The sequence below is a fragment of the Pseudoalteromonas sp. SR45-4 genome (assembly GCF_014163535.1).
Classification (GTDB): Bacteria; Pseudomonadota; Gammaproteobacteria; order Enterobacterales; family Alteromonadaceae; genus Pseudoalteromonas; species Pseudoalteromonas nigrifaciens.
The window spans coordinates 1-46,932 of sequence record NZ_JACJDO010000034.1 but is presented as its reverse complement, the minus strand read 5'-3'; the positions used below and the strand labels follow the sequence as shown (position 1 = coordinate 46,932).

Annotated in this window: 46 protein-coding genes and 2 pseudogenes; 19 read left to right on the top strand and 29 right to left on the bottom strand. The window is 38.6% G+C overall.

Going from position 1 to position 46,932, the window contains the following annotated elements; translation table 11 throughout:
* The 17 genes from H5058_RS13865 to H5058_RS13785 form a co-directional block, all read right to left on the bottom strand.
* On the bottom strand, nt 1-269 hold a 269-nt coding region (locus tag H5058_RS13865), incomplete at its 3' end, for a transposase domain-containing protein (RefSeq protein ID WP_182678663.1).
* Between the two features lie 132 nt (nt 270-401).
* Nucleotides 402-677 (bottom strand): HU family DNA-binding protein, encoded by a 276-nt coding sequence (locus H5058_RS13860; protein WP_008166804.1) that lies wholly within the window; start codon nt 675-677, stop codon nt 402-404.
* A 209-nt stretch (nt 678-886) separates the two neighbouring features.
* Nucleotides 887-1,426, bottom strand: a complete 540-nt coding sequence (locus H5058_RS13855) for a DUF3833 domain-containing protein (protein ID WP_182678660.1) — start codon at nt 1,424-1,426, stop codon at nt 887-889.
* A gap of 1 nt (nt 1,427) precedes the next feature.
* The gene (locus H5058_RS13850) at nt 1,428-1,919 is read right to left on the bottom strand and encodes a chalcone isomerase family protein (protein ID WP_041454935.1); all 492 of its coding nucleotides are present in this window, start codon (nt 1,917-1,919) and stop codon (nt 1,428-1,430) included.
* Between the two features lie 53 nt (nt 1,920-1,972).
* A complete protein-coding gene (locus H5058_RS13845; protein ID WP_011330084.1) occupies nt 1,973-2,473 on the bottom strand; it encodes a DUF2878 domain-containing protein in 501 nt (166 codons plus the stop codon).
* On the bottom strand, nt 2,451-3,713 hold the full coding sequence (locus tag H5058_RS13840; protein ID WP_182678658.1) for a cyclopropane-fatty-acyl-phospholipid synthase family protein: 1,263 nt from the start codon (nt 3,711-3,713) through the stop codon (nt 2,451-2,453). The genes H5058_RS13845 and H5058_RS13840 overlap by 23 nt, the downstream gene beginning before the upstream one ends.
* A gap of 44 nt (nt 3,714-3,757) precedes the next feature.
* The gene (locus H5058_RS13835) at nt 3,758-4,495 is read right to left on the bottom strand and encodes a DUF1365 domain-containing protein (protein WP_182678656.1); all 738 of its coding nucleotides are present in this window, start codon (nt 4,493-4,495) and stop codon (nt 3,758-3,760) included.
* Entirely contained in the window at nt 4,488-5,744 is a 1,257-nt protein-coding gene (locus H5058_RS13830) for an NAD(P)/FAD-dependent oxidoreductase (RefSeq protein ID WP_011330081.1), read from the bottom strand. The genes H5058_RS13835 and H5058_RS13830 overlap by 8 nt, the downstream gene beginning before the upstream one ends.
* Nucleotides 5,741-6,451, bottom strand: coding sequence for an SDR family NAD(P)-dependent oxidoreductase (locus H5058_RS13825; protein ID WP_011330080.1), 711 nt, complete (start codon nt 6,449-6,451; stop codon nt 5,741-5,743). The genes H5058_RS13830 and H5058_RS13825 overlap by 4 nt, the downstream gene beginning before the upstream one ends.
* Before the next feature lie 2 nt (nt 6,452-6,453).
* Nucleotides 6,454-6,882, bottom strand: coding sequence for a nuclear transport factor 2 family protein (locus tag H5058_RS13820; protein WP_182678654.1), 429 nt, complete (start codon nt 6,880-6,882; stop codon nt 6,454-6,456).
* 1 nt (nt 6,883) lies between these two features.
* Entirely contained in the window at nt 6,884-8,290 is a 1,407-nt protein-coding gene (gene phrB, locus H5058_RS13815; RefSeq protein ID WP_182678652.1) for a deoxyribodipyrimidine photo-lyase, read from the bottom strand.
* On the bottom strand, nt 8,290-9,243 hold the full coding sequence (locus H5058_RS13810; protein ID WP_182678650.1) for a DUF523 and DUF1722 domain-containing protein: 954 nt from the start codon (nt 9,241-9,243) through the stop codon (nt 8,290-8,292). Before H5058_RS13810 ends, phrB begins: the two co-directional genes overlap by 1 nt.
* A gap of 24 nt (nt 9,244-9,267) precedes the next feature.
* A complete protein-coding gene (locus tag H5058_RS13805; protein WP_182678648.1) occupies nt 9,268-9,942 on the bottom strand; it encodes a ChrR family anti-sigma-E factor in 675 nt (224 codons plus the stop codon).
* On the bottom strand, nt 9,935-10,558 hold the full coding sequence (locus H5058_RS13800) for a sigma-70 family RNA polymerase sigma factor (protein WP_011330075.1): 624 nt from the start codon (nt 10,556-10,558) through the stop codon (nt 9,935-9,937). The genes H5058_RS13805 and H5058_RS13800 overlap by 8 nt, the downstream gene beginning before the upstream one ends.
* Before the next feature lie 69 nt (nt 10,559-10,627).
* Nucleotides 10,628-11,206, bottom strand: a complete 579-nt coding sequence (locus tag H5058_RS13795; RefSeq protein ID WP_011330074.1) for an LON peptidase substrate-binding domain-containing protein — start codon at nt 11,204-11,206, stop codon at nt 10,628-10,630.
* Nucleotides 11,207-11,425: 219 nt separating this feature from the next.
* Complete coding sequence (locus tag H5058_RS13790) at nt 11,426-11,698, bottom strand: hypothetical protein (protein WP_179806885.1); 273 nt, start codon at nt 11,696-11,698, stop codon at nt 11,426-11,428.
* 216 nt (nt 11,699-11,914) lie between these two features.
* On the bottom strand, nt 11,915-12,256 hold the full coding sequence (locus H5058_RS13785) for a hypothetical protein (protein WP_011330072.1): 342 nt from the start codon (nt 12,254-12,256) through the stop codon (nt 11,915-11,917).
* 169 nt (nt 12,257-12,425) lie between these two features.
* Here H5058_RS13785 and H5058_RS13780 point away from each other — a divergent pair, with 169 nt between their 5' ends.
* Both H5058_RS13780 and H5058_RS13775 read left to right on the top strand, forming a co-directional pair.
* Nucleotides 12,426-13,055 carry a hemolysin III family protein gene (locus H5058_RS13780; RefSeq protein ID WP_182678646.1) on the top strand — a complete coding sequence of 210 codons (630 nt, stop codon included), beginning with the start codon at nt 12,426-12,428 and terminating at the stop codon, nt 13,053-13,055.
* Between the two features lie 283 nt (nt 13,056-13,338).
* Nucleotides 13,339-13,968, top strand: a complete 630-nt coding sequence (locus H5058_RS13775; RefSeq protein ID WP_011330070.1) for a trimeric intracellular cation channel family protein — start codon at nt 13,339-13,341, stop codon at nt 13,966-13,968.
* Between the two features lie 287 nt (nt 13,969-14,255).
* Here the strand turns inward: H5058_RS13775 and H5058_RS13770 are convergent, their stop codons facing one another.
* Nucleotides 14,256-14,738: a thioesterase family protein gene (locus H5058_RS13770; protein WP_182678644.1), complete on the bottom strand. Its 483-nt coding sequence runs from the start codon at nt 14,736-14,738 to the stop codon at nt 14,256-14,258.
* A 425-nt stretch (nt 14,739-15,163) separates the two neighbouring features.
* Here H5058_RS13770 and H5058_RS13765 point away from each other — a divergent pair, with 425 nt between their 5' ends.
* Nucleotides 15,164-16,789 (top strand): sodium:solute symporter family transporter, encoded by a 1,626-nt coding sequence (locus H5058_RS13765; protein WP_182678642.1) that lies wholly within the window; start codon nt 15,164-15,166, stop codon nt 16,787-16,789.
* Between the two features lie 9 nt (nt 16,790-16,798).
* Nucleotides 16,799-16,930, top strand: coding sequence for a putative transporter small subunit (locus H5058_RS18380; protein ID WP_220485834.1), 132 nt, complete (start codon nt 16,799-16,801; stop codon nt 16,928-16,930).
* A gap of 157 nt (nt 16,931-17,087) precedes the next feature.
* Here H5058_RS18380 and H5058_RS13760 read toward each other — a convergent pair whose 3' ends face one another.
* Both H5058_RS13760 and H5058_RS13755 read right to left on the bottom strand, forming a co-directional pair.
* Complete coding sequence (locus H5058_RS13760; protein WP_086997486.1) at nt 17,088-17,393, bottom strand: MGMT family protein; 306 nt, start codon at nt 17,391-17,393, stop codon at nt 17,088-17,090.
* Entirely contained in the window at nt 17,383-18,285 is a 903-nt protein-coding gene (locus H5058_RS13755) for a LysR family transcriptional regulator (RefSeq protein WP_011330065.1), read from the bottom strand. The genes H5058_RS13760 and H5058_RS13755 overlap by 11 nt, the downstream gene beginning before the upstream one ends.
* Before the next feature lie 124 nt (nt 18,286-18,409).
* On the opposite strand from H5058_RS13755, the gene H5058_RS13750 reads away from it, so the two are divergent.
* The 3 genes from H5058_RS13750 (at nt 18,410) to H5058_RS13740 (ending at nt 25,353) form a co-directional block, all read left to right on the top strand.
* Nucleotides 18,410-19,492: an efflux RND transporter periplasmic adaptor subunit gene (locus H5058_RS13750; protein ID WP_182678640.1), complete on the top strand. Its 1,083-nt coding sequence runs from the start codon at nt 18,410-18,412 to the stop codon at nt 19,490-19,492.
* Between the two features lie 2 nt (nt 19,493-19,494).
* On the top strand, nt 19,495-22,584 hold the full coding sequence (locus H5058_RS13745; protein WP_182678638.1) for an efflux RND transporter permease subunit: 3,090 nt from the start codon (nt 19,495-19,497) through the stop codon (nt 22,582-22,584).
* A 234-nt stretch (nt 22,585-22,818) separates the two neighbouring features.
* Nucleotides 22,819-25,353 (top strand): bifunctional diguanylate cyclase/phosphodiesterase, encoded by a 2,535-nt coding sequence (locus H5058_RS13740; protein WP_182678636.1) that lies wholly within the window; start codon nt 22,819-22,821, stop codon nt 25,351-25,353.
* 71 nt (nt 25,354-25,424) lie between these two features.
* On the opposite strand, the gene rluF is transcribed toward H5058_RS13740, so the two are convergent.
* From rluF to H5058_RS13725, 3 genes are all read right to left on the bottom strand, one after another.
* Entirely contained in the window at nt 25,425-26,408 is a 984-nt protein-coding gene (gene rluF / locus H5058_RS13735) for a 23S rRNA pseudouridine(2604) synthase RluF (protein ID WP_086997498.1), read from the bottom strand.
* Between the two features lie 85 nt (nt 26,409-26,493).
* Nucleotides 26,494-27,588, bottom strand: coding sequence for a DUF418 domain-containing protein (locus tag H5058_RS13730; protein ID WP_182678634.1), 1,095 nt, complete (start codon nt 27,586-27,588; stop codon nt 26,494-26,496).
* An 11-nt stretch (nt 27,589-27,599) separates the two neighbouring features.
* Nucleotides 27,600-28,814, bottom strand: coding sequence for an EAL and HDOD domain-containing protein (locus H5058_RS13725; protein WP_182678632.1), 1,215 nt, complete (start codon nt 28,812-28,814; stop codon nt 27,600-27,602).
* A gap of 224 nt (nt 28,815-29,038) precedes the next feature.
* Between H5058_RS13725 and H5058_RS13720 the strand changes: the two genes are divergently transcribed.
* Nucleotides 29,039-29,959 carry a hypothetical protein gene (locus H5058_RS13720; protein ID WP_182678630.1) on the top strand — a complete coding sequence of 307 codons (921 nt, stop codon included), beginning with the start codon at nt 29,039-29,041 and terminating at the stop codon, nt 29,957-29,959.
* A gap of 83 nt (nt 29,960-30,042) precedes the next feature.
* On the opposite strand, the gene H5058_RS13715 is transcribed toward H5058_RS13720, so the two are convergent.
* The 3 genes from H5058_RS13715 to H5058_RS13705 form a co-directional block, all read right to left on the bottom strand.
* Nucleotides 30,043-30,471: a tetratricopeptide repeat protein gene (locus H5058_RS13715; RefSeq protein ID WP_182678627.1), complete on the bottom strand. Its 429-nt coding sequence runs from the start codon at nt 30,469-30,471 to the stop codon at nt 30,043-30,045.
* A gap of 220 nt (nt 30,472-30,691) precedes the next feature.
* On the bottom strand, nt 30,692-31,078 hold the full coding sequence (locus tag H5058_RS13710) for a hypothetical protein (protein WP_182678625.1): 387 nt from the start codon (nt 31,076-31,078) through the stop codon (nt 30,692-30,694).
* 283 nt (nt 31,079-31,361) lie between these two features.
* Nucleotides 31,362-31,790 (bottom strand): Lrp/AsnC family transcriptional regulator, encoded by a 429-nt coding sequence (locus H5058_RS13705; RefSeq protein ID WP_011330054.1) that lies wholly within the window; start codon nt 31,788-31,790, stop codon nt 31,362-31,364.
* A gap of 190 nt (nt 31,791-31,980) precedes the next feature.
* Between H5058_RS13705 and H5058_RS13700 the strand changes: the two genes are divergently transcribed.
* Genes H5058_RS13700 through H5058_RS13685 form a run of 4 tightly spaced genes read left to right on the top strand, consistent with a single transcriptional unit; the run spans nt 31,981 to nt 36,595 of the window.
* A complete protein-coding gene (locus H5058_RS13700; protein ID WP_182678624.1) occupies nt 31,981-33,186 on the top strand; it encodes an aspartate aminotransferase family protein in 1,206 nt (401 codons plus the stop codon).
* 49 nt (nt 33,187-33,235) lie between these two features.
* Nucleotides 33,236-34,270, top strand: a complete 1,035-nt coding sequence (gene astA, locus H5058_RS13695) for an arginine N-succinyltransferase (protein ID WP_011330052.1) — start codon at nt 33,236-33,238, stop codon at nt 34,268-34,270.
* A gap of 6 nt (nt 34,271-34,276) precedes the next feature.
* Nucleotides 34,277-35,743, top strand: a complete 1,467-nt coding sequence (gene astD / locus H5058_RS13690; RefSeq protein ID WP_182678622.1) for a succinylglutamate-semialdehyde dehydrogenase — start codon at nt 34,277-34,279, stop codon at nt 35,741-35,743.
* A gap of 48 nt (nt 35,744-35,791) precedes the next feature.
* Nucleotides 35,792-36,595: a DUF1338 domain-containing protein gene (locus H5058_RS13685; RefSeq protein WP_086995857.1), complete on the top strand. Its 804-nt coding sequence runs from the start codon at nt 35,792-35,794 to the stop codon at nt 36,593-36,595.
* A 442-nt stretch (nt 36,596-37,037) separates the two neighbouring features.
* Here H5058_RS13685 and H5058_RS13680 read toward each other — a convergent pair whose 3' ends face one another.
* Entirely contained in the window at nt 37,038-38,318 is a 1,281-nt protein-coding gene (locus tag H5058_RS13680; RefSeq protein ID WP_182678619.1) for a flavohemoglobin expression-modulating QEGLA motif protein, read from the bottom strand.
* 146 nt (nt 38,319-38,464) lie between these two features.
* Here H5058_RS13680 and H5058_RS13675 point away from each other — a divergent pair, with 146 nt between their 5' ends.
* The 7 genes from H5058_RS13675 to H5058_RS13645 all read left to right on the top strand — a co-directional run bounded on the left by H5058_RS13675 (nt 38,465) and on the right by H5058_RS13645 (nt 45,268).
* On the top strand, nt 38,465-38,740 hold the full coding sequence (locus tag H5058_RS13675) for a DUF3081 domain-containing protein (protein ID WP_182678617.1): 276 nt from the start codon (nt 38,465-38,467) through the stop codon (nt 38,738-38,740).
* Nucleotides 38,721-39,023 (top strand): hypothetical protein, encoded by a 303-nt coding sequence (locus H5058_RS13670; RefSeq protein ID WP_086995851.1) that lies wholly within the window; start codon nt 38,721-38,723, stop codon nt 39,021-39,023. Before H5058_RS13675 ends, H5058_RS13670 begins: the two co-directional genes overlap by 20 nt.
* Before the next feature lie 438 nt (nt 39,024-39,461).
* Entirely contained in the window at nt 39,462-40,037 is a 576-nt protein-coding gene (gene betI, locus H5058_RS13665; RefSeq protein WP_086995886.1) for a transcriptional regulator BetI, read from the top strand.
* 1 nt (nt 40,038) lies between these two features.
* On the top strand, nt 40,039-41,502 hold the full coding sequence (gene betB / locus H5058_RS13660) for a betaine-aldehyde dehydrogenase (RefSeq protein ID WP_182678615.1): 1,464 nt from the start codon (nt 40,039-40,041) through the stop codon (nt 41,500-41,502).
* Between the two features lie 12 nt (nt 41,503-41,514).
* Nucleotides 41,515-43,182 (top strand): choline dehydrogenase, encoded by a 1,668-nt coding sequence (betA, locus tag H5058_RS13655; RefSeq protein ID WP_182678613.1) that lies wholly within the window; start codon nt 41,515-41,517, stop codon nt 43,180-43,182.
* A gap of 156 nt (nt 43,183-43,338) precedes the next feature.
* Complete coding sequence (locus H5058_RS13650; RefSeq protein ID WP_058375019.1) at nt 43,339-44,556, top strand: BCCT family transporter; 1,218 nt, start codon at nt 43,339-43,341, stop codon at nt 44,554-44,556.
* A 10-nt stretch (nt 44,557-44,566) separates the two neighbouring features.
* Nucleotides 44,567-45,268, top strand: a complete 702-nt coding sequence (locus H5058_RS13645) for a TorF family putative porin (protein ID WP_182678611.1) — start codon at nt 44,567-44,569, stop codon at nt 45,266-45,268.
* A gap of 59 nt (nt 45,269-45,327) precedes the next feature.
* Here H5058_RS13645 and H5058_RS18515 read toward each other — a convergent pair.
* Together H5058_RS18515 and H5058_RS13640 are read right to left on the bottom strand one after the other, a co-directional pair.
* A pseudogene (locus tag H5058_RS18515) lies at nt 45,328-45,464 on the bottom strand (EAL domain-containing protein); the annotation flags it as partial.
* 101 nt (nt 45,465-45,565) lie between these two features.
* Nucleotides 45,566-46,810 (bottom strand): annotated as a pseudogene (locus tag H5058_RS13640) (hydrolase); the annotation flags it as partial.
* Nucleotides 46,811-46,932 lie beyond the last annotated feature (122 nt).

The following is a 46,932-nucleotide window of genomic DNA, read 5'->3' as shown; positions in this document are numbered from 1 at the left end:
CTAGGGGCAACTAGTTTCCCTTTACCTGGTAAGGCGATGTCCATTTTAGAGGCTATATCCCAAACAGATTCATGACGAAATAAACTCATACCAATCACAGACCAAACGACAGCATCGAGTGGTAAACGACGTTTACGAACGGTGGCGACACCCGATTTTTCAAAAGCTTGGTTAAGTAATTCGGGATCTAATATGCCAGATAAGTTATCAAGCGCTGTAAATTCCTCGGCAGATGAGAAAGTGGTCGAAAGAGCTGTTTGAATATCCATAAAAAATCCGTAATTAGCGAAACTAATTACGGATTATTCACGATCATTTAGATCGGTCAACAGATCAATTAACCTTAACTGATCGGCATTAGCTAAAAGGCCCTCTTTTCATTTAATTAGATAAACCTACAATTAAAGGTTTACTTGATCTTTAAGACCTTTACCTGCTTTAAAGCTTGGGATAGTTGCCGCTGCGATTTGGATCTCAGCACCCGTTTGTGGGTTACGGCCAGTACGTGCTGCACGTTCTTTAACTGAAAAAGTACCAAAACCAACTAACGCTACTGAATCACCTTCTTTTAAAGAAGAAGTTACAGCGCCAGTAAACGCGTCAAGAGCGCGTGTAGCAGCGGCTTTAGAGATTTCTGCATCAGTAGCAATTTTTTCAACTAATTGAGCTTTATTCATTATTTGATTCCTATTCGTTATTATTTTGCCTTCGCAAAACCTATCTTTATGCATTTTTGAAGAGTTAGCAACAGCAAATTGCATTTTTTGCTTAAAATCTTATAAAATGCGTAAAATTAAAATAATTATCGGTAAAATACAGCGTGTTGAGTTAACAAAGACTTAATTTAAGTGCAATTTTAACGCAAGTTAAACCACAAAGTCATAAGCTATATTTTTTCGATAACCAAGGTAACTTCCCCAACTTCGATACCAAATTTAACAATAGACGTACGGTTTATCAAGCGAGTTTGTGTTACCAAGTACATCCAATCATCAAAGTTTACCGTTAAAGTGCTGCCATCGTACGGCAGTTCAACAGCGTAATTCCAATGAAATACACTGCCATCACTTTTCCCTTTAGCTGTACCTAAAACATCATCTGCAGTGCCGGTTAAACTCTTGTCATCATTGAGTGTTACTTTCCAAATACGTTTTTGAGTTTCACCATCGTCATAAATAAAATCTTCTTCTATAACGCCTTGGTTGCCCTCCCAGCTTGCATGCATGTCAACCACGAGCTTGCGGGTTAATTCACCTTTATAGTCTTGTACAACGCCATAGGCTTTTAAATTTCCGCTAAAAAACGTTTTAAAGTCAAATTCTGGAGAGGTGTTATTGTAATGTTCGACATTGGGGGCAGAGCAACTTACCAATAACAGCGCACATATAGCGGCAAAGGTTACTTTTGCATAATTTAAAATCGTCATATTAATTTCCTAATAATTGCTTTCGAAGTGCGGGCTCAGAGGTATTTTCGCTCAGCCAAATCGCCAAAAAGTCAGCGGCAAAGCCAGGCTCATTAATTTCACCAATGTGTTTATCATTATGATAAAAAACACTAAGCCCTTGCTTGTCTGTTACGAGCGTTAACGACTCGCCTTTTTTTATATTTGGCCACATCGCTAATAATTTATCGCTATATTGCGTTGTTAGCTGTTTTTTACCTAAATGTTGCCACTGCTCGTTGGTCGCTTTTACTATGTCTTTAGCAGCAAAGTCACGCAAATAAGTCAGCTTAAATTTAATCGGATTATCGCCTAGCTTATACTCTCCTGTTGTAGTAAATAATGTAGCGTCGTATACATCCCAAAATAAATACTCCATCCGCGCATCCCCTACCTTCGTTAAGCTAATTTGTGCCACAGCAACACAACTCGTTGTGAGTAAACAAATACACAGTACTTTAAATATAGCGTTCATGGTAAATCCCTTCAGGTAAGTGAATAATCATACGGGAGCGGCAAGGGCGAGGATCAGCGAGTAATAAGTAATTTAAGTTTTAAATTTGCTAAAATAATTAAAGTAAATACAGCAGCCCAAAGAGCACCGTATACCAGCCAAAACTCCAATAGTGGCAGGCCTAAATTTAGCACTTCAAAGCGCGCGCCGGCCCAGTAACTTGCAGGGGAAAACACAAGGCAAATAATAAATACTTGCCAAAGTTTTAGTGAGATTAAAAAGCGCATTGAGGTGTTTATGCTAAGCAGTAATGCAAACCACAATAAGGCAAGCCAAACAGGAAATGGGGATACTTTAAACTCTAATAAGCCACTTTTAACGGCAATAAACTCGCTCAATAAAGCCAAGGGCAAAGCCACTAAAACCAGTAATGCGTCGTGCTTCTTTTGTTTTGATAAATAAAACATCAACGCAATAATAGCGCTACTAAACACAACAGAGCTTGATTCAAGCAGTAAGGATAAAAACCACACTGCTTGAAATAACACAAAATTAATAACCGAGTGCAATTTCATCATCAGTACTGATAAAACGTGGTTTACGCGCCATTAAATGCACGGTACTAGTTGCACGTGCTCTAAATGCACCTTCGCAGTAAGCAAAGTAAAATAACCACAAACGATAAAAGCGCTCATCAAATTTAGAGCTGTCTAAGTCTGGCCAGCTTTGTATAAAGCGCGTACGCCAATCGGCAAGTGTACGTGCATAATGGGCACCAATATCGTTTACGGTATGAATAACCATATCGGTATTATTTTTAATTTGTTCACTCATTTCATTTAACGATGGCAAACAACCACCAGGAAAAATATATTGCTGAATAAAATCTGAATTTTTTAAATAATGTTTATAACGCTGATCACCAATAGTAATCGCCTGAATAAGCATAGCGCCATCATCTTTTAATAACGCACTACATTGAGTAAAAAAACTTGGTAGGTAATCGTGCCCTACCGCTTCAATCATCTCAATTGAAACCAGTTTATCGTATTGCCCTTTAAGTGAACGGTAGTCTAATTTAAGCAAAGTTATTTTATGTTCAAGCCCAAGTTGCTTCACTTTTTGTTCAACATAGTCGTGCTGCTCATCAGATATAGTCGTGGTAGTAACATAGCAGTCGTAATGAGTAGCTGCATAAATTGCGAATGCCCCCCATCCGGTGCCTATCTCTATTACCGAGTCGCCTTTTTGTAGTTCAACTTGTTCACAAATTCGTTGTAACTTATATTGTTGAGCTTGCTCTAAGGATGCTTCTTTTTCGGGATAGACTGCACACGAATAGAGCATTTCTTTGCTTAAAAACGATTCGTATAAATCATTCCCTAAATCATAATGAGCAATAATATTTTTTTTCGAACCCGATTCTGAGTTTTTGTTTTTTAAGTGATTTAAGCGATTGACGATATTACTGAAAAAAGAAAATTTTTTTTCAAAAGCATCTAATTGATTTTGATTAATCGCAAATATTTCGATCAGCTGAGTTAAGTTATCGCAAGACCATTGTCCTAAAATATAAGACTCGCCTGCGCCCACACTACCCGACAAACAAAATGCTTTGTACATTGCTTTATTATTAACAGTAATCGTTACTTTTGCAGCTGACGATAAATCGCCAAAAGTACTGCGTTCGTTATTATCAACTAACGTTATGTGCCCTGTTTGAATCGATGAAAAGGCTTTAAATACTATTTTTTTATATAAATTAGTAAGCCAGCTTCGATTATTTTGACAACGTAAATGCGTCGCTTTTTCCATAAAATCACCTATATTATTACTCTTAAACAACATAACAACTTGCTTTATGGCTTACCTGAGTGGCCTAAAAAAGGCACTCTTTTAATAAACAACTTTAATGCTTGATAATAAATACCCTTAAAAATTGACCAAGTCATCGCCGGAAAACGTTTAAGCAACCTACTTACTTGTTGCTCAGTTAATTCGTGGCGTTTTAACCTTAGTGTAGCGTCGAATAATACCTGCTCGTCGCGTATATTTTTAATCTGTATTAATGCTTTATCCTGCGTTTGTCGAATATGCCAGTGGTAGTTCATGTCCAAGTCCATAAAAGGTGATACGGAAAAGGTTTTCTTAAAGTTCACTTTTTTTTCTAACGGAACTAAATAATAGTGGCGTTCATTCCAAGGTGTGTTGCTAACCTCTGCGATCATGTAACTAAATTTTGTATCGTTATCGCCAAAAAAATAAAAATTTACTGGGCTAAAGTAAATACCTAAACAGCGTAATTGCCCCAGCATATAAACATGGCTAAAGGTTTTTTTAACACCTAGCTTTGCAAGGTGTTTGCGCGCGCGCTCTACTAACGAAAAGGTATTTAATTGCGGGTCTTTATTTAGATAGTCTGCTTGGTTAAATTTAAGAGCTTTAAAACCTGAACTGCCCAATTGGCTATGCACACCGTTTAATTGCTGTGGGTTATTTAAATCAACCCACATCATGTACAAAGGGTAACTAAAGCTATGGCTTTTAACCGCAAAACGGCGATGTTTTACATCGCCTAAATATACAGCGCTAGTCAAATTCAACCCCAAGCTGTTTGGCAACGTCTACGCCACTATGCACCCCATCTTCGTGAAAACCGTTATACCAATACGCACCACAAAAATAGCTATTATTTTTCCCGTCAATGCTATGCTTTTGTTGCTGCGCAGCTATCGATTCTTGGTTAAATACTGGGTGATGGTAAGTAAATTCACGTAATATCTTACTCTTTTCTATTCCTTGTAGATGGTTCAATGTTACACAAAACTGCGTATCTGACTGTAACCCTTGAAGTATATTCATTTGATACGTAACAACAGCCGCTTTATCGGTATTATTATTGAGTAAATAATTCCAACTAGCCCAGGCTGCTTTTCTGTCGGGTAATAAATTAGTATCGGTATGAAGCACCACTGAATTTTCGGTATAAGGAATAGCGCCCAACACTGACTTTTCTTGCTCGCTGGCATCGCCCAATAACGCTAACGCCTGATTTGAATGACAAGCAAATATCACTTTATCAAACTCGCTTTGCTCACCATTAGCAAACACAATGGTTACTTTATCGGCAGCTCTAGTTACTGATTTAATATCTGTATTGAGTTTAATTTTGTCGGCAAAGCCTCTAATTAGCGGGTTAATATATTGACGAGAACCACCGGGTATTACATACCATTGCGGCCTGTTTACTACATCTAATAAGCCATGATTAAAAAAGAATTTAACAAAAAATTCAACGCCTACATTTTGCATTTCTTTAATGCTGGTAGACCAAATAGCAGCGCCCATAGGTAAAATATAATGATATTTAAAAAAGTCGTTAAAATTATGCTCACTTAGTAGCTCACCTAATGAGTGATCGGCTTTATAGCTGCCTTGCTCGTGTATTGTTTTACATAATTTATTAAACCTAACTATGTCGTACAGTAAACGCCAAAACTTTGGTCTAAAAATATTACGACGCTGTGCAAATAAACTCGTAAAGGTATGGCCGTTGTATTCAAAACCTGTTGCATCGTTATGCACACTAAAACTCATTTCTGTTTCTTGCTTATCAACGCCAATACGCGCTAATAACTTTTCAAAATAAGGGTAGGTTCTGTTATTAAATACAATAAAACCAGTATCAATAGCGTGTTCAATACCATCAACTTGCACATCAACCGTAGCCGTGTGGCCACCAATGTAATTGTTTTTTTCAAATAGCGTTACATCATAGTGCTTATGCAATAAATGCCCACAGGTTAAACCTGAAACGCCAGTGCCAATTATAGCTATTTTTTTCAACGCGCTAGTCCTTTTGCAATTTTGAGCCACAGCGGCAATGGTAATATGCGCAGTGCTTTTAATATTAGTGTAAAACGATACGGAAAATGCACTTCTTTACGACGCTTGTGTATGCCTTTTATCATGTAGTCTGCCGCTTTTTGCGCTGTAACGGCCATAGGCATAGGAAAGTCATTTTTATTAGTTAGAGGGGTTTTAACAAAACCAGGATGCACTAAGGTTACATCAACGTCATTTAAATCAATTGCTAAGCTTTTAGCCAAGTAGCTTACACCCGCTTTAGAAGCGCCATACGCCTCTGAGCGAGGTAGTGCTAAGTAGGTTACACTTGAGCTGACTAAGACCAGCTGGCCACCACTATTTATTTTAGGTAATAAAGCTTCTAAGCAATACCCCATAGCCAGTAAATTAACGCTAATGACCCGCTCAAATAAGGCGCTGTCAAAATTTCGTGCATCGTCAACGTATTCGCAGTTACCAGCATTGAGTATGACCCGATCAAAATGAGCAAAGCCAATGGTAGCCGACTTTATTTGTTGTAAATTTGTGGCATCAAATTGGCAGGTTTGAATGTTGTTATGCTTAGCAAGCTCAGCTAACTTTTCGCTGTTACGACCGCAAGCAATAACAGTATCGCCTTGCTCGGCATATTTTATTGCTAATTGTTCGCCAATACCTGAGGTAGCACCGGTAATAAGTGTGATCATAATTAGCCCGCCCTTTTATCTATTAGTTTAATAACACTGCCTAATAAAGGAATATGCTTATACAGTAGCTCGCCTACGTTAAAATAGTCGCGGTGCTCAATTATTTTGTCACCGTTAAATGTAAGCTTACTGTGCCCCTGCACAGTAATTGTGTTTCCTGAGGCTAATTTAGGATGCACATAATGCATACTCCAATACACAAAGGCGTTATTGGCAACACTAAATGAGTCGGTTATATCAAACTGGCAATGCGTAACATTGCTATACAAATTAGCAAAGTATTTGCGCAGCTCAACAATGCCATTAATGTTGTGCATTGGGTCGGTAAATTGTATATCGTCGCAGTAAATTTCACTTAATAAATCAAGGTTACTATTATTAAGTTTTTGATATATATCTACAAACTTATCTACTGGTAACTGGTTATCCATATCATACCTTAAATGCTGCTAGGGCACGCTCTCGCGCCGCTTTATGATCAACAATTGCTGGCCAATAACACGAATCACTTTGCCCCAATGAGGCTAAATAACTATGTGGAAAGTGAATGTGTTTATCTGGCACGTTTTCAAGCTCTGGTATGTATTTACGAATAAATTCGCCGTTTGGATCAAAGCGTTCACTTTGTCTTATAGGATTAAAAACTCTAAAGTAAGGCTGTGCATCACACCCGGTACTGGCCGCCCACTGCCAACCACCATTATTAGAGGCCAAATCGCCATCTATGAGGTGTTGCATAAAAAAACGCTCGCCTTTGCGCCAATCTATAAGTAGGTGTTTAGTTAAAAAGCTAGCAACCACCATGCGTAAACGGTTATGCATCCACCCGGTTTGCAAGAGTTGCCTCATCGCAGCGTCAACAAGCGGGTAACCTGTGCGGCCTTCGCACCATGCTTTAAATTCGTCATCGCTGCTACGCCAAACTACCGCGTTATACTTTTCGTTAAAATTATCGCCACGCGAAAGCTTTGGAAATTGCGCAATTAAATGTCGATAAAATTCACGCCAAATAAGCTCATTAACCCAAGTAAAGGTTTTGCTTTTTGAAGTGCTTAAAATATCCGGGTAGCGCTGCTGTATATTTATTAATAATTGCTTAGTACTAATAATACCTAGCGCTAAATAAGGGCTAAGGCCTGAGGTGCCTTTAATACTGGGAATATCACGGTGATCGTCGTAACTTGTTAGTTTATCGCAAATAAAGTTATCGACCACAGTGGCCAATGTTTTATCATCAACGGGCCATTTTTCAGAGCTGCTATCGCCTTTGAGTAAATTTGTTTCGTTTTTGCTTAACTGCGCACCGCCGCTAACGTGCTCTACAGGCCACTGCGGCAAAGAAAAATGCACCTCAATGTACTGTTTTAACCAAGCGCGCTTAAATGGCGTAAATACTTTGTACATTTCGTTGCTTTGGTTTTTAACGCTGCCTACCGGGGCAATTAAATCGCCTTCGTACAAGGTAAACGTAATAGAAAGCTCATCGCACTTTGCTAAAATGGCTTTATCGCGGTTTACTTCGTTTAGCTCATACTCGGTATTAGCAATTACATGCTGAACATTATTAGCCTTACAAAAATCAATGAGTTGAGTTTCGCAATCAGTAAAGTATGGTGCGTCAATAATGTGTAAGGTAATACCGTGATCAGCAAGTTGCTGGTGCAGATAAGTAATGCGACGTTTAAGTAAGTCAATTTGTATTGGCGCGGCTTGATGCAGCTGCCATTGTTTTTCGCAGATAAAAAAAACAGCGTGTTTAGCGCCATTATTAAGCGCTTGAATTAGCGCCTCATTAGAAAAAAGGCGCAAATCGCGCCTAAACCAAAATAGTGTGTTCATTAAATACCGTAGCGTAGTTTTAGCTCATGAGGATAAGGATTAAAAAACACTTGTTTTTCAAGATACTCGTTTGGGTGCACCTTTAAATGATGCTTTAGCAAAGTAAGTGGCACGTAAAGAGGCACTAAACCATCGCTGTATTCATCAATTGCTTCTCGCATTTCTTGTTTTTCGACTGACGATAAATCTTTTTTAAAGTAGCCCTGTAAATGCATTAAGGTATTACAATTATTTTTGCGTGAGGCTGGCTTTTTAAGTCCATTCATCAAACCTAAAATGTACTTATCAGCAAGCTCGGTTACGTCATCACCTAAAAACGTGCCTAACAAATGACCTAGATCGCGGTAAGCTTGGTAATTATGCGCCATTAACAAGTATTTGTATTGCGCATGAAACTGGGTTAAGCGATGAACGTTCAATGGCTGTTGTATTAATTTTTGCCAATTTTTAAACGTATACACTCGCATTACAAAGTTTTCACGCAAGTGCATGTCGTTTAAACGGCCATTTTCTTCGCACGGTAATAATGGATTGTGCTTCATTATTTGCTCTGCAAAAAAACCAACACCTTCTGATGTGTTACCAGTGCCCGCTTCGTTGTATATTTTAATGCGCTCCATGCCACAGCTTGGGCTTTTAGCACAAAACACAAAACCGCTTAGCTCTTTCGCTTGTTCGGTTGCTACTTTAATACCGTAAGCAGTAAGTTGTGGGCCAACGTCGCCAGAACCATCAGGGCGACACACTTTAATAGTATCGCCTACTCGTACTTGGCGAATAGTAGGCCTTGGAATAGGTAAACCTACCGCAACCTCTGGGCAAAAGCGCGTATATTCAACATGCTTTGCAAACTCATCCATACAAAAGTTTGAGCGTTTATGGCCTGTGTCAAAACGCACTTTTTCGCCTGCTAGGCATGCACTAATGCCTATTTTAATTGTATCAGCTTGCATAATATCCCTAATAAACTGTATATATTAGTAAATTAAATTACCAATTGGGTTAAGTAACTTACTCAGCCCTTTATTAAAATGTAGCGCACTACTGACTACTGTAAAGCATAAACAGCCTTCTTTTGTTACCGGTGTGTGCAGATGGCTGCCATCTTGCCAAATAAAATCACCCGGTACGTAGCTACCCTCTTCGTCGCTAAACTCGCCGTTTAGTAACAAAGTAATCTCAAATCCGGTATGAGTATGCTCTGGTATTTCTCCACCCGCAGCAATGTGCAATAAGCTGGTACGTAATGGGCCATCATCTAGGGCAACGCGCGAGCGGGCTAGTTTGCCAACTTGAGTAAATTTGCTGTGCGAAATACGTGTTAAAGCACGCGGCAGTTGATAATTTTGCTGGTTTATTTCAACAGCAATTGGTTCAACTTCGTATACTTCATCAATACTGGTATCGCTGGTTATTAAGTCAAATAAGCTTGAGCTTTCTTGCTCAAAATAACCACTAGTATCATCCTTAGCCTCTGAAAGTAATGCATCGTTAAACACTTCAGCTGCATTATCAGCTTCAAGCTTTGTTACTTTTTCTTGGCATACTGGGCACATATCTACGTGTATAGACACAGCTAAACTTAATGATGCGCTAAGTGATGCACTGCAATATTGTGTCAGTAAAGTATCACTCGGGTGATGTTTAATCATGCTGATCTCCCATTTCATTACGTAATTTTTGCAAGGCTAAACGTAACCGTGATTTTACCGTGCCTACTGGAATATTAAGTTGTTGTGCAAGTTGTTCTTGCGACATATCTTGAAAATAAACACCTCTTACTACTTCCCGCTGAGCTACTGGTAGCTTTTCAAGGTAGCGTTTAATTTGTTTATCTTCTAAATGATCTGTGTATTCGTGATGCGTATTTTGCGATTCGTTCAATAACGGCCAAATATCTTCGCTGATGTTTTCTTCTTTATTGCTTTTCATTTTGCGCAGCATATCAAACGAAGCATTTCGCATTACCGTGTAAACCCAAGTAGTCGCAGCCCCTTTGTCACTATTGTACAAATGTGCTTTACGCCAAACCGATGTTAGTGTTTCTTGCACTAACTCCATTGCTTGAGCTTCAATACCAAATTGCTTGATACCAAAACGTTTAATTTTTGGCGAAAAATATTCAAATAAATAAGCAAATGCTTTTTTATCGCGGCTTTGTGCAACATCAATTAATGCTTGCATCAATTCCTTACTTGGCGTTTCTGGCATGGCAGTGTACTTACCTGTATTAGGTTCACAACGTAATGATTGTTGTTGACTTACCATAGTAATTTATCCCGTTATTGCTTTAGTACATGTAAATACGGGCAATAATTAAATAAGGATCAAATTAAATTAGGCAAATTCGTTATTAATCACAGTATGGAGGAAACTTAGTAAGTTATCAAAGTTAGTTTCAAACGCAAGTTGCTGTTTTTTCTCAATAGATATAGGTAACAGCTCAAGCCATCGTGCAGCAACCCAAGTAAGCTTGTCAAAATAGGTTTGTTTATATAACGAACTAAGCTCTGGGTTATTAGTGAACACTTCACGCAGCGTATCTTGTAGGCGTTTATGCTCGCCAATATTATTGTTTGCCTCTGTGTACCAATAAGGCGTATTACAGTTCGACATTAAACCGTAGCGCAGTTCTTGCTCGTCTTGAAACACATCGTTTATTTGCACACTTTGAGTAGCACATACATCTATAAGTAGCATGCCATTATCATCTTGATCAAAGTCAATAATGTTCATTAGGCAACCTTGGGCGCTGATATTAAATGGCGTGTCGTGCTCAAAACTACAAAGCACAAATCCAATGTTTTCTTTTAATGCGCTTTTAACCATATTTAAATAGCGAGGTTCAAATATGCGCAAACGCGTATAACCGTCAGGGAGGATAAATAAGGGTAATGGAAAAATCGCACGTTTCATAAAGTCTACTTGTTTAAAACATTCTGCCTTCATTTACGTGCGCTTTAACTAAGTCGATCAGCTTTTATTAAACCAATGTTAAATATTAAACCACGCTCCCATACTTTTAAGTAATTGCACCGAATAATAAGCGCTGATCATACTTACAACAGGCGCCAGCATTAAAGCAAATAATCCAAATTCACTGCTCATAGGGTTATTCCTTATAATTGACGTATATTATTGCACTGGTTTAACGGTATTTTCGGTTTTAATTTCAGCTTGAGTATCGGTAATTAATGGCTCACTTAACCAGCTATTAAGCATAGTTTCGGTATTAAAAGTAAGCGTGTCTTTTATTGAGTTTTCAAGCTCTATGGTGGTTTGCGATATATAGCTGGTAATTGTTTGTGTGAGCATATCAGTTACATCAAGGTCAACTTCGGTTGCGTTTGCTTGCAACGAACCTAATACTAATAAACTTGCCATAGCGATTTTAATTGAATGTTTCATAATGGATTTCCTTGTTTGTGTATTGTTTCGACTCAATTACATACTCAAGGGATGTGCCACACTAAATTTAAATTGTAACCAATTGTTTATAAAGCAGATTTAAATATTAGTAGCAGAAAATGAAATTCAGCGTTGGTTAATATAACTAATTAATTTAACTTTTCAGCTAAATTTTAGTTAATATAACACGCTTTATTTATGCGCCAATACCGCTGTTTATTTAACCGCCTTTCTACCTAACCTGTAAGCATCTACTATGCTCAAAAACCAAATAACCAACATTAAGTAAATATACTGGTATTGCCCTAATGCTGCACAGTGCGCTGATGGGTGCTTTACTGCAGCCAAAATATCATCAAAGCTAGCACCGCCCCTTGTGTTTACTATGTCATTAGCTATGCATTGCGCCATTGCATACACCTCTTGTAAAGTTAACAGTAGTAAAACCGAAAATACTCCCGCAAAAATAGCGCCTATTAAATGCTTTTTTAACGCAAAGTGCCCAGCACCTGGGTAAATTAAAGCGCTAAGTAATGCTGCTTTAAAGCTTTTTTGCATAATTTTCCTTTAAGTAACAGTTGAGTGTTCAGCCTATTTTGTAGTAAAACATATTGAATTAATAAGCCTTTAAAGCAAGCGAAAGTTTGCCCTTATGTTTGCTTATAATAATTGAAAGATTCAGCGTACACACGTACACTGAAAACAATTAAAAGTGGTAGGATCAGTTATGTCATCGAATGCGCCCTATTCGCGTAAAGAAGAACAGCTCAATGTAATTAGCCATGCAATAGGTGTGTTATTTGCTTTCTGGGTAATGTGGGATCTGTTTAATCAATCAAGTAGCACTAAAGCCTATATAAGTGCAACGGTTTATAGCGCCAGCATCTTTATTTTGTTTTTATCATCTACTTTATATCACGCCAGTGTACAACCTAGGCTCAGGGCATTTTATAAAAAGTGCGACCACTGCGCTATTTATATTCTTATTGCCGGTACTTACACTCCCTTTTTACACCTGTCGTTAACAGGTGTTTGGTCTTGGGCAACCCTCACCTTTATTTGGTCAGTGGCACTTGCTGGCGTAGCGTATAAAGTTTTAGTTCACAATGGTAATAAAAAAGTCTCCCTTGCCACCTACTTACTCATGGGATGGTTTGCACTCGCCATTATTTATCCGCTTTACTTAGTTATTAATGTAAACGCATTATATTGGCTACTCGCCGGCGGCATTTTTTACAGCCTAGGCACAGTATTTTACAGCGCCAAAAACACCCAATTTAGCCACGCCATTTGGCACTTATTTGTTATTGCCGGCTGCGTTTGCCACTATGTGGGCATTAGTCGTTATGTGTATTGAAGGGGAAGCGTCCTCTGATAAAGCCGATAAAATAGTGAATAAGGTTTATTTTATTTATTAAATTGATGCTTAGTTTAGCCAATTATTTAAGCCAATCTATAATGCAAAACGCCTAGATTAATTGATGCTGCCTTTTTTCGTTGGGTTCACTGCGCCTAAACCAACCTACGTAATTTCATATTAAAGCTATTGTTGTGGGGGAGTGTTCAGCAAAAATAAATTTTAAATACGCTACACTGTTTATTAATTCTACCTCTCCTAATTATGGTAAGGAAACCACACCATGGCGTTTGAATACTTTCATTTTATGAGTTTAATTGGGGTGGCCTTTTTTGCTATATCGGGCACTTTATTAGGCCACGAAAAAAACATTGGGGGTTTTGGTGTTGTAGTTGTAGGCTCAGTTACTGCGCTTGGCGGCGGTACATTGCGTGATATATTATTAAATCAGCCGGTGTTTTGGATTGCAGAGCCCGATTATTTATACGCCACCTATGGCGCAATATTTATTGCGGTGGTGTTTATTCGCCATTTACCGCACGTATCTAATTATTACATGCTGCTAGTTGATGTATTAGGCATGGCTATATTTAACATTGTCGGCATTGAAAAGTCGTTAATTGAAGGCACTACCATGATAGTTGCCATTACCATGGGTATGACTACCGGTATATTTGGCGGGCTAATGCGCGATGTAATTTGCAGAGAAATTCCGCTAGTAATGCGCGAAGAGCTGTATTCTACTGCGTGTCTGTCGGGCGGTTTAACTTATGCAGCGTTGTTTTTACTCGGAGTGTCTTATATATGGTGTATTTTAGGCTCCTTGTTTATTACCGTATTTTTACGTTTGGGCGCGCTGCATTGGGGTTGGCAGCCAAACATATTTAGAAAAAGAACAGTTAAAAATAAATAACGCTAAAAATTAACTGTTTTGTGTTTCATTTTAGCGCCAGTTTATACTCGCCTGCCGCTAAAATAAAATCACCATGAAATATAACTAATAACATTATGTAACATGAACTCTGGTTAAGAGGTTTACTTACGTGTTGAGTCATAGTTATATTTAAATTTATTTTTTCTAGCCAGAGGTTTCCAGTGAAAATAAGGCGAATTTACGCGCCAATAGCTGGCCTATTGCAAGCAAATTCAACGTAGTTAGCGCTAAAAATAGCTGCTTGAGATAGATTTATTATCCAAGGTTCAAGTTATGCTGGGTATTTTAATTGTACTGCCTACTTTAACGGGCTTGGGTAGTTGGCAAAATTGCTGCTCTATTACCTTTAAACGCTCTAGCACCTCACTTGGAAATGGAGATACTCGCCTGGTTGCTAAATCAATATGCAAATCTAAGTGCTCGCCCGCAGCGGCGCGATATCCTTTATTGGTGCAATATATTTCATGAAATGTATGAATACGTTTTTCATCAACGTACAACAGCCAAGACACAACCTCAATTTCATCGCCTTTGCACAACTCCCTTTCAAAAATACAATGGCTCTCTACTAATGCTTTGCTGCAGTTATTTGCATAACGGTATCGCTCACCTAAATCCAGATGTTCGGTAAAATCTATATGCGCATCGTAAATAACTAAACCATAATATTTTGTATTCATATGGCCGTTAAAATCAACCCACTGGGTGGGCACTGTGGCTGAATATTTTTTAAATGGGTAGAGCGACATTTCACTTCCTTTTAGGGTAACGATAAGGCTTAAGTTGCTATTGCTGTATTAACCAAACACTGAAAACTGGCTGTGTAATTACATTAAATAGCCGTCCTGTTGGTTGTTATTCGTTAGCGGAAAATTGATTTATATTAAATATTGAGCAGCACCAATTTCAGCATTTAATACTGTAAACCAAGCTAAATCACATAACATCCTCCATTTGTGTTAACATTAATTTCTTATGTGGGCGTTTTTGCTTACATTATTCTTTACTGATGATCGTATCAGCTATTTTTTGCTACTAGTTTTATTAAGCTATTTTATAAAGTTTTTAGTAGCCCTCTAATTATTTACGTGCGTTTTTAACTGCGTAAAATAAATAATAACCGTCACCTTATTACCTCTATTGTAATGACGAGTGACGCGGCGAAGGAGTAAAAATGTTTCAGTTTAGTACCAGCACTATACTGCTGGTTTTATTTGCTTTTTATGGTTTAACCTTTTTATTCACGCTAAGTATTGGCAAAAAACAAGAAAATGCCGATGGCTATATGGTTTCCAACGGATCCGTTGGATTTAGCATGTCTGCAGCGAGTATGACAGCCACATGGATATGGGCAGCATCGTTTTATGCTGCTGCAAGTTCGGGGTACAAATATGGTTTATCGGGGGCAATCCATTACGGTTTTTGGGGCGCACTGATGATTTTATTTATTTACCCCTTTGGTAAGCGCTTTAGAGAGCTTGCGCCAAATGCGCGTACTTTAGCCGAAATTATGCATGCGCGGCATGGCAGTGCTAGCCAAATGATTTTAGCCTCTTCAAACATAGTCGGCAGTATAATTAGTTTAATGGTTAACTTTACTGCAGCCGGTGCGCTAGTAGATATTTTATCACCACTGAACTTTACCGAAGGGGTATTAATTGCAGGCTCTGGCGTGCTTATATACACTTTTTGGTCGGGGTTTCGCTCCTCGGTTTTTACCGATTTTGGCCAGTTAATGGCTATGATGCTCGCCGCTGTGGTTATTATTCCTATGCTATTTTTTGAGCTCGATGGCCCCGACTTATTTACTCAAGGCATGAGTAATTTAACAATAGAACAAGCTGACTTTTTCTCTACTACTGCCATTTTAGAGCAAGGCGCGCCTTTTTTTGTTGCAGTTCTTGCATACGCTATTGGTAATCAAACTATTGCCCAACGCTTATTTGCTGTACGCGAAGACTTAATAAAACCGAGCTTTATTACAGCAACCATAGGTTATGGCTCTATTGTTATAGGCTTAGGTATGCTGGGGTTACTGGCGTTACTAGCCGGCGTGCAACCTATAGACGGTGATTTAAATAACCTCATTCCGCAAATGGCTGCAACCTACCTGTCGCCTATTATGGTGTTAGTATTATTTGTGATGATTATTGGCTCGCTTTCATCCACCGCCGATTCTGACTTGTCAGCCTTATCGGCAATTATAATGACCGACGTATACGGTAAACATTTAAGTAAAAACAATCCTAACCCTAAAAAAATGCTTTGGGTTGGCCGCTTTACCATGGTTGTTGCCACCATGTTAGGCGTTATATTTGCAAGCCTTAAACTCGATATTCTCTCAATGCTAATTTTTGTTGGCGCACTGTGGGGCGCAATTGTGTTTCCGGTTATTTCTAGCTTATATTGGGATAAGGTGACAAATCTGGCGTTTACTACCGCGGTAACCGGCGCGTTTTTACTCTTTATTGTCGCACGCTTTGAGTGGCTGGAATTAACTGGCGCTGTCGCGTTGTTTTTTGAGGTAATAGCAAGCGTAGGCGGCGGTGTTGTTATTGGCTTAATGTGTTTTGGTTTTTTTGGCCGCACTGCGGGGTTAATTTTGGGCGCAATAACAGCCGTAATACTACTGTTTTTTACTTTAGGTTTTTTACGCGACTATATTGTATTGCTAAGCTCACTGACCGCTTACGGTGCCAGCGCTATTATTTGTGTAGTGCTTACCTTAACCAGCAACAAAAGCGCGTTTGATTTTGCTTTAATTAAGCAACGTGTTGTTGAATTTAGTGACAATAAATAAGGAAAAATTATGTCTACAACATTACTTACTATTTATGTATTAATTTGGCCTGTGATTGCCTTTGGTGTATTTGTTATTTTACTTTGCTCACTTATTAAAGATCTTAAAAATGCGAAACAAGAAGGCAAAAACTTAGTGTAAAGCATGCACTTTACACGCAAACTAGGGCAAGCATTTAACTTGCCCTTTTTATTGCGTTAAGCACTTAGTTATAAACACTTTAACGCTAGCACTATTTTAACAGCGCACTCATTGAGCAAGTGGCTAAGTAAACAGCAGGCAGATTAAACTTGTTATATTACTGCCATTGGTACACACGCATATTCACTCGCTCATTTTTAAATGCAATACCTTCTAATAACAGCTTTTGTCGCTGCTCATGATATTTATTACTGCCTATAGGAAACGATATTTTACCTTGGCTGCTTACTACTCTATGCCAAGGTATTGTTGAGTCGTTGGGCATTAGCTTTAATAACCGCCCTACTAAACGCGCATTTTGCGGGTACCCCGCAATAGCGGCTACTTGCCCATAACTTGCAACTTGCCCTTTAGGAATGCTACCAATAACGGTATAAATAAGCGTTTCTTTATCAATTTCCATGTTTTTTCAAATACGCCTGGCTAAGTTGAGTAAACTGCTGCCAAATAGTACGTGCTACTGGCCCATGATGGCTAGAGTGCTGCCTAAAAACGCGAATTTGCGTGCTAAATTCATGCTCGCGATCAGTTATGCTGACTTTTTGTAATAATCCCGATTTAATTTCTTCAGCGCAATGCTCTAAGCTGATCATAGCCCAACCAGCGCCCGATAATAAAAACGATTTTAAGCTCGATATATCGTCAATTTTCATCATTGCTGGGCCTTTAGAATAAGACAACCTATCACTGTCTATACTCAGGCCGCTTTCAAACATGGCTAAACACGGGTACGACTGCAATTCACTGTAACTAAGTGTGTTGGGTATAATATTTTTTGCGCTAACAATACCAATGTCGAGCTTGCCTATGGGCAAGCTTTCTAAATCGCCGGTAGCATGAAACAAGTCAAACCAAGGGCCTATGCCAAGCTCTGCTTGGCCATTATTAACCTGCTCCAACGAAATAAAACGTTTACCACTGGTTAAACTAAACTCAGTGCTATTAAATACTCTAAAAGTATTACTTATGATCTCATTGTAGCTTTGCACATGGCATATTTGTTCATAACAAATTCTAAATTGCGCCTCATTGCCCAGTGCTAGCTCTTTTGCAAGTTGTGCAAGCTCTTCATTGTTATTGAGCAGTTGTTTAGCTTGGCGATGAAAAATCCGCCCTTTTTCGGTTAATTGTAAACGGTATTGCGAACGGTCGAGTAGCGCAAAGCCTATTTTTGTCTCTAAACTTTTAATTGCTAACGTAAGCGCTGGCTGCGTTTTGTGTAGTTTAAGTGCCGCTGCACTTAAGCTTGCGCTTTGTACAATGGCGTCTAATATTTGTAGCTGATTGAGTTTCATAGCATTGCCAATAACAACATAAGTAAAACTTATTGAGTTTTTAAAATTTAATGAATTTTATTTTATATGTTTGCGGAGTATGCTGCACTGACTTTATTTAGCTTTTAATTTTCATGGAGAAAATATGCACCTCTTACGTCTATGTGTAGTAACGACGACTTTACTTGGTTTAATAGCCTGCTCTGAGCCTGAGCCGCAAGTAAAAGAAGAGCCAATACGCCCGGTAAAGTTATTTAATATTGGTCACGATTCGCAAGTTAACATTCGCAGTTTTCCTGCTGAAGTAGTTGCAAATCAAGGCTCTTACCTTGCATTTAGAGTAAGCGGTGAGCTGGTTGAGTTTCCGGTATTAGCGGGTCAGCATGTAAAAAAAGGACAACTATTAGCTAAGTTAGACCCTGAAGATTTTCAGCTGCAATATAATGAGCGTAAAGCCCGCTATGAGCTGGCTAAATCACAATTAGGGCGTATTGAACAACTTTTCGAAAAGCGCATTACCAGCCAATCAGAGCTTGATCAGGCTATTGCTAACAAGCAAGTTGCCGAATCGGCCTTTAAAATTGCACAAACGAATGTGGAATATAGCCAACTTAGAGCGCCGTTTGCGGGTACTGTTGCAAAAGTATTTGTAAAAAACTTTGAAAGTGTACAAACAAAGCAAAATATATTGCGTTTAGAAACCCGCGATTTAATGGATGTTGAAATTCAAGTACCTGAAAGAATTGTGGCGCGCTTTATTAAAGGAACTCAATACCAACCAACGGTTATTTTTGACGGTTATCACGATAAAAAATACACACTCACACTTAAAGAGTGGGACACCCAAGCAGATCCTGCCACATTAACGTATAAAGTTGTGTTTTCGCTACCAGTACCAGAAGATTTTAACTTACTTGCCGGTATGACTGGCCGCGTACTTATCGATTTAAGTAAAGTAACGCAATCACAAACCGCTTACACTATTTTGCCCAACGAGGCGGTGTTTTCTGATCCGCAGCAATCTATTAGTAACAACGCTTATGTATGGTTATATAACGAGCAAACCGGCCAAATACATAAACAAGCAGTAAAAGTGGGCCAATTACACCGCGATGGCATTGAAGTACTCAGTGGGATTACAGAAGGACAGCAAATTGTTTCCGCCGGTGTACATTCACTAAAAGAAGGCATGCAAGTACGCCCATGGAATAAAGAGCGAGGCCTGTAATTATGAGCTTTGCACAACTATCTATAGAGAAAAAAGTTATTAGTTGGATGTTTACCCTACTGCTACTTATTGGCGGTGGTGTTTCTTATTTTGACTTAGGGCAATTAGAAGACCCTGAATTTACGTTAAAAAAAGCCATGGTTATCACCATGTATCCTGGCGCGTCGCCACAGCAAGTAGAGGAAGAAGTTACCTTTCCTATCGAAAATGCGATTCAGCAATTACCTTACGTTGATTACGTTACCTCTATTTCGTCAAATGGTAAGTCGCAAATTACCGTAGAAATGAAAAGTAACTACCGAAAACAAGAGTTAAGACAAATTTGGGATGAAATGCGGCGTAAAATTAACGACCTCAATCCATCTTTGCCCAGTGGTGTATACGCCAGTAAAATTATTGATGACTTTGCCGATGTTTACGGCGTAATGTATTCCGTAACCGGCGATGGCTATTCGTATGACGAGCTTAAAGACTACGTAGACTACCTTAAACGCGAACTTGTATTGGTTAAAGGCGTAAGTAAAGTAACTATTGCAGGAGAGCAACAAGCGCAAGTAATGGTTGAAATTTCTACGCAAAAACTTGCTCAATTAGGCATAGCGCCCAGTCATATTTATCAATTATTACAATCGCAAAATACGGTTTCTAACGCGGGTAAAATTAGGGTCGGCAGTGAGTCTATTCGCTTGCACCCTACTGGCGAGTTTAAAGATGTAAAAGAGTTAGAAACCCTGCTTATTTCTAAATCGGGTGCCAGCGAGCTAATTTATTTAGGTGATGTAGCTAAGGTATACCGCGAGTACGCCGAAGTGCCCAGCAATATTATTCGTTACAACCAACAGCAAGCATTGTTAATTGGCGTATCGTTTATGTCGGGCGTTAATGTGGTTGATATAGGTAACGACGTTGACGCACACCTTGCGTCATTAGAGTACCAGCGCCCACACGGAATTAAAATTAATGCCGTTTATAATCAACCAAACGAAGTAGAAAAATCGGTAAACGGCTTTATTGTTAGCCTAGTTGAAGCGATTGCCATTGTAATTATAGTGCTATTGCTGTTTATGGGGGTTAAAAGCGGGCTGTTAATTGGTGGTATTTTACTGCTTACCGTTTTAGGTACTTTTATTTTTATGAAGTTATTTGCTATTGATTTGCAAAGAATTTCGTTAGGTGCGCTAATAATCGCACTTGGTATGCTTGTTGATAATGCCATTGTTGTTACCGAAGGCATTTTGATTAACCTCAAACGTGGGCAAACTAAACTAAGAGCCTCTATTAATATTGTTGAACAAACTAAGTGGCCATTACTTGGGGCAACTGTGATTGCTATTACTGCATTTGCGCCGATCGGTTTAAGCTCCGATGCCAGCGGTGAGTTTGCCGGTAGTTTATTTTGGGTATTGCTAATCTCCCTTTTATTAAGCTGGATCACTGCCATTACCCTCACACCATTTTTTGCCAATTTAATGTTTAAAGAAACGCAATTAAACGCTGATGGCGAGCAAGAGTATGACGACCCATATCAAGGTTTTATATTTACCAGTTACGAAGCCAGTTTAAACCTTGCTATGCGCTTTAGAAAAAGTACCTTAGTTTTAATGTTAGTACTGCTGTGCAGTGCTGTTGTTGGTTTTGGCGCTGTAAAACAATCATTTTTTCCGGCATCTAATACGCCAATGTTTTATGTAGATTATTGGCAAGAACAAGGCGCTGATATTCGCTCAACGCTTGAGGGGATTAAAAAGTTAGAAGCGTTTTTACAGCAAAACCCATTGGTTACTGAAATAACCAGTACTGTTGGCCAAGGTGCTCCGCGCTTTATGCTTACTTATGCACCTGAAAAGTCATACCCTGCGTACGGGCAATTGATTATTCGTGTAACTGACCGCGAAGCGGTTGCTACTGTTATGCAAAAAGTACGAGATTTCGCACAGCACAATCCGGTTGCCGCACAGCTTAAAGTTAAACCTATGGAAATAGGCCCTTCAACAGATGCAAAAATAGAAGCGCGTTTTTCTGGCCCAGATCCAGTTGTACTTAGAAAACTATCTGCTCAAGCCAAACATATCATAGCGCAAGATACAGGTTCGCATAATATTCGTGATGATTGGCGGGCACGTACCAAAATGATCCGCCCACAGTTTAACGAACAAAAAGCGCGTCGTTTAGGTATTAGTAAATCAGACCTTGATCAAGTATTGCTTACTAACTTGTCGGGTAAGCAAGTAGGTGTATATCGTGATGGCACCCAATTACTGCCTATTATTGCGCGCTCTCCTGCTAACGAGCGCTTAAACGTAGAAAGTGTACATGACCTACAAATTTTCAGCCCAGTATTGGGGGTGTTTATACCGGTTACTCAAGTTGTTGATGAGTTTGTAGTTGAATGGGAAGACAGCTTGATTATGCGCCGCGATCGTAAGCGCACTATTACCGTTATGGCTGACCATGATGTACTAAGTGACGAAACGCCGGCTAAACTATTTGCACGCATTCGCACCGATATCGAAAACATTGAGCTGCCACGCGGTTACGAAATGCAATGGGGTGGCGAATACGAGTCATCGAGTAAAGCTAAAAAAGCTATCTTTGGCTCATTGCCGATTGGTTACTTAGCTATGTTTGCAATTACAGTATTGCTGTTTAACTCTGTTAAGCAGCCTTTAGTTATTTGGGCTACTGTACCACTGGCAATTATTGGGGTAAGCGCTGGGCTATTGGTCATGAATGCGCCGTTTAGCTTTATGGCATTATTAGGATTACTAAGCTTAAGCGGTATGTTAATAAAAAATGGCATAGTATTAGTGGATCAAATAAATCTTGAGTTATCTGAAGGTAAAGCGCCATACCAGGCGGTATTTGATTCAGGAGTAAGCCGTGTACGCCCTGTTGCTATGGCAGCAATAACCACTATATTGGGGATGATCCCACTATTATTTGATGTGTTTTTTCAATCAATGGCGGTTACTATTATGTTTGGCTTAGGTTTTGCTACCATATTAACTTTAATTGTAGTGCCTGTGCTTTATACCATTATATATAAAATTGAATATCAGCCTCTTAAAACTCAAATTCAAGAGAAAAAATAAACTCTTTTTAAATTAATAAACGCAGCTAAGGCTGCGTTTATTTTATATTGCACTCTAAACCTGCCTTATAAACTGCCTACCCCTAGTAATAAAATACCATTATGATTATACCGTTCAAATAACGTCGTTTTTCTTATATTTTATATACATAAAAACATTTTAAATATCTGGTATTTAGTTTTAATAATGCTAATGTAACCTAGAGGTTAATCACTTTAAGGGCTTGAGAAAATAATGAGACTATCTCTAACTCAATCAGCAGCAAGTATATTGTATTTAGGTTTTATCCAATTTTTTCTTGTTGTTGCATTTTTGGGGGCTTTAGAAAGTGTTGTTGTTACGCAAAGCTTAATGCCGGTTATTTCTCTGCAACTTTCTTTGACTGCGTTAGGCTTAGCTATTTTATTGGCTTTTTTACCTAAGGTTTTACCTACAAAAAAAATTAAATATCTCATACCTATATTACTCATTACCGGCGCTATATTGTTTATTAACTTTGAGCTAAGTTTGTGGCGACACGATAGCAGTAGCTGGTTTTGGGACAGCCATAACCCTTTTATCTCATCTTTTAGTGCTGTAATGGTATTTGTGTTTTTTTTAGCTTTAATTATAAAAATTAAAAACCCAATTACTACCGTTAAAGGTTCTATAACCGCTAAAGTAATTACGTTTTTTGCTATTTTTATTGGCATAACACTTTGGCAAGTTACCGCGGTTAAAACGGTAACTAATGTAGCTGTAGATGCACAAAATAAAATTAAATTTGTTGAAACTATACTCAATAAAAACCTCGAAAGTCATATCACATCACTTACTCGCATAAAAACACGTTTAGAAGCAGTGAATGCCGACGACTTTATAAAAATGGCTAATATAGACTTAAAAATTTATACCCAAGACTTTGAAATTATTAGCAGTATGCTTCTTCTCGATGAAAATTTGAATTATATAAACGGTACAACATACTCTAAGCAATTTACTAATGACGGATTAATTGCAACCAGCCCTATTACTAACTGGTTAAAAGCAGCTGAAAATAAAGTGAGATTTGCGGCTAACTCTGCAACCTTAGATACAGATACGCCCATTATAATGTTCTCAATTCCAATAACGGCAAGCAATGGTAAAAAATACCAAGTACTGGCACTGTTAAATTTAAACTTGTTAATTGAAAACAGATACATAGATTATCTCAGCTCGTTTGATACTTTTATTGAGTTAACACCTAAAATTTATTTCGCAATCGACAAAAACCAAAAAAATGTTCAAGACTTAAATAGCTTATTAAACCGTTATAGCAAGCATTATATAGTTAACGAAATTGTTGTAAGAGAGGTAATTAAGCACAACGTTTATAGCTTTATTAAAGACTATTCAAAGCTTAAAGAAGCGGCACAAATTGAGCAAATGATCATATGGCTTACTTTTGCGTTTATTTATATTTTGATATTAGCCACTGACTCTACTTTTTTGCTCAGACAACAGTCTATTGTGTTACATAAAATGGCTAAATACGACGAGTTAACCGGCCTGCTGCGCCGTGATGCATTAAATGCAGAAATAGAGGCTAAGCAAGTTAACTGTGTCGATGTAAATTGTGCGATGGTGTTTTTTAATTTAGATGGCTTTAGCGCAGTAAACAATAGTTTAGGCCATAAATTAGGTGACATGGTTTTGCAATTAGTCGCTAAAAGGCTTAAGAAAAATGCTGTTGGGGCAGGCGCCATATCGCGTTTTGGCAATGATGAGTTTGTATTGCATTACTGTAATATATCTAAGCAGCAGCTATCGGATGAAATTACACTCGTAATAAAATCGCTAGCCGATATATATAACTTAGGTGAGGTTGATATCCACCTTACTGTGAGTGTTGGCATAGCTATGTCTGATGGAGAGGTCATTAGCCCTGCATTACTACTACAACAAGCTGATATAGCAATGGATAACGCTAAAGCTTTAGGCGGCAATCAATTTTGCTTTTACCATAAGCTTATGGATGAGAGCCATAATTCTATGGTTACAATTAGAAGTGAGCTACAAAAAGCGATTAAAAATGAGGCATTAGAGGTTTATTATCAACCCATTTATAACTTAACTACTCAGTGTATTGTTGCTGTAGAAGCTCTAGTTCGCTGGAAAAATAATGGCAGTTACATTTCTCCTGCTGTTTTTATTCCTATTGCAGAACAAACAGGGCAAATACTACAAGTGGGCGAACAAGTCCTTACTCAAGTACTAAATGATATAAGTACTATAGCTGAATTACAAAATATTTGTGTTGCGGTTAATTTTTCACCGCAACAAATACAACAGCGAAACTTTACCGAAAAGCTGTATAAGTTAACGTCTGAAAAAAACATACAGCCTAAGTTGCTCACCATCGAAGTGACCGAAATGATTATGTCAGAAAAAGGCGCTATTGAAGAAGTGCTTAAGACACTGATGAATAAAGGTTTTAATGTAGCAATTGATGACTTTGGGACGGGTTACTCAAGCTTGTCTTATTTATCGCGTCAGCCGGCAAATATAATAAAAATAGATCGTGAATTTACCATTGGCGCCGAATTAGCTGGGCAAAAAAGAGCATTGCTAGAAGGCATTATTAATATTTGCACGCAGTTAAATAAAACAGTGGTAGTAGAGGGTGTAGAAAGTCCTGAGCTGATCGGTTATTTATCTAAGTTTAACAACATTAGAATACAAGGCTTTTATTACTGTAAACCTATGCCTCTGGATAAACTTATAGAATATATACATAGCAACAAATAGCGATTTTGATAATAAATTATTAAAATCGCAGGTTAATTAAGTTGTTGTACTGTACCTAATATTATATCGCTTTATTTTTTAAGGCTCAATATTCCTTTTGAGTCGGATGATTTATTTGCTTTTATACTTTTAGGTTTACCAACATAAGTGGTTGAGCGCTTTTGATAAGGCGTTTTACTACGCTCTTTTTTACGTTCTTCAGTGCGCTCACCTTGATTAAAACGTTTAGGGTTTTCGCCCTGAAAATCACGTTTTTTATCACTTGTTTTTTGCGGTTTAGCTACAGCTTGCAGGCTTTGTTGCTGTAAAGCGTTTGCTTCATCGTATACTGAATGCTCTTGGGTTTTTCCTGAGTCAGAGATAGAGTTGTTTATAATCGCCATTTCTTGTTCAGTTAAGTGACGCCATTGCCCTACTTTTAAACCTTTAAGCGTCACATTCATAATACGTACGCGTTTGAGTGTGACCACTTCGTAACCTAAATATTCACACATTCTACGTATTTGACGATTTAACCCTTGGGTTAAAATAATAGTAAACTGCTGCGCACCGGTTTGGGTTACTTTACATTTTTTAGTAATGGTATCGAGTATGGGCACACCATTACCCATTTTAGCTACAAACTGACGATTTAATGGTTTATCTACAGTAACTACATATTCTTTTTCGTGATTATTGCCAGCGCGCAAAATTTTATTAACAATGTCGCCTTCGTTAGTTAAAAATATTAGCCCTTCAGATGGGCGATCTAAGCGCCCTATTGGAAAGATTCTATCGGGGTAATTAACTGCTTTAACAATATTACTTTGAATTTTTCGCTCTGTAGTACAGGTAATACCAACGGGTTTGTTATAGGCAATATAAACGCGTTTAGGGATTGCTTTAAGTGTTTTGCCATCTACCAATACAACATCAGTAGATGAAACTTTTACGCCCATTTCCGGGCGAATACCATTAACAGTAACACGACCGTCTTCAATATATTTATCAGCCTCGCGTCGCGAACAAAAGCCAGTATCGCTAATAAATTTATTTAATCGTTTTAAGTCTGTCATGGAAGCAATTCACCTTAATTTTAAAGGCTGCTAGTTTAAACCACCCACAATAATTTTTCGCCCTTAATTTAACCTTTGTAGCCGTTTAAGCAGTGATTTTTGCGTAGGTTAATTTTCGCCATATGTATTCTAAAGGGCCTTGTTGAAAATAACGGCTATAAATGGCGGTAATAATAAGCTGAATAACGATTAGTAAGGTAGCAACTAAACAATAGTCAATACGATTAAAACTGAGCGCCCACTGCTTAAAAAACACTTTAAACAACACAAGTTGCATTAACGTTTGGCTTATATATAAACTAAATGCTAAACGCCCTACTTGTTGAATTAATTTTCCTGTGTTGGCATTGTTACTACACAACTTAACTGCAATGTGAATATAAATAACCGCCATACATAATGCTGCCACACTGTTAATTAATTCTTGCAGCGCATAAAATACACCACTGCTATATTGCTCTGTAGTTAGCCGTAAACTGGTAAATAGTAGCGCACTACTAATTACTAAAATGAGTTGCTTTGCCGATAAGCCGCTAGCAAACACCTGTTGCTTATACAGATATATACCTAATAACATTAGCGCTGTCGTTACCCACATGGTAAGTATAGGCACCATAAACACCATTAAGGCGTTCATAGTTATGTTAGATAACAAGTGATCGCCATATGATTGAAAGTATTGGCTATACAAAGCATTAAACTCTGGCGAGTCACGGTATATTAATGTCTCTGGTACGCTATACATAACTAAAGCGGTTGCCAAACCCGAGAGTAAAATAAACCCATAAGCGTGCTTCAAAAGTTGCTCATTGGTACTGCTTAAGTATCTTATAGCAAGCAACCCCGACACCCCATACAAAAACAGAATATCACCGGCCCAAAGTAAAAAACCATGCAATAAACCAAAAACTAGTAACCAATATAGACGACTTTTAAGTGGTAAAACCAAGTTGTAGCGTTGCCATTGTATGTACAACCCAGCCCCAAACAGTATGCTAAATATGCTCCTAAAACGCCCTTCAACAAATATTAGGTTTAATGTTTGAATCAGGCTATCGCTGCTTGGTGGGGTTGTTAGTGGCGTATAACCGAGCTCAAATACTCCAAAGGTGTATATATTCATAAACACCAAGCCAAGTACGGCAATACCACGAATGAAGTCTAAATTATAATTACGCATTACCTATTCCATTACGTGGTATTTTTATAGCTATCGGCCCAGTTTACCGCTTGCTTATAAATGTTAGGTAGTAATTTGCTATCTATATTTATTAATAAAACGGCTTGCTCTAATGCCCACCAGCTTCCTGATTCGTATGCTTTTACGGTTTCAAGAATATAATGCAAGGTGTTTTTTTCGCCTTGTAATGCTGCTTTAATGTCATCTGGAAATGGTAGTTTATTAACTAATAAACTCATAGGTTGATCTAATATGGCATCGAGTAACGAAAACAGCCCGGTTAAAAAAGCTTCACCTTTTTGCTGTTTACTTATTTGCGCGGCAATTAGTTCACAAAAGCGAGCACGAACTACGCATATTTGCATTAATTCGGCAGGCTTAGACTTAGCGGTATGAGCGGTAACAATCAGACTCACAAACTTTTTTAACCGTTCCTGACCTAAGTATACTAATGCTTGTTTAAGGGATGATATTTGGCTTTGAATTGGAAACACACCACTATTAATTAAACGCAATAGTTTGTATGCCAGCGCAGCATCAAGCTCAAATAACCCAGAAATTACTGTTATATCTGGATTAGGTTTCATAACTTCTGCATAAATTGCAATTACCAACGCATAATTATAGTCAATATCGTTTTGTTTAAGCATGGTTGGCTTTGCAAAAAAATAACCTTGAAAGTAATCAAAGCCCATTTTACAGGCCAGTTCAAACTCCTCGGGCGTTTCTATTTTTTCAGCAAGTATTTTTATTCTTTTATGTTTTTTTAGTCTTTTAACAATCTGGGCAATTTCCGGTAATGGGGTTTGGCGTATATCAAACTTAATCAAATTTACCAGCTTTAAAAAGCGCTCCCACTGTGGAGTGTACACAAAATCATCTAACGCTAATTTATAATTACTATGAAATAAATCACGGCATAACTCATAATTATCGTCTGTGGGTTCTATAGTTTCGAGTAACTCAATTACCACATCTTTACAGGGTAAAAATGCACATAAATCGAGTTTTAACGACTCTGGGCCTATATTAATCAGTGCTTTTTTACCTGATGTAATATGGCGAGTTCCTAAGTTAAGCTGATTTTCCATGATCAACCTTGCGGTTGCTTGACCATCAGATATTCCCGGGAAATAGTTTTTATCACTATCACGAAATAATAGCTCATAAGCAACCACATTCTGGCGACGATTTAGTATTGCTTGCCTTGCAACAAATACGGACACATTACCTACTTCTTAGTTTTTATACAGTACTTAGCTATTAATAGCGTAATCAGCAATAATTGTCACTTTTCTTCGACAAAATCATGTTAATTAACCTATTTGGTTTAAAATATATGCAATTTTAAGCAACTGTTAATAAACGCTACGAGATAAGTCTTTAGTTCTCTTCTACCATCAGCGATAATAACGATATATTAATTAACATTCTGAAATATATTAATTTGATGTTGAAAAAAAGTATTCTACTTTCTATTGCTGCTCTGTTTATTTCTAGTGCCATATACTTAGGCTCTGCTATTTATACCTTGTATAGCAAAAAAATGATTTCTGTTGACCCTAGACTCAAAGAAGTATCTGGTATTGAGTATGATAAGCATAAACGCTTATGGGCTATTAACGACAGCGGCGACGAACCAAAACTTTACCGACTCAATGATGATGGCTCAATTGCTAAAGAAATATTAGTGACTAACGCTGAAAATATAGATTGGGAAGATATGACCCAAAATAAATTTGGTCACTTTTTTTTAGGTGATTTTGGTAATAACACCAATGAGCGCCGCTGGCTTACTATTTATAAAATAGAAAACCCCATTGATATTAAAACCGATACCACCGAAGCTGAAATAATTAAGTTTACCTACCCCGAGTTAGACGGTACACCGGTTGCTCCTGATAACCGCAATTATGACTTAGAGGCGTTTGTAGCATTAGGTAGGCACTTATACTTATTTACCAAAAATCGTACCGAACCCTTTGATGGTATTACAAATGTATATAAAGTGGGTGATCATGCGGCTAATTTTAACGCCGAACTAATCGACTCATTTAAAACCTGCACCACCATGGAAAAGCTCTGCTGGATAACCTCTGCTGCACTGAGCCCTGATCGGAAAAAAATAGTGCTATTAGACTCAACTAGCCTTTGGTTATTTGAGAATTTTAAAAGGGATAAGTTTTTCTCGGGTGATGTATCGCGAATAGACCTAGGCATTGTTACCCAAAAAGAAGCGGTTACTTTTTACGACGACAACACCATAGTATTTACCGATGAAGAATTTAAAGGTATCGGCGGTAATGCCTATGTTATAAAGCTCGACGAAGCCAAGAAGCAAATAATTAGAAAAGCACCTTTAAAACCATAATAACTAATGGTGCTTAATGCATTACTTTAAAGTGCTGAGCTTAGGTAGCTCAGTCAGCAAAATAAATATCAATAAAGCAGGCTCTAGCCTTCTTCTTCTACCAGCGACTCTAGTAGGTCGTGTATTTCTGCTTTAAGCTCTTTATCAGAAATTTTATTAGCGCTGACTTTAGCATCTTGAAGGTTTTTAATTGCAGCCTCTTTTTGGCCTAATTCTAACTGCAAAGTTGCCATAGAAAATGCAACCGACGACATATGATCTTTAGAGTTAATGGCTATCGATTTTTTTAATGCTTTTTCGTAGCCTTCAATTGCTTCTTCTAATTCTTCGGTAAAATCAGCCAGCGTTTCCCATTGTACAGGGTGATCTTTGCTGGTGTTTTCGTTTTCAATACAAATTGCTTTAAGCTGCGCGTAAAGTAACTCGAATTTTTTTGTATCGTTTTTATTTGCAGCCGCCATTAGCTCTTCAGCTAAATCGTGTACTGCTTTGTATACTTTGGTGTTCATCATTGCTAATTACCTTTTGCGGCCACTAAATAGTGGGTAAATTAATCATTCTCTCTTTAATAAACTTATTTTAGCAAATTAAGGAATATAAGCTGCAATGAAGTGCGCTTTATCAAGATTAATACCATTGATTAAGAGAGCTATTTAAATGACGATAAGGTCACTAAATTATTAGTGACAAGTTTAACGCATTTACCCGAGCAAAAGATAAGTAATTAAAATATTACAAACTTACGCAGTCAATAAACTTTTCTGCGACTAAGCTAACCGGTGTTTTTTTATCGTAAAATGCTGCGTTATGCGCCGTTAAAAACTGTGCGCATTTTGCTTTTGATTGATGAAACTTAAGTTTACAAGAGTCAACCGTTTTCCCTAAAACCTGCTGATAAACTGCATCATCACACATTGAAAGTGCAAATTGTGAAGCCCCAGTAATAATCTCATCTATGCTCACCGAGTCTGAGGCAGAATCTGAGCCTAGCTTATAAAATAAATCGCTATATTCTTTAACTTCAATAGTTTTGTTTGTATTAAAAATGGCGGCATGAACACTAAGGTAATAGCCACTCGCTATAATTAGTAAAACAATGGTGCTTATAATAACTTTCACAATTTGTCCTTATTAGATCAGCAAGTTGCTGACTCCTTGGCAGAGCGGCTAATGAAATAAACTACCCAATGTACTGTAAATTGATTGCTATTAATTGAATTAAAAAGGGAGAGTAATATTCAACTTTCCTAAGTTTATTTAAACAGTCCTTGTTTACAAAGTACAAGCTAATAGTATGCACTTTCATGACATTAGAGCTTGTACTCTATGCAATAACTTTATTATAAATTGCTTGCTATATCAATGCGTAATCGCCACCTGTTTACATTTTTATACAACAAACCTAGCGCTTAAATTTGGTTTCTAAGATTACAGATGAAGTAGTGCGTTCTACGCCATCTAGGTTGCCAATATCATCGAGTAAGTGGCTAAGTTGTTCTAAATTTTGTGCTTGCACAACTGCTATTAAGTCAAACTCGCCACTAATAGCATAGAGCTGCGATATAGCATTAATTTGCTTTAACTCTAAGTTAGTTTTAGTCGTCAGTTTTTGCCTTACTTTAATAGACACATGGGCGGCTACCATACTATTTAAAAAGTCATCACCGTAATCAACGCTGTAACCTTTAATTACGCCACTTTCCTCTAGCTTTAACATGCGGCTTTGTACCGTTGAGCGCGATAAATTAAGGTGCCTAGCTAAATCTGAAATACTCGCTCTGGCATTGGTTTTTAAAATAGATAATAGCTTTTCGTCTTGTGGAGTTATCATAATGCACAAACCCTTCGTTAATTTGACTTTTATTCTAATCATTTTTCACAAAATAGCACTGCAAATTTCATTCGCAACCTTCGATAATGACACTTATAACAAAAAACACAGTGTTTACTGAAGAATACAGGCTAAGTTCTTCTTTGTTTTAGCAACACTTTTTAAGTAGCCACATAATTTAGGTGTAAAAATGCAAGTAACTAGAGACTTATTTAACGATGTAATGGTACCAAACTACAATCCTTCAGCAGTTATTCCGGTGCGCGGCGTAGGTTCTCGTGTATGGGATCAAGATAATAACGAGTTTATTGATTTTGCCGGCGGGATCGCGGTTAACTGTTTAGGCCATTGTCATCCGGCTTTAGTTAGTGCACTAAAAGAGCAAGGTGAAAAAATTTGGCACTTATCAAACGTAATGACCAACGAGCCTGCTTTGCGTTTAGCTAAAAAAATGGTTGATGCTACATTTGCTGAGAAAGTGTACTTTGCCAACTCAGGTGCCGAAGCTAATGAAGCAGCGCTAAAATTAGCGCGTCGTTTTGCTCTTGACGTACACGGCGCTGAAAAAACGCAAATTATTGCTTTTAATAAAGGCTTCCACGGTCGTACCTTTTTTACCGTAACGGTTGGTGGTCAAGCAGCTTATTCAGATGGTTTTGGCCCTAAGCCTGCCGATATTGTGCATTGCGATTTTAACGACATTAGCGCGTTTGAAGCGCTTATTAGCGATAAAACCTGTGCGGTAATGATGGAGCCACTACAAGGTGAAGGCGGTATTATTTCACCTACTGACGATTTTGCACATAAAGTACGCGAGCTATGTACTAAGCACAACGCGCTACTTATTTTTGATGAAGTGCAAACGGGTGTAGGCCGTACTGGCGATTTATACGCGTATCAGGGCTTAAACGTAGTACCTGATATTTTAACTACAGCAAAAGCGTTAGGTGGCGGTTTTCCTATTGGTGCCATGATCACCACTACGGCAATCGCAGCGCATTTAAAAGTAGGCACACATGGCTCTACATACGGTGGAAATCCATTAGCCTGCGCCGTAGCCGAAGCAGCTTTTGATACAGTAAATACCCCTGAAGTACTTAGCGGCGTAAAAGAGCGCGAACAGCTGTTTCGTGATGGCTTAAATGCAATTAACGAAAAATATAATGTATTTAGTGAAATTCGCGGTAAAGGTTTATTAATTGGTGCAGCACTAAACGACAAGTTTGCTGGGCGTGCGCGCGACTTTTTAATAGCCAGTGCTAACAATGGTTTAATGAACTTAGTAGCCGGTGCGGATGTTATTCGTTTTACTCCGTCTTTAGTGATTCCGCTAGAAGATATTAAAGAAGGCCTAGAGCGCTTTGATAAAGCCGTAAGCGATGTAGTTAACGGTTAATAATAGTAAACCAGCACGCCTTTGGGCGTGCTATTGGAGCAAGTAATTAATGCAAGTATTACGTCCTATTACAGCCAACGACTTTGATGCGCTTAAGCAAATAGCAATAGAGTCTGGGCATGGGTTTACCTCTTTGCCCGTGGATGACACCCAGCTAAAAGAAAAAATTGACCGCGCTGAAAAAAGCTTTGCTAAAAACATTAATAAACCATTGGACGAGAGCTATTTATTTGTTTTAGAAGACAGTGAAACAGGTAAAGTGATTGGCACAACCGCAATAGAAGCCGCTGTAGGCTTAACTGTGCCGCTATATCATTATCATTTAGGTAAAACAGTGCATCACTCGCCTACACTAAATGTATATAATACAGTTGATATTTTGAGCATGTGTAACGACTACACGGGTTGCTCTGAAATATGCACTTTATTTTTACGTGAAGACAGCCGTACAGGCTTAACTGGACGCTTTTTATCGCGCTCGCGCTTTTTGTTTATGGCGCAGCACAGCGAACGCTTTGCCGATACCGTCATTGCCGAGATGCGCGGTGTAAGCGACGAGCATGGCCACTCACCATTTTGGCAATGGCTACAAGAGCACTTTTTTAGTATTGAGTTTCCACAAGCTGATCATTTAGTCGGTTTAGGCGACAAGGTGTTTATTAGCGAGCTCATGCCTAAGTACCCTATTTACGTAAATTTACTGAGTAAAAAAGCCCAAGCTGTGATCGGTCATGTTCATGAAAAAACCAAACCCGCGCTTAAACTCCTCGAAAAAGAAGGTTTTGAGCATCGCGGCTATGTTGACTTATTTGATGCCGGCCCCACTGTAGAAGCTAAGCTAGGTAATATTCGCAGTATTCGCGAGTCTCAAGTGTGCCCTATTACCATAGGTGAACTTGAGCACATAACACAAAACAGTTCCGACACGCTCGCTATTTGTAATCATGGTGTGAGTGACTTTAGAGCTACATTTACTAAACACGCGCATTATAATCATGCAAAGCATACGTTAATCATTAGCCAAGCAGTGGCTGATGCACTTAAGTTAAGCCAAGGAGATGCAGCACGATTCTTTCGTCTGTAAATATATATGAATACACAACTTATAAATAACCAATGGCAAGCAGGCCAAGGCCCCGCGTTTACCTCAATTAATCCAAGCAATGGCGAAACAATTTGGCAAGGCAATGGCGCCAGTGCTGAGCAAGTAAATAGAGCAATAAAAGCAGCAAGAGCAGCGCAGTTACAATGGGCCGATACCCCGCTTGAGCAGCGCATTACTATACTAGAAAACTTTGCTGCACAACTAAAAGAACACAGCGAAGAGTTTGCCGTTATTATTGCCCAAGAAACCGGGAAACCTTTATGGGAAACCCGTACTGAAGTAGGTGCGATGACAGGTAAAGTTGCCATTTCGGTAAAAGCATATAATGAGCGCACCGGCACCACAGAAAACCCAATGCCTGGTGCTAAAGCATTTATTAGGCATAAACCGCACGGTGTAGTGGCTATTTTTGGCCCTTATAACTTCCCGGGGCACTTGCCTAACGGGCATATTGTGCCAGCTATTTTAGCGGGTAACACTGTGGTATTTAAACCCTCTGAGCTTACTCCTCATGTAGCACAATTTACTTTATCGCTGTGGTTAAAAGCAGGTTTACCTGCTGGTGTAATTAACCTAGTACAAGGCGAAATTGAAACAGGTAAGGCATTGGCCGCTCACCAAGACATAGATGGCTTATTTTTTACCGGTAGTTCTAATACGGGTCATTTATTACATAAACAGTTTGCTGGCCATCCGGGTAAAATTTTAGCGCTTGAAATGGGCGGCAATAACCCGCTTATAATTAAAGACGTAAACGATATTAGCGCCGCAGTACACGACATTATTCAATCAGGCTTTATTACCTCAGGCCAACGCTGTACGTGTGCACGCCGTGTATTTATTGAAAAGTCGAGTAATGGCGATGCCATTTTAGCTAAGCTTATTAGCGCCACTAACAATATTGTAGTTGATGACAGCTTTGCAACAGAACAGCCATTTATGGGTGCTATGATCAGCGAAAAAGCAGCATTAGGTATGGTGGCTGCGCAAAATGAACTTGTCGCAAAAGGCGCTGAGGTTTTAGTTGAACTTAAGCAATTAAAACCAGGCACTGGTTTTGTCAGTCCAGGTATTATTGATGTAACTAATGTTAGCGATATGCCAGATGAAGAGCATTTTGGGCCATTAATAAAAGTATACCGTTACAGCGATTTTGACAGCGCCATTAATGAGGCAAATAACACCAGCTTTGGTTTATCTGCCGGCTTACTAGCCGATAGCGAACACGATTATAGCCATTTTTTAAAGCGTATTCGTGCTGGCATTGTTAACTGGAATCGCCCCATTACCGGTGCGTCTAGCGCTGCACCATTTGGTGGCATTGGCGCAAGTGGTAATCACAGAGCAAGCGCCTATTACGCTGCCGATTATTGCGCCTACCCGGTAGCTTCTGTTGAATCAGACAAAGTAACCTTACCGCAAACCCTCGCGCCGGGCTTAATAATTGAATAAATACAACTTAACTAACGTTAGGTATATAACAAAATTTAAGGATTTAAAATGCATACTGATGTAAATACATTATTTGATAACCTATGGCAAAACTACTTAAACGTAACGCCATCGGCAGACAAAATTCATGATCTATTAGGTTCAACGCAAAAAGATGACATTATTAACGATCATATTGCTCTGCGTACCTTTAACATTGAAAAAGTGGGCTTAGAAAAGCTGGCAGCACACTTTTTAGCTTTAGGTTATAAAGAATGCGGTGAGTATCACTTTGAAGCTAAAAAGCTATACGCAAAGCACTACGAGCATAGCGATTTAACACAGCCAAAAGTATTTATTTCTGAGTTGTTGGTCGATAAATGCTCTCCTGAGTTACAAGCAATTGTAAATGATATGGTAAGCCAAATTGACGAAAGCGCAGTGACTGCCGATAACTTTTTATACTCAGGCACGCACTGGCAAGTAAGCACAGACACTTATAAACAACTTCTTGCCGAGAGCGAATATGCAGCGTGGATGTCGGCATGGGGTTATCGAGCTAATCACTTTACGGTAAATATTAATACCCTTGATAAGTTTGATAATATTGAAGATGTTAACCAAGCACTAAAAGATGCAGGCTTTACACTTAACAGCTCAGGCGGCGAAGTAAAAGGCTCGCCAGAGGTATTACTTGAGCAATCGTCAACCCTTGCTGATGAGTACTCAGTGAGCTTTAGCGATGGTGAAATGAGCATTCCTAGCTGTTTTTATGAGTTTGCTATTCGCTACCCTAAAGCCGATGGCGAGCTTTACACCGGGTTTGTAGCAGCCTCTGCCGATAAAATTTTTGAAAGTACCAATGCGCGCTAACTAGCCTGCATTTAGTCACTCTTTAAAAAGCCCGTAAAGGGCTTTTTTTATGCCTATTTAACATCAACTCTGGTGAAGAGATTTACTAACGTAACGGCGCTTCGATTAATTTCACTTATCGATAAGATGATTTAAATTAACAACCCAAACTACTGTTTTATATTAACTTAAATTAATTCCACGTTATTTAAAATTAACTATTGCACCAATTAAAAACACGTTTTATTATTTCGCCGTTTCTTGATTATAATCAATCCGAGTAGATTACAAACCTAGTTTGTAGCAAGGCAAATCAGCAACTACACGCCAAGTTTTAACTGGCTAATTGCTAACAAAATTTCCTCAACTATAGTTACGTTGGCTTGTAACTATATACTTAAACGCAGTTGCTCATTCCAACTGCGTTTTTTTTGCTTTAAGGGAGACAAGCTCTCTGTGGTTATTATAAAAACAGCGGCTTATAATCGTTTTCTAATTGTTCAAACGACAAGTCACCAATAAAGCGCCCAAAACTGAGCCAAGTTGCTAAACCGCGTAAGTCTTTAAAGTGTGGCGGTACAAACTTAGGCGATTCGATTACTCCTAAACTATGCAGTTGCGTAATCAGCCTAAAGTCATCAATCGATATTTTTCCAACCAGTAATAAAGGCAGTTGATCAATTCGGCCCAGTTGTATGGCAACCCGAATCAAGTTGTACACCAAAACAAAGCCTTTAATGTAGGCAATGTCTTTAGTAAACGGCAAACCTGTGGGTGTACTGCCCCTAAATACACGCTGAGCTAGGGTATAGCTTTCATCTTGCGATAATCCTTGCGCTACATAATCGCGGTAAATATCAACAAATTCAGCACCATCAATTACCTTGGTTACCGCTTGAATACGGTTAACTAATTTAGATAAGCGCCGTGGTGTTGATTTTAAGGTAATAATTTCGGTTAATACCGCAAGGCCCTCTTGGGTCACTGTTGAGCTTGGCGTGCCTTTACTTAAACAGGTTAAGTAAGGTTGCGCTAGGCCATTTTGCGTCGTGCCTACGTGTATCCAGCCTTCGTGCACTTCTAGAATATCGAGTTCACGCTGCGAAAACTTCACATCTGTATTTAGCTTAATATTATTAGCCCCAGCTGCTGCATCGCTCACTATGCCATCGCTTAGCATTACCTCTACGTTGATCCCTACCATACTGGCATTAACTTGCTCAGATAAAATACGCACAGCATCGCTTGCTGCTATATTTTTAGGATCGTCTGGCAGTATATCGGCAATTAATAAGTTTTTAAGCGGCCGCTCTAACATGTTTGCCAGCTCAGTAAGTGAAGGCTCACCAGCATGAAACAAATCTTTAGGGTGCCCAAATAGCTCTACTGATAGGTCATGAAATTCAGGCGTTCCTCGATATTCCAGCATGCTTAATACGGTTTTATACTCGCTGCACATTTTTCCCATATATTGAGCTATTGGGTTTAGCTGTCCTAACTGGTTAATAATGTTACGCTGCAAAGTAGAAAACGCTTGGCGTAGTTCGCTGGGCACAAATCCTAAATCGCGCTGCTGATAATATGCACGATCGATAACTGGATTTTTTTGACATTTTTGTCTAAAAAATTCTTCTTTAATTTGTTTATCCCAATTAATCGCATCCAGTATTCTTATAGGTGTTTGCAGGGCAACTAATTGATCTGATAATTCACGAGTTTTAAGTAGTAACGCCTTGTCTATCATGGTGTAAGCTCAACAAATAATGAATTGTGAGCATAATTTAAAATAACCAAATTACAAAGTAATATCATCATTTTTTAACCATTGTTTTTAAGATGATCGGACCACATATCTAAAACGTATATACTTGCAAAGTTAAGGATTAATTAATGAAAAATGAAATCGACAACAAGCAAATTTTAGCTGTGTATGAACGCATAATACAACGCGGCGAAATGCAGGATGATGCTAAGCATTATCAAGGCGTTACCGCGTATTCAGACGCAGACGGTTATACCATTTATTTACAAGGCAGCGGGGTAGAACTGCGCTTTGGTTTTCATAATACGTATCATCTTGATTACGAACATGAAAAACAAAAAGATGACTTTTTAAAAAAATTACACAATATTGCCAATGAAACCAATGCTGCCACCCAGGCTTAAAAAACGCGCCACTAGCAAGCTCAATACTTCCTTTATTACGCAAGTAATTATTGAGCTTGAAGCTAATCCGCACAAGCTCGAAATTATTCGCCACAACCTAGCTTACTACCGCACCCAAACTCATTTAAAAAAAGGCTTTCTTCTCGCTATTGAGCGATTTGACTGGGTGTTTGCAGCATGTAATAACGTGGATGAAATTTGCGCACAAATTATGGCCGATGACTACATTGGAAATCGTCTTAGGCGTTATCCTCTTTTGTTCAAAGGTATATTAACGCCTTAAATAAAGCTGTAACAATACCTCTGCTTTGTATATATATTAACCCTTCTTGCTTTGCTATATTTACATTAACTTTATAAAACTAGCCTGTTGTTATAATTATATCCATTGCAATTTTGGCTATATAAACAGCAACACATACCGTTAGTGCTCTAATGATTACCGTACTAAGCATATTATTTGAAATTATTTACATTTTATTTCTTAGTAAAAATAACCCTCACTTACCTCACTATAAAATAACGCATAAACTATTGTTTTTAAATAATATAAATTAAATTAATTGTTTGTTATTTACGTATGCTAGATTACCTTTTTTGTTAATATTTCATCTATATTTAGGCATCCGATCATTTACCTGCGCCTTGAATTGTTAGAGCTATTACCTTAAGCTTATGTTTATTGAACGGTCAATTAATAATAAATATGCCTAAAGTTGGAATGGAACCTATAAGACGTCAGCAGCTAATTGACGCAACAATTGAGTCGGTTGCACAGCGCGGTTTACAAGCAACCACTATTAACAGTATTAGTAAAAATGCGGGATTATCCTCTGGCATTATTAGTCATTACTTTGGTGGTAAGCAGGGATTAATTGAAGCAACGGTCAGGTATTTACTTACGAGTTTAAAACAGGAGCTTGTTTGCAAGCTTGAAGCAAATACCAACGCGACGCAGCGCTTAATGTTTATTATTGAAGCTAACTTTGCACTTGTGCAACAGCGCTCAGACACTACACGAACTTGGTTGAGCTTTTGGGCACAATCAATGCACGATGCCGAATTACACCGGCTACAAAATGTAAACAGCAAACGCTTGCAAAGTAATTTAGCATTTTCATTTAAGCAATTAATGCCCACTGAGCAAGCAAAACAAGCTGCCGAACTTAGCGCCGCCATGATCGACGGCCTATGGTTACGCGCAGTACTTAGTAAATCAAACGAACATCAGTTTAATCACAGTGAAAAGCTAGCAAAAAGTTATGTGCATTCACTCATCAAGCAATATGGAGCCTAGCGTGACAACACCTGTCTATCAAAATTTTATTAACGGCCATTTCCTTGCAAATAAAAGCGGCAAAACATTTGATGTAACTAACCCTGCTACGGGTGAAGTTATTTATGCAGTAGAAATTGCTGACGAGTTTATTCAAAACGCTGCCATTGCAAGTGCAAAGCAAGGTTTTGCGCAGTGGTCGGCCATGTCGCCTATTGAGCGCAGTCGCATTTTACTCAAGGCCGTAGCAATTTTACGCGAGCGCAATGATGAGCTAGCGATGGTAGAGGTACTTGATACCGGCAAACCAATGCAAGAAGCAAACTGTGTAGATATTGAAACAGGCGCTGATGTTATTGAATTCTTTGCTGGTTTAGCACCGGCACAAGTTGGCCAACAACAAATGGTTGGCAGCGACTTTTACTATACCCGTAAAGAGCCTTTAGGTATTTGCGCTGGTATTGGTGCGTGGAACTACCCGCTACAAATTGCCTGTTGGAAATCGGGCCCTGCTCTTGCCGCTGGTAATGCGTTTATTTTTAAACCATCGGAAGAAACACCACTTGGCGCAATTAAGCTAGCTGAAATTTTTGTAGAAGCTGGCGTACCCGCAGGTGTATTTAATGTAGTACAAGGCGCAGGCGATGTAGGCCAATGGCTAACACAGCATACTGATATAGATAAAGTGTCGTTTACTGGCGAAGTGGGTACAGGTAAAAAGGTAGTTGCGAGCGCTGCGGGATCTTTAAAAGATGTCACCATGGAGCTTGGTGGTAAGTCGCCATTAATTGTATTTGATGATGCCAATATTGAACAAGCAGTAAGTGCTGCAATGTTAGGCAACTTCTATACTCAAGGCGAAGTGTGTACTAATTGTACCCGTATTTATGTTCATAAAAATGTATATCAACAATTTATTGATGAGCTTAAAACCCGTACTGAACAAAATATTATTGCCGGCGATCCTCAAGATTTAAATACTAACTTTGGCGCGCTAATTTCTAAAAAGCATCAAGACTTAGTAATGAGCTACGTTAATAAAGGTATTGCAGAGGGCGCAACGCTACTAACAGGTGGTACAACACTTTCACCTGCATCTGCACCTAACGGCTACTTTGTTGCCCCTACTGTGTTTATTGATTGCAACGATGACATGACCATAGTCAAAGAAGAAATATTTGGCCCAGTAATGAGCGTGCTGGTATTTGATGACGAAGACGATGTGATTAAACGTGCAAACGGCACTCACCTTGGTCTAGCTGCAGGTGTATTTACTAGCGACATTAAGCGTGCACACCGTGTTATTCATCAACTACAAGCGGGTATTTGTTGGATTAACGCGTATGGTAACTCGCCTGCAGAAATGCCAGTGGGTGGTTACAAGCAATCGGGCATTGGCCGCGAAAACGGCATAGAAACCCTCGATACTTACACGCAAACTAAATCTGTTTATGTTGGTATGGCCGACATAGAAAGCCCATTTTAAAGGATACTGATTATGAGTAATTCGTATGACTATATTATTGTGGGCGCAGGCTCTGCAGGTTGCGTGTTAGCAAATCGCTTATCGGCCGATAAAAACACCCGTGTATTACTACTAGAAACGGGTGGCAGTGATAAAAGCATTTTTATAAAAATGCCTACCGCGCTTTCTATTCCAATGAATAGCGATAAGTACGCGTGGCAGTTTCATACCCAACCTGAGCCGCATTTAGACAACCGAGAAATGCATTGTCCGCGCGGTAAAGTACTCGGTGGTTCGTCATCTATTAATGGCATGGTGTATGTACGCGGCCATGCAAAAGACTTTGACGAATGGCAACACAATGGCGCAAACGGCTGGGATTATCAGTCGTGTTTACCGTATTTTCAAAAAGCAGAAAGCTTTTACTTAGGTGAAAATAAGTACCGTGGCGGTAAAGGCCCGCTGGGCGTTAATAACGGTAACGAAATGAAAAACCCTTTGTACAGCACCTTTATTAAAGCGGGCATTGAAGCGGGTTACGCACACACTAACGACTACAATGCCTCGCAGCAAGAAGGCTTTGGGCCAATGCACATGACGGTAAAAGACGGTGTACGTAGCTCAGCCGCGCGTGAATATTTAGACCCTGTTAAATCGCGTAGTAATTTAACTATTGTTACCGGTGCACTTGCCCAGCGCATTATTTTAGAGGGCAAAAAAGCCACTGGTATTGAATACAAAGTAAATGGCGAAGTTAAAACCGCTGTTGCTGCAAAAGAAGTGATATTAAGCGCCGGCTCTATTGGCTCGCCACATATTTTACAACTGTCGGGTATTGGCGATAGCGAAGTGCTTAAAAAAGCAGGCATTGAGGTAAAACACCATTTACCCGGTGTAGGGCAAAACTTACAAGATCATCTTGAGTTTTACTTTCAATATAAGTGCAAACAACCTATTACCTTAAACGGTAAATTAGGGTTAATTTCAAAAGGTTTAATTGGTGCACGTTGGTTATTAACCCGCAAGGGTCTGGGCGCTACAAATCACTTTGAATCATGTGCTTTTATTCGCTCTAAGCCTGGAGTTGAATGGCCAGACTTGCAATACCATTTTTTACCTGCCGCAATGCGCTACGACGGACGTAGTGCCTTTGACGGCCATGGTTTTCAGGTGCATGTTGGACATAACAAGCCTAAAAGCCGCGGCAGCGTTAATATTGCATCGGCTGATCCTGAGCAACCACCTAAAATTGTGTTTAATTACCTACAACATCAAGATGACATTGAAGGCTTTAGAGCCTGTGTACGCCTAACTCGTGAAATTATTGAGCAAAGTGCCTTTGATGATTATCGCGATGAAGAAATTCAGCCAGGTAAGCATATTCAAACCGATGCAGAAATAGATGCCTTTGTACGTCAAACGGTTGAAAGCGCTTATCACCCTTCTTGCTCTTGCAAAATGGGTGAAGATGAACTGGCAGTCGTTAATTCAAACACCCAAGTACATGGGATTGCAGGTTTACGTGTAGTTGACTCATCTATATTTCCAACCATACCAAACGGTAACTTAAACGGCCCTACCATTATGGTGGCCGAAAAAGCCGCTGATATTATTTTAGGTAATAAGCCACTAGCAAAACTCAATGCATCTGTAGCAATGAGCGCTAACTGGCAAACAACACAACGTAATAGCAAGATATAAATTAAGCCACTGGCAAAGGTTTAGCTACTTAGGTAGTTAACCCTTTGTGAGGCTCGCCGTGGCTCACGATATAAATTGGTTATGTTGTGTTAACGCGAGAAAAAACAATAAACGGAGTATTTATGAATTACTTTTATTTATTTTGGGAGGGCGATAATGACTATTTGGCTTAGTGCTGGGATTATTTTCACCTTATTAGCTGTAATCGCTATTTTATTTAAATGGGGCAATGTACGTGTTGTTGGCGTAACGCCTGTTAGAACATTTACCTTTATAGCCATATTATTTACCTCAGGCCTAGATGTTGGCCTTATTATGTTTCCGTTAACCGAATTTGCCGGTTATGCAGACATAAAAGCAAGCCCAGAGTACGCATTTGCCAATCCGCTAGCTATTGAGTTTGGCTATTGGGGGTTTTTAATCTGGGGATTTTACTTTCTTACGTGCTTTTATTTCTGTGTAATAGAACCTAAAGTTAAATTTTTCGACATTCCTTGGGTTAAGTTTATTAATAACGTTGTCATCATTGGCACCTGTGCATTTACTGCTTACTTACTACTGACTAATTTACCTTGGTACTTACCCGATTTAGGCGATGGCTCAAGTGTTATTCCGGTGTTTTATTTAATTGTGTTGGCTGCAATATCGTTTGCTGCCTACTCGAGTACCGACATTAAGTATGTACGTATTTTAAGTATTTCTACTACTTGGATGTTTTTAGCGCTCATTGCCTTTATGTGGGCGGGTGCATTTGTATTTGGTGACAGTGAATTGTCTGCCTTTTCGAATAACTTAGGCGCTATTGGTACTTATTTTGCCAATATTAATGAATTTGTTTTACCGCTAAATGACTACCATGAGTTTTATTTATTTTGGTGGTTTGCATGGAGCATTATGATAGGTCAATTTACTGCACGTTTTGTCGGTGGATTAAGAACTTACCAGGTATTGGCTGCAATGTTGATTTTCCCATCAATTCCAATTGCTATCTGGTTTAGTGTGCTTTATCACTACCACGAAGCTGGTATTCCTACCGAAGGTATTAAAAACTTTGCCATGGTATTTGTTGGTATTATTTTTGTAATTAACTCTCTTGATTCGCTTATCCGGTTATACACAGATAACTTAAACTTGACGGTTAAACGCTTAGGTAAATTTAAATACTTAACCATGAATATTGTTGCTTTGTCGTTGTTAACATTACTATTTAAGTTAGAGTTTTTGCAAATTCAATGGGTTGGCGCATTAGTTATTGCCTTGTTCTTTATTTGTATTGCTTATATTGGCTACAACAAATTAAAAACGGTGAACGACATTATAGGCTCACCAAAAGCAAACAAAATTGATTACACCAAAATTGAAAATATGAGCTAGGAAAAACACTATGCATAATAAACTAAAACAACTTTTTATCGCTTTACCTTTTACACTTTTATCTACAACTGCAGCGGCTAATTGGTCAACAACCATTACTGCAGCTTCTGACTATACTTTCAATGGTGTAACGCAAACAGATAACGACCCTGCAATTCAAGCAAGCCTAGATTACGCATTTGATAACGGTGTGTATGCAGGTATTTGGGCCTCTAATGTAGATTTTGGTGATGATACTGATTTTGAACTTGATGCTTATGTAGGTAGATACATTCAGCTTGATGAACACTTTAGTGCTGATTACGGTATTGCTTATTACACTTACCAAGGCAATAACAGTGATGGTAATTATGGCGAAGCCTATACAAAATTTGGCTATGCGAGTGATTATGGCCAAACAGAGCTTAACTTTTGGTATAGCTGGGACTACTTTGGCAGCGGTGCAAGTCATGTTATTTCAATGATCGCCCATACTTATGAACTTGCGCCTAACCATGCACTACGTGCAAGTTTTGATATTTCAAACTCATTAGACGGTAAAAAATACGCGTGGGATAGTAATGAAAAAAAATCTTACAACCATTACCGCTTAGCATACCAAACTAGCTATGAAGGCTTTAATATTGAAGTTGCCGCTGAAAACACCAGCTTAGATTACGACTACGCAGATGAGCGTCTAGTATTGGCCGTATCACGTACGTTTAATTTATAATCTTAATTAAATGAATGCTATTTATTAGCAAAAAAGTGCCACTTAAGTTAAGTGGCATTTTTACTTTTATTTGCTTGAGTAATAAAAGATCGAGCAATTTTAATCACATCTATAGGTAAATCAGCCAAAGTACTTACAAAGCTAAAACCAGTGCAAAATCATCAATGGCAATCGTAATACCCTTTTTACATAGTTTTCAAGCTATTAAATTATTAAAGCATCTACTTTTATAAGCGTTGATAAACTTATCCAAACCATCATCCTTGCTAGCCCTACTCGAGTTGTTTTTTACCTTACTTAAAGCTGCCATGCGTAACTGACTTTAGTAAAAAAGGTGCGCTGGTCGCGCTCAAAGCTTTTAAGTGATTCATCTTGGTAACCTTTATCTGAATACCCTAAGTAAAATAATGTTTGCGCATTAATTTTGTACGAATAAACGAGTTGGCTGCCGTAATCTTTATTAGTTTGGTTCACTTGATAAAAATAAGCATTTTCGTTGCGATCAATATCTTCAAATTGCCAAATAAGCTTTAGCATTGAGCGCATATTAAATTTATAGTAAAGCCTAAAATCAATTAGGTTAGCTGTAAAAACACGCTCCCCTTGTAGGTTGTCTAATTGGCTGTAGCTATGCTTTATGTCAACTTGCCAATGATTTTTTATATCCCACACCGCTTGAGTTTGGGTATCAAAGGCGTCACCTAGTTGCTCATTACTGTAGTCAATGCGACTTCCGTATTCAACATACAAAGACAATCTGAGATCTTTTGTTGGTTTAAATCCGCTGTAAATATAACCAATGTTTTGATTATAAAAATTAGTGTTATAATTTTCATACCTATGTATCAGCCCTATTTCGAAAATAGACTGTTTTTGGCCTTTAAAGCTTAAATAACCTTCGTACTCTTGCTCAAGTAAATCGCCATTTTTCGCCCAAGTTTTATCCCAATCAGCTACATATGACCAAGAGGTAACTAAATCATTTTCATCTCGATACCAGGTTTGCCCGCCTCCTAAAATAACTTTTTCGTAATCGACCTTAGCTTGATAGCCTAAATCGGCACGATAATCTGCGCCAATATTTTCGTACTCTGCAAATAATTTATAATCGCGTTTATCGCGGGTGAGCTTAATTGCATACGCTTTATCGGATTGTGTTTGTGACAGGTTATAATTTTCAACTAAAAATGCTGAGTTGCGGGTATCACTGCTCGCAACTTGATAACTTAAGGTGTCTGATTGATTAAACCAGTAACTACCGTCAACTGATAAAACCGTATTGCGATAGTCATCACCTTCACGATGCGTACTTGAAATCCCTACAGTGCCTTGCTGGCCAATATCGTACTGGTAACGCGCCACTGCCACTTTGGTATTTTCGTTTAAGCTTGCAAATCCTGAGCCCTGATTAGTTGGCAGTAAAATATTGCTATTGTCGTCATCGGCAAACATCACCGCATAACTGTGATTAGCTGTTTTGCCGGTTAATTTAGCGCCTAGATTAGGCTCTACAATGGTGCGAGTATATAAAAGCTCAAATAAACGTAAGCGCGCATTTAAGCAGTGCGCTTAGCTATAATCGAAGTCTAGCTGCACATTCCACGGCATTAGGTCGGTAAAATCATCATCACCCTCATCTCGATTCGGCAACGCTTTAAATAAAT

Coding starts and splice junctions, on each gene's coding strand:
- H5058_RS13860 (WP_008166804.1), bottom strand. CDS start 677: ATGAATAAAGCTCAATTAGTTGAAAAAATTGCTACTGATGCAGAAATC.
- H5058_RS13855 (WP_182678660.1), bottom strand. CDS start 1,426: ATGACGATTTTAAATTATGCAAAAGTAACCTTTGCCGCTATATGTGCG.
- H5058_RS13850 (WP_041454935.1), bottom strand. CDS start 1,919: ATGAACGCTATATTTAAAGTACTGTGTATTTGTTTACTCACAACGAGT.
- H5058_RS13845 (WP_011330084.1), bottom strand. CDS start 2,473: ATGAAATTGCACTCGGTTATTAATTTTGTGTTATTTCAAGCAGTGTGG.
- H5058_RS13840 (WP_182678658.1), bottom strand. CDS start 3,713: ATGGAAAAAGCGACGCATTTACGTTGTCAAAATAATCGAAGCTGGCTT.
- H5058_RS13825 (WP_011330080.1), bottom strand. CDS start 6,451: ATGATCACACTTATTACCGGTGCTACCTCAGGTATTGGCGAACAATTA.
- H5058_RS13820 (WP_182678654.1), bottom strand. CDS start 6,882: ATGGATAACCAGTTACCAGTAGATAAGTTTGTAGATATATATCAAAAA.
- phrB (WP_182678652.1), bottom strand. CDS start 8,290: ATGAACACACTATTTTGGTTTAGGCGCGATTTGCGCCTTTTTTCTAAT.
- H5058_RS13810 (WP_182678650.1), bottom strand. CDS start 9,243: ATGCAAGCTGATACAATTAAAATAGGCATTAGTGCATGCCTAGCAGGC.
- H5058_RS13805 (WP_182678648.1), bottom strand. CDS start 9,942: ATGATTAAACATCACCCGAGTGATACTTTACTGACACAATATTGCAGT.
- H5058_RS13800 (WP_011330075.1), bottom strand. CDS start 10,558: ATGGTAAGTCAACAACAATCATTACGTTGTGAACCTAATACAGGTAAG.
- H5058_RS13795 (WP_011330074.1), bottom strand. CDS start 11,206: ATGAAACGTGCGATTTTTCCATTACCCTTATTTATCCTCCCTGACGGT.
- H5058_RS13790 (WP_179806885.1), bottom strand. CDS start 11,698: ATGAAACATTCAATTAAAATCGCTATGGCAAGTTTATTAGTATTAGGT.
- H5058_RS13785 (WP_011330072.1), bottom strand. CDS start 12,256: ATGCAAAAAAGCTTTAAAGCAGCATTACTTAGCGCTTTAATTTACCCA.
- H5058_RS13780 (WP_182678646.1), top strand. CDS start 12,426: ATGTCATCGAATGCGCCCTATTCGCGTAAAGAAGAACAGCTCAATGTA.
- H5058_RS13775 (WP_011330070.1), top strand. CDS start 13,339: ATGGCGTTTGAATACTTTCATTTTATGAGTTTAATTGGGGTGGCCTTT.
- H5058_RS13770 (WP_182678644.1), bottom strand. CDS start 14,738: ATGTCGCTCTACCCATTTAAAAAATATTCAGCCACAGTGCCCACCCAG.
- H5058_RS13765 (WP_182678642.1), top strand. CDS start 15,164: ATGTTTCAGTTTAGTACCAGCACTATACTGCTGGTTTTATTTGCTTTT.
- H5058_RS18380 (WP_220485834.1), top strand. CDS start 16,799: ATGTCTACAACATTACTTACTATTTATGTATTAATTTGGCCTGTGATT.
- H5058_RS13760 (WP_086997486.1), bottom strand. CDS start 17,393: ATGGAAATTGATAAAGAAACGCTTATTTATACCGTTATTGGTAGCATT.
- H5058_RS13755 (WP_011330065.1), bottom strand. CDS start 18,285: ATGAAACTCAATCAGCTACAAATATTAGACGCCATTGTACAAAGCGCA.
- H5058_RS13750 (WP_182678640.1), top strand. CDS start 18,410: ATGCACCTCTTACGTCTATGTGTAGTAACGACGACTTTACTTGGTTTA.
- H5058_RS13745 (WP_182678638.1), top strand. CDS start 19,495: ATGAGCTTTGCACAACTATCTATAGAGAAAAAAGTTATTAGTTGGATG.
- H5058_RS13740 (WP_182678636.1), top strand. CDS start 22,819: ATGAGACTATCTCTAACTCAATCAGCAGCAAGTATATTGTATTTAGGT.
- rluF (WP_086997498.1), bottom strand. CDS start 26,408: ATGACAGACTTAAAACGATTAAATAAATTTATTAGCGATACTGGCTTT.
- H5058_RS13730 (WP_182678634.1), bottom strand. CDS start 27,588: ATGCGTAATTATAATTTAGACTTCATTCGTGGTATTGCCGTACTTGGC.
- H5058_RS13720 (WP_182678630.1), top strand. CDS start 29,039: ATGTTGAAAAAAAGTATTCTACTTTCTATTGCTGCTCTGTTTATTTCT.
- H5058_RS13715 (WP_182678627.1), bottom strand. CDS start 30,471: ATGATGAACACCAAAGTATACAAAGCAGTACACGATTTAGCTGAAGAG.
- H5058_RS13705 (WP_011330054.1), bottom strand. CDS start 31,790: ATGATAACTCCACAAGACGAAAAGCTATTATCTATTTTAAAAACCAAT.
- H5058_RS13700 (WP_182678624.1), top strand. CDS start 31,981: ATGCAAGTAACTAGAGACTTATTTAACGATGTAATGGTACCAAACTAC.
- astA (WP_011330052.1), top strand. CDS start 33,236: ATGCAAGTATTACGTCCTATTACAGCCAACGACTTTGATGCGCTTAAG.
- astD (WP_182678622.1), top strand. CDS start 34,277: ATGAATACACAACTTATAAATAACCAATGGCAAGCAGGCCAAGGCCCC.
- H5058_RS13685 (WP_086995857.1), top strand. CDS start 35,792: ATGCATACTGATGTAAATACATTATTTGATAACCTATGGCAAAACTAC.
- H5058_RS13680 (WP_182678619.1), bottom strand. CDS start 38,318: ATGATAGACAAGGCGTTACTACTTAAAACTCGTGAATTATCAGATCAA.
- H5058_RS13675 (WP_182678617.1), top strand. CDS start 38,465: ATGAAAAATGAAATCGACAACAAGCAAATTTTAGCTGTGTATGAACGC.
- H5058_RS13670 (WP_086995851.1), top strand. CDS start 38,721: ATGCTGCCACCCAGGCTTAAAAAACGCGCCACTAGCAAGCTCAATACT.
- betI (WP_086995886.1), top strand. CDS start 39,462: ATGGAACCTATAAGACGTCAGCAGCTAATTGACGCAACAATTGAGTCG.
- betA (WP_182678613.1), top strand. CDS start 41,515: ATGAGTAATTCGTATGACTATATTATTGTGGGCGCAGGCTCTGCAGGT.
- H5058_RS13650 (WP_058375019.1), top strand. CDS start 43,339: ATGACTATTTGGCTTAGTGCTGGGATTATTTTCACCTTATTAGCTGTA.
- H5058_RS13645 (WP_182678611.1), top strand. CDS start 44,567: ATGCATAATAAACTAAAACAACTTTTTATCGCTTTACCTTTTACACTT.